Annotated in this window: 24 protein-coding genes and 18 pseudogenes; 21 read left to right on the top strand and 21 right to left on the bottom strand. The window is 71.6% G+C overall.

Annotation, left to right across the window (positions count from 1 at the left end; genetic code table 11):
* The 5 genes and pseudogenes from BJF83_RS15645 to BJF83_RS15665 form a co-directional block, all read left to right on the top strand.
* Positions 1 to 359 (top strand): annotated as a pseudogene (locus tag BJF83_RS15645) (pentachlorophenol monooxygenase); the annotation flags it as partial.
* 45 nt (positions 360 to 404) lie between these two features.
* Positions 405 to 1,609, top strand: a pseudogene (locus tag BJF83_RS15650) (homogentisate 1,2-dioxygenase).
* Positions 1,606 to 2,456: pseudogene (locus tag BJF83_RS15655) on the top strand (hypothetical protein). The pseudogenes BJF83_RS15650 and BJF83_RS15655 overlap by 4 nt, the downstream one beginning before the upstream one ends.
* A 24-nt stretch (positions 2,457 to 2,480) precedes the next feature.
* A pseudogene (gene fahA / locus BJF83_RS15660) lies at positions 2,481 to 3,694 on the top strand (fumarylacetoacetase).
* 176 nt (positions 3,695 to 3,870) lie between these two features.
* The gene (locus BJF83_RS15665; protein WP_075926874.1) at positions 3,871 to 4,191 is read left to right on the top strand and encodes an ASCH domain-containing protein; all 321 of its coding nucleotides are present in this window, start codon (positions 3,871 to 3,873) and stop codon (positions 4,189 to 4,191) included.
* Between the two features lie 139 nt (positions 4,192 to 4,330).
* Here the strand turns inward: BJF83_RS15665 and BJF83_RS15670 are convergent, their stop codons facing one another.
* The 5 genes and pseudogenes from BJF83_RS15670 to BJF83_RS15690 form a co-directional block, all read right to left on the bottom strand.
* Positions 4,331 to 4,756 (bottom strand): VOC family protein, encoded by a 426-nt coding sequence (locus BJF83_RS15670; protein WP_075926893.1) that lies wholly within the window; start codon positions 4,754 to 4,756, stop codon positions 4,331 to 4,333.
* Positions 4,757 to 4,929: 173 nt separating this feature from the next.
* Positions 4,930 to 5,379, bottom strand: a complete 450-nt coding sequence (locus BJF83_RS15675; protein WP_075926875.1) for a carboxymuconolactone decarboxylase family protein — start codon at positions 5,377 to 5,379, stop codon at positions 4,930 to 4,932.
* 49 nt (positions 5,380 to 5,428) lie between these two features.
* A complete protein-coding gene (locus BJF83_RS15680) occupies positions 5,429 to 6,403 on the bottom strand; it encodes an aminotransferase class V-fold PLP-dependent enzyme (RefSeq protein WP_262391580.1) in 975 nt (324 codons plus the stop codon).
* A 701-nt stretch (positions 6,404 to 7,104) separates the two neighbouring features.
* Positions 7,105 to 7,989: pseudogene (locus BJF83_RS29315) on the bottom strand (PLP-dependent cysteine synthase family protein); the annotation flags it as partial.
* Positions 7,932 to 9,419 carry an alanine racemase gene (locus BJF83_RS15690; RefSeq protein ID WP_075926876.1) on the bottom strand — a complete coding sequence of 496 codons (1,488 nt, stop codon included), beginning with the start codon at positions 9,417 to 9,419 and terminating at the stop codon, positions 7,932 to 7,934. The pseudogene BJF83_RS29315 and the gene BJF83_RS15690, both read right to left, overlap by 58 nt.
* 539 nt (positions 9,420 to 9,958) lie before the next feature.
* Between BJF83_RS15690 and BJF83_RS15700 the strand changes: the two genes are divergently transcribed.
* Positions 9,959 to 12,322 carry an FGLLP motif-containing membrane protein gene (locus BJF83_RS15700; protein ID WP_143831904.1) on the top strand — a complete coding sequence of 788 codons (2,364 nt, stop codon included), beginning with the start codon at positions 9,959 to 9,961 and terminating at the stop codon, positions 12,320 to 12,322.
* Positions 12,323 to 12,452: 130 nt separating this feature from the next.
* On the opposite strand, the pseudogene BJF83_RS15705 reads toward BJF83_RS15700, so the two are convergent.
* Positions 12,453 to 13,075 (bottom strand): annotated as a pseudogene (locus BJF83_RS15705) (TetR/AcrR family transcriptional regulator).
* Positions 13,076 to 13,137: 62 nt separating this feature from the next.
* On the opposite strand from BJF83_RS15705, the pseudogene BJF83_RS15710 reads away from it, so the two are divergent.
* Positions 13,138 to 14,549, top strand: a pseudogene (locus BJF83_RS15710) (aldehyde dehydrogenase family protein).
* Between the two features lie 18 nt (positions 14,550 to 14,567).
* Here the strand turns inward: BJF83_RS15710 and BJF83_RS15715 are convergent.
* Entirely contained in the window at positions 14,568 to 16,118 is a 1,551-nt protein-coding gene (locus BJF83_RS15715) for a polysaccharide deacetylase family protein (RefSeq protein WP_075926879.1), read from the bottom strand.
* A 254-nt stretch (positions 16,119 to 16,372) separates the two neighbouring features.
* Complete coding sequence (locus BJF83_RS15720) at positions 16,373 to 17,437, bottom strand: pyroglutamyl peptidase (protein ID WP_075926880.1); 1,065 nt, start codon at positions 17,435 to 17,437, stop codon at positions 16,373 to 16,375.
* Between the two features lie 226 nt (positions 17,438 to 17,663).
* Here BJF83_RS15720 and BJF83_RS15725 point away from each other — a divergent pair, with 226 nt between their 5' ends.
* From BJF83_RS15725 to BJF83_RS15735, 3 genes and pseudogenes are all read left to right on the top strand, one after another.
* On the top strand, positions 17,664 to 19,211 hold the full coding sequence (locus BJF83_RS15725; protein ID WP_075926881.1) for an aldehyde dehydrogenase family protein: 1,548 nt from the start codon (positions 17,664 to 17,666) through the stop codon (positions 19,209 to 19,211).
* 556 nt (positions 19,212 to 19,767) lie between these two features.
* A pseudogene (locus BJF83_RS15730) lies at positions 19,768 to 20,244 on the top strand (MarR family winged helix-turn-helix transcriptional regulator); the annotation flags it as partial.
* A 63-nt stretch (positions 20,245 to 20,307) separates the two neighbouring features.
* Positions 20,308 to 20,736, top strand: coding sequence for an organic hydroperoxide resistance protein (locus tag BJF83_RS15735; RefSeq protein WP_075926883.1), 429 nt, complete (start codon positions 20,308 to 20,310; stop codon positions 20,734 to 20,736).
* Between the two features lie 91 nt (positions 20,737 to 20,827).
* Here the strand turns inward: BJF83_RS15735 and BJF83_RS15740 are convergent, their stop codons facing one another.
* The 4 genes and pseudogenes from BJF83_RS15740 to BJF83_RS15755 all read right to left on the bottom strand — a co-directional run bounded on the left by BJF83_RS15740 (position 20,828) and on the right by BJF83_RS15755 (position 24,789).
* On the bottom strand, positions 20,828 to 21,835 hold the full coding sequence (locus BJF83_RS15740) for a hemolysin family protein (protein ID WP_075926884.1): 1,008 nt from the start codon (positions 21,833 to 21,835) through the stop codon (positions 20,828 to 20,830).
* Positions 21,832 to 23,205: a hemolysin family protein gene (locus BJF83_RS15745; RefSeq protein ID WP_075926885.1), complete on the bottom strand. Its 1,374-nt coding sequence runs from the start codon at positions 23,203 to 23,205 to the stop codon at positions 21,832 to 21,834. The genes BJF83_RS15740 and BJF83_RS15745 overlap by 4 nt, the downstream gene beginning before the upstream one ends.
* A 226-nt stretch (positions 23,206 to 23,431) precedes the next feature.
* Positions 23,432 to 23,992 (bottom strand): TrmH family RNA methyltransferase, encoded by a 561-nt coding sequence (locus BJF83_RS15750; RefSeq protein ID WP_075926886.1) that lies wholly within the window; start codon positions 23,990 to 23,992, stop codon positions 23,432 to 23,434.
* Positions 23,993 to 24,127: 135 nt separating this feature from the next.
* A pseudogene (locus BJF83_RS15755) lies at positions 24,128 to 24,789 on the bottom strand (class I SAM-dependent methyltransferase).
* Positions 24,790 to 24,929: 140 nt separating this feature from the next.
* Between BJF83_RS15755 and BJF83_RS15760 the strand changes: the two are divergent.
* Both BJF83_RS15760 and BJF83_RS15765 read left to right on the top strand, forming a co-directional pair.
* Entirely contained in the window at positions 24,930 to 25,436 is a 507-nt protein-coding gene (locus BJF83_RS15760) for a dsRBD fold-containing protein (RefSeq protein WP_075926887.1), read from the top strand.
* Positions 25,437 to 25,794: 358 nt separating this feature from the next.
* Positions 25,795 to 27,053: pseudogene (locus tag BJF83_RS15765) on the top strand (APC family permease).
* Here the strand turns inward: BJF83_RS15765 and BJF83_RS15770 are convergent.
* From BJF83_RS15770 to BJF83_RS15790, 5 genes and pseudogenes are all read right to left on the bottom strand, one after another.
* On the bottom strand, positions 27,041 to 27,787 hold the full coding sequence (locus BJF83_RS15770; protein ID WP_262391581.1) for an NUDIX domain-containing protein: 747 nt from the start codon (positions 27,785 to 27,787) through the stop codon (positions 27,041 to 27,043). The pseudogene BJF83_RS15765 and the gene BJF83_RS15770 overlap by 13 nt on opposite strands.
* Positions 27,788 to 27,825: 38 nt before the next feature.
* A pseudogene (locus tag BJF83_RS15775) lies at positions 27,826 to 28,558 on the bottom strand (HAD family hydrolase).
* A 142-nt stretch (positions 28,559 to 28,700) separates the two neighbouring features.
* Complete coding sequence (locus BJF83_RS15780; RefSeq protein ID WP_075926894.1) at positions 28,701 to 29,648, bottom strand: VWA domain-containing protein; 948 nt, start codon at positions 29,646 to 29,648, stop codon at positions 28,701 to 28,703.
* Positions 29,649 to 29,892: 244 nt separating this feature from the next.
* On the bottom strand, positions 29,893 to 30,861 hold the full coding sequence (locus BJF83_RS15785; RefSeq protein ID WP_075926889.1) for a DUF58 domain-containing protein: 969 nt from the start codon (positions 30,859 to 30,861) through the stop codon (positions 29,893 to 29,895).
* A gap of 13 nt (positions 30,862 to 30,874) precedes the next feature.
* Positions 30,875 to 31,931, bottom strand: a pseudogene (locus BJF83_RS15790) (AAA family ATPase); the annotation flags it as partial.
* A gap of 150 nt (positions 31,932 to 32,081) precedes the next feature.
* Between BJF83_RS15790 and BJF83_RS15795 the strand changes: the two are divergent.
* Both BJF83_RS15795 and BJF83_RS29320 read left to right on the top strand, forming a co-directional pair.
* The gene (locus tag BJF83_RS15795) at positions 32,082 to 32,585 is read left to right on the top strand and encodes a hypothetical protein (RefSeq protein ID WP_262391582.1); all 504 of its coding nucleotides are present in this window, start codon (positions 32,082 to 32,084) and stop codon (positions 32,583 to 32,585) included.
* 8 nt (positions 32,586 to 32,593) lie between these two features.
* Complete coding sequence (locus tag BJF83_RS29320) at positions 32,594 to 32,803, top strand: hypothetical protein (RefSeq protein WP_262391583.1); 210 nt, start codon at positions 32,594 to 32,596, stop codon at positions 32,801 to 32,803.
* 303 nt (positions 32,804 to 33,106) lie between these two features.
* Here the strand turns inward: BJF83_RS29320 and BJF83_RS15800 are convergent, their stop codons facing one another.
* Positions 33,107 to 33,781, bottom strand: coding sequence for an alpha/beta fold hydrolase (locus BJF83_RS15800; protein WP_075926890.1), 675 nt, complete (start codon positions 33,779 to 33,781; stop codon positions 33,107 to 33,109).
* A 137-nt stretch (positions 33,782 to 33,918) separates the two neighbouring features.
* Between BJF83_RS15800 and BJF83_RS15805 the strand changes: the two genes are divergently transcribed.
* From BJF83_RS15805 to BJF83_RS15820, 4 genes and pseudogenes are all read left to right on the top strand, one after another.
* On the top strand, positions 33,919 to 34,659 hold the full coding sequence (locus tag BJF83_RS15805; RefSeq protein WP_075926891.1) for a HipA family kinase: 741 nt from the start codon (positions 33,919 to 33,921) through the stop codon (positions 34,657 to 34,659).
* Positions 34,656 to 35,092: pseudogene (locus BJF83_RS15810) on the top strand (DUF3037 domain-containing protein). Before BJF83_RS15805 ends, BJF83_RS15810 begins: the two are co-directional and overlap by 4 nt.
* 182 nt (positions 35,093 to 35,274) lie before the next feature.
* A pseudogene (locus BJF83_RS15815) lies at positions 35,275 to 36,536 on the top strand (multidrug effflux MFS transporter).
* Positions 36,537 to 36,694: 158 nt separating this feature from the next.
* Positions 36,695 to 38,649: pseudogene (locus tag BJF83_RS15820) on the top strand (AMP-binding protein).
* Positions 38,650 to 38,848: 199 nt separating this feature from the next.
* Here the strand turns inward: BJF83_RS15820 and BJF83_RS15825 are convergent.
* Together BJF83_RS15825 and BJF83_RS15830 are read right to left on the bottom strand one after the other, a co-directional pair.
* A pseudogene (locus tag BJF83_RS15825) lies at positions 38,849 to 39,509 on the bottom strand (LuxR C-terminal-related transcriptional regulator).
* A pseudogene (locus BJF83_RS15830) lies at positions 39,461 to 40,720 on the bottom strand (histidine kinase). Before BJF83_RS15830 ends, BJF83_RS15825 begins: the two co-directional pseudogenes overlap by 49 nt.
* Positions 40,721 to 41,019: 299 nt before the next feature.
* Between BJF83_RS15830 and BJF83_RS15835 the strand changes: the two are divergent.
* Both BJF83_RS15835 and def read left to right on the top strand, forming a co-directional pair.
* Positions 41,020 to 41,451 (top strand): SMI1/KNR4 family protein, encoded by a 432-nt coding sequence (locus BJF83_RS15835; protein ID WP_075926895.1) that lies wholly within the window; start codon positions 41,020 to 41,022, stop codon positions 41,449 to 41,451.
* A 109-nt stretch (positions 41,452 to 41,560) separates the two neighbouring features.
* A complete protein-coding gene (gene def, locus BJF83_RS15840) occupies positions 41,561 to 42,229 on the top strand; it encodes a peptide deformylase (RefSeq protein ID WP_075926892.1) in 669 nt (222 codons plus the stop codon).
* A 63-nt stretch (positions 42,230 to 42,292) separates the two neighbouring features.
* Here the strand turns inward: def and BJF83_RS15845 are convergent, their stop codons facing one another.
* Complete coding sequence (locus BJF83_RS15845) at positions 42,293 to 42,583, bottom strand: VOC family protein (protein WP_158070378.1); 291 nt, start codon at positions 42,581 to 42,583, stop codon at positions 42,293 to 42,295.
* Positions 42,584 to 42,910: 327 nt separating this feature from the next.
* Between BJF83_RS15845 and rnhA the strand changes: the two are divergent.
* A pseudogene (gene rnhA / locus BJF83_RS15850) lies at positions 42,911 to 43,379 on the top strand (ribonuclease HI).
* Positions 43,380 to 43,576: the final 197 nt, after the last annotated feature.

The following is a 43,576-nucleotide window of genomic DNA, read 5'->3' on the forward strand; positions in this document are numbered from 1 at the left end:
AGCCCGTCCGCGTACGGATCCTGCTGCGCGAGCAGATCACCCTCCCTGCTCGGTCCCGCCCCCGAGGGCGAGGACCCCGACGTCCTCCTCGACCGGGTGCGCGCCGCAGCCGAGGGGCCTGCCCCGCCCCGACCGCCGCCCTGTACCTGGCCGACGTCGACACCACCGGTGCCCTCACCCGCGCCCTGGACCCGGATCCCGGACAGGTGTGGATCGTGCGGCCCGACGCCCACGTGGCCGCCGTGGTCTCCGGACCGGACCCGGACGCCGTCCACACGGCGGTGCGCACCGCCCTCGGACTCGCCCCCGACCGCCCCGCCCCGCCCACGCGCCACCCGCAGACCACCACGACCCGCTGATCCCGAACAACCACGGCTCGACGACCACGGTAAGGAGATCACCGCATGGCCCACTACCGGAAGGTGGGCGAGGTGCCCCGCACCCGCCACACCCAGCACCGCAACCCCGACGGCGGCCTCCATTACGAGGAGCTGATGGGGGAGGAGGGCTTCTCCAGCGACTCCTCGCTCCTGTACCACCGCGCGATCCCCTCGGCGATCGTCGACGCCGCCGAGTGGGAGCCGCCCGACCTGACCCGCACCCGCAACGCGCCCATGGTGCCCCGCCACCTGAGGCTGCACGCGCTCTTCGCCGACCAGGACTGCAAGGCCGCCGACGTCGTCGAGTCGCGCCGCCTGGTCCTGGGCAACGACGACGTGCGCATCTCCTACGTCTCGCCGGGGCGCCCTCGCAGCTGTACCGCAACGGCATCGGCGACGAGTGCGTCTACGTCGAGTCCGGCCAGGCCCGCGTGGAGACCGTCTTCGGCGCCCTCGACGTCGGCCGCGGCGACTACGTCATCCTGCCGCGCGCCACCACCCACCGCTGGGTGCCCACCGGCGACGATCCGCTGCGCGCCTACGTCGTGGAGGCCAACAGCCACATCGCGCCGCCCAAGCGCTACCTGTCGCGCTACGGGCAGTTCCTCGAACACGCGCCCTACTGCGAACGCGACCTGCGCGGGCCCTCCGAGCCCCTGCTCGCCGACGGCGAGAACGTGGACGTGCTCATCAAGCACCGCGGCGACGGCCCCGGCGGTATCTCCGGCACCCGCTACACCTACCCCGCCCACCCCTTCGACGTCGTGGGCTGGGACGGGTGCCTGTACCCGTACGTGTTCAACATCGACGACTTCCAGCCGATCACCGGCCGCGTCCACCAGCCGCCGCCCGTCCACCAGGTGTTCGAGGGGCACAACTTCGTCATCTGCAACTTCGTGCCCCGCAAGGTGGACTACCACCCCGAGTCCATCCCCGTGCCCTACTACCACTCCAACGTGGACTCCGACGAGGTCATGTTCTACTGCGGGGGCGACTACGAGGCCCGCAAGGGCTCCGGGATCGGCCAGGGGTCGATCTCCCTGCACCCCGGCGGCCACTCGCACGGACCGCAGCCCGGCGCCTACGAGCGCAGCGTCGGCGTGCACTACTTCGACGAGCTCGCAGTCATGGTCGACACCTTCCGCCCGCTCGACCTGGGCGAGGGCGGCCTGGCCAGCGACGACGGCGGCTACGCGTGGACCTGGGCCGGAGGGAGGAGGGACCGGTGAGCCATCCCCTCTACCGCCGCCTCTTCGACGACGCCGCGCTCTTCCCGCCCGGCGACGCGCCCATGGGCGAGGCCGTTCCCGCCCACCGCGAGTACCGCTCGGGGTGGCGCGGCGACCACGTCGGCCCGTTCCTGGTCGCCGACGGCCGCGTGGCCGAACTGCGCGCCGTCCTGGCCCGGGAGCAGGACCCGCCAGGGCCCCTGGAGGTCGCGGTCACCGTCCCCGGCGGCCCCGAGGGCATCGGCGCCGCCGTGGAGTCCGTGCTCGCCGACCCCGCGCTGCGGCTGGTCGGAATAGAGGCCGCCGCGGCGCCCGGCGCCGCCGCGGCCGTCGCCGCGGGTCTCACCCGCCACTCGCCGCCGGGAGTGTCCGGGTTCGTGGAGGTCTCCCGGCAGGGGGACGTGCGCGCCGATCTGGACGCCCTGGCCGGCACCGGCCTCAGCGCCAAGTTCCGCACCGGCGGGCTCACCCCCGAGGCCCACCCCGACGAGGCCGAACTCGCCGCGTTCACGGCCGCCGCCGTCTCCCGCGACCTTCCGTTCAAGTGCACCGCCGGACTGCACCACGCCGTCCGCCACACCACCGCCGAGGGCTTCGAACAGCACGGCTTCCTCAATCTGCTCGTCGCCACCGCCGCGGCCCTCGACGCGCCGGAACCGACGACCTGGCCGGGATCCTGTCCGACCGCGACGGCGCCGCCCTGGCCGACGCCACCGCCCGGCTGACCCCCGACCGGGCCGAGGCCGTCCGCGCGAGGTTCCTCTCCTTCGGCACGTGCGGCGTCGTGGAACCCCTGGAGGACCTGGTCGCCCTCGGCGCCCTCGCCCCCGGGGCCCGGCCGCACTGACCGCCACCACAGAAAGCAGCGATGATGCCCGACACCTGGCTCGACCTGGACCCGGAGGCGCCGTTCGGCCCGGCGACCCTGCCCTACGGGGTGTTCAGCACCGACGCCGACCCCGCGCCGCGTACGGGCGTGGCGATCGGTGACCACGTCCTGGACCTCGGCGCCGCCGCCCGCGCCCTGGGCGCGCCCTTCGCCGACACCGTCGCCCAGTCGAACCTCGACGCCCTCCTGGCCGCCGGGAGACCCGTCTGGGACGCGGTGCGCTCCGCCCTGACCACGTGGTTCACCGATCCCGCCCACGCCGACGCGATCCGCCCGCATCTCGTCGACCGGTCCCGGGCACTCCTGCACCTGCCGTTCACGGTCGCCGACTACGTGGACTTCTACGCCTCGGAGCACCACGCGAGCAACGTCGGTCGGATGTTCCGCCCCGACCAGAAGCCCCTCACCCCCAACTGGAAGCACCTGCCCATCGGGTACCACGGCCGGTCCGGCACCGTCGTGGTCTCGGGGACCGACATCGTGCGCCCCACCGGCCAGCGCAAGCCCCCCAACGAACCCGCGCCCCTCTTCGGGCCCTCCGCACGCCTGGACATCGAGGCCGAGGTGGGGTTCGTCGTCGGGACGCCCAGCCCCATGGGCGAGCGGGTCGGAGTGGACGACTTCGCCGACCACGTGTTCGGGGTGTTCCTGCTGAACGACTGGTCCTCGCGCGACCTCCAGGCCTGGGAGTACGTACCGCTGGGGCCGTTCCTGGGCAAGTCCTTCGCCACCTCGATCTCCCCGTGGATCGTGCCGCTGGCCGCGCTGGAGTCGGCCCGCGTCGAGCAGCCCGCCCAGGACCCCGAACCGCTGCCCTACCTGCGCGGCGGCCAGCGTGGGGGCTGGACCTGGACCTGGAGGTGCGGATCAACGGGCACGTGGTCTCGCGTCCGCCGTTCGCCACGATGTACTGGACGGCCGCGCAGCAGCTCGCGCACATGACCGTCAACGGGGCGTCGCTGCGGACCGGCGACGTGTACGCCTCCGGAACGGTCAGCGGTCCCGAGCGCGACCAGCGCGGGTGCCTGCTGGAGCTGACCTGGAGCGGCGAGGAGCCGCTGCGGCTGCCGGACGGGACCGAGCGGACGTTCCTGGAGGACGGGGACGAGGTGGTCATCACCGCGACCGCGCCCGGCCCGGACGGGAGCCGGGTGCACTTCGGTGAGGTCGCCGGCCGGATCCTGCCCGCGCGCTGACGCACGGGCGGCGGCCCCGCGCACCCCGGGCGGACGTGCGCGGGGCCGCTGACAGACAGGGACTGGCAGCCCGGCCCCCGCGCCCCTAGCCTGAGAAGGATGAGTACTCCCTCGGACACTCAGAACCCCCGCCCCTTCGACGCGACGCCTTCCTCCAGCGCCCCCGCGCGCACGAGATGGGCATCTACAAGCGCTACTTCGATCTGATCGCCTCGGGCGCGAAGACGACCGAGATCAGAGTCAACGACTCGTCGCGCAAGCGGTTGAAGGAAGGGGATCTTCTCCGGTTCAAGTGCCGTGATGAAGAAGTGCTCACGAGGATCACGCGGATTGCGCGGTATGCCGACTTCGACGAGATGTTCGAGCACGAGCCGGTCTCGTCAGTCAACCCGACCGCCTCGAAAACCGACCAGCTGCGCAACATCCGGGAGATCTACCCGCCTGAGCGTGAAGCCCTGGGCGTGGTCGCGATCGGGATCGAGCTGGTCGAGGTGTAGCAGGAGACGGTGAAAAGCCCCTCGCCTCTGGAGCGCTCGGAAGCGGCGGTGCTGTCATGTGAAGCGGGCCGCTGCGGTGACCGGGTCCGTCGACCTGGGCACGACGACGGGATCACCGGCAGGATCCTGCCCGGTGCCGTCACGCGAGCTGCTGAGCCAGGGCGACGATGACGCCCTCGGGGCCGCGGACGTAACAGAGCCGGTAGCTGTCCTCGTACCGCGCCACCTCGCCGAGGAGTTCGGCGCCGCGGGCGCGCAGGCGGGCCAGGACGTCGTCGATGTCGTCGACGGCGAACATGATGCGACGGATGCCCAGCGTGTTCGGCGGCGCGTTCTCCGGGGCGGCGCTGATCGCCGTCGGCGTGTGGAACTTCGTCAGCTCGACCCGGCCGTGGCCGTCCGGGGTCCGCATCATCGCGATGTCGGCTCGGACGCCGTCGAGCCCGACGACCTGGTCCACCCACCGTCCCCCGACCGGCGCCTCCCCCTCAAGGCCCATGCCGAGTTCGGTGAAGAAGGCGATGGCGGCTCCGAGGTCGTCGACGACGACGCCGACATGGTCCATCCGCTGAATCGTCATGCCCCAGAGCCTAGGGCTGAGGTCCGACGATCGGGCGCAGGAAGCGTGTGCGTCCACCGCGTGAGCCGTGCGGCGGTCGTGGAGCCCGCCGAGCGGTTCGGGCGCCGGCCGCCCCGGACCGGGGGCCGGGGCGGCCTCGTGGAGGTTCGGGGTCCGGATCACTCGGGTCGACGGCTCACCGCCACGTCCACCTGGTTCACCGCGTTGGCCGACGCGATCGAGAACAGCAGGTGCGCCAGCTCGCCCTCGCTGAACCGCGTCCTGGCCTCCTCCCACACCCGGTCGGGCACGGGTCCGCGCCCGGTCACCGTCATGGCCTCGACAAGATCCAGCGCCGCCCGCTCCTTGGGGGTGAACAGGTCGGTCTGCCGCCACACGGTGACCGCGTGCAGGCGGCGGTCGCTCTCACCCTTGCCCGCGGCGATCTGCGTGTGCTGGTCGACGCCGTGGGCGTTGCCGGTGAGCTGGGCGGCCCGGACCAGGACGAGTTCGGTCAGCAAGGGGTCCAGGAAGCCCACCGCCTTGTCGAGCAGGGCGGCCAGGGCCGTGTTCAGCTGCGGAGCCACCTGGCGCGGCTCCATACGGGGTTCGCATGTGAGGTCACTCATGGTCGAGAGGGTAGCGCGTTGGGTGACTTTCTGGGAGTGGTTTCCATGTTCACCATTCCCGGAGGACCGCCACCAGCGCGTCGACCTCCTCAAGCGTGTTGTACACGTGCAGACTCACCCGCACCGAACCGTCCCTCGGCTCAGCGCCCGCCTGGCAGTGGCCGTCCGACCGGACCATGAACCCGTGGCTGTACAGGATGAACCCCAGGTCACCCGAGTCGATCCGCTCGTGCCGGAACGCGACGATCGACGAGCGCCGCCGCACAGGGGAGTCGTCGGCCAGACTCAACTGGCACCCCAGCACCTCGAAGGCGGGCAGTGCCCCCAACGCCTCGGTCAGCCGCGCCGCCAGCCCCGCGCACCAGCGGTCGATCCGCGCCACACCGGCCCCGTCCAACCAGTCCAGCGCCGCCGCCAGACTGGCGATCCCCACCGTGTTCGGCGTGCCGTCCCACCCGCCGGGGGCGAAGCGCGGCCCCCGGGCCTGCCGCGACCACACCGCTCCGATCCCGGGCAGCGCCATGGTCTTGTGCCCGGAGAAGACGACGAAGTCGACGTCGAGATCGGCCACCGACACCGGCAGGTGGCCCACGCTCTGCGCCGCGTCCAGACAGATCACCGCGTCCGGACCGACCGCCTCGCGCACCCGCTGGACGTTCATGTCGCCCCCGTACACGTGGTGCACGTGGGTGAGCGCCACGAACCGCGTCCGGGGCCCGACCAGCGCCGCCAGGGCGTCGGTGTCGTAGTCGCCCGACCCGGCCTGCCGGGGCATCTCCAGCACCCGCACCCTGATCCCGCGCCTGGCCAGCGCCTCGCGCGCCTCCAGCCACGGCGACAGGTTGGCCTGGTGGTCGGCGAACGGCACGACGATCTCGTCCCCGTCCTCCAACAGCCCGGTCAGCCAGTCGAGGGCGACCCCGCGCAGCCCCTCGGTCGTCCCGCTGACGAAGTCGACGGAGGATCGCGAGGGCTCCGGATCGCCGAGGAACGCCTTGACCCGATCACGGGTGCGCTCCACCATCGCCGTCGTCGCGTTCGCCCAGGGGTAGGTGCCGCGTCCGGCGTTGGCGTTGCCGGTCGCAGGTACTCCTGGACCGCGTCCAGCACGGCGCGCGGCTTCTGTGAGGTGGCGGCGCTGTCAAGGTAGGCCAGGTCCGGGTGGCCGGTGATGATCGGGAACTGCGCGCGCAGGGACCGCTGCCAGTCTCCGAGCTCCTCCCACACCCGATCCACGTCAGTCACGCACCAGCGGGGCGCCGGCGTCGCGCCAGGCGATGATCCCGCCCGCCAGGCTGCGCGCGTCGGTGTGGCCCATCCGGGCGAGCAGGGCGGCGTAGCGCGCCGACCGCTCGCGACCGGACACGCCAGCAGGACGGGCTGACGGGTGCTGAACGGCAGCCCGCCGCGCAGCATCTCGTCGAACAGTTCGTCCACGATGTTCATCGAGCCCTCGATGTGCAGCGCCGCGTAGGCGAACGGGCTGCGCAGGTCGACGACGAGCGGTCGCTCCTGCGCGATCCAGCCGCGGGCCGCGTCGACCTCCAGCGCCGGCGCGGCGAGCACCTCTCCCTCGGTCAGGCTCGCCACCGAGTTGGTCTCGGGCGGCCGGCGGAACAGGTCCGGGCGCAGTCGCCGCACATAGCTGAGGTAGCTCTCGCACCGGTCGCACACGATGAAGACGGCGCTCGCACGGCAGGTCAGCGTCGCGTCGACCTCCCGCAGGTGGCGCACGGCCCCGAAATAGGCCGCGCCACCCGTCGGACCGGCCAGGATCCCGCACCGGCGCACCAGCGTCAGCATCCCCTCGACCGCGTCCCCGGCGCTGACGTCCTCGATCGTGTCGTAGACCCCCGGATCGAACAGCCCCACCTCGTGCACCTCGTCGATGGTCCGGATGCCCGGGATGAAGTCCGACTTGGCCCCGACCAGCCCGACCACGCGCGTCCCCGGGTCGTGCTCACGCAGCACCCGCGCCACCCCCGTGGAGGAGCCCGCGGTGCCCACGCACGCCACGAAGAACTCCGGTGCGCGCCCGCCCAGGTCGGCGACGATCTCCGGCCCCGTCCCCGTCGCGTGCGCGTCGGCGTTGCGGGGGTTGAAGTACTGGTCGGTGTGCAGGTGGGTGCCGCCGGGCGCGGACAGCTCCTGGTGGATGAGGGTGAGCGGGTCGTCGGTCAGCGTCGGGTCCAGGCACTCGGTGCGCCCCGGCAGCTCCTCGATCTGCGCGCCCAGCAACAGGAGAAGGTCCTTGATCTCCGGCACCCGCATCCGGTTGGTCACGCTTCGGAACGGCAACCCGTGCATGCCCGCGATGGCCGCCAGCGCCTTGGCCGTGTTGCCGCTGGACAGCTCCACGACCGTCGCGCCCGCCCCCCGGGCCTTCGCCAGCCCCGGCCGCGCCATGTTCCACGCCGCCCGGTCCTTGACCGACCCGAACGGGTTGAGCATCTCCAGCTTCGCGTACAGGTCGATGTTGCGCAGACCGTGTACGGCCGGGTCGACGCGCACGAGCGGGGTGTCGCCGATGGCGTCGACGATGCTGTCGTACCTCACACCGACCTTCCTTCCGGACGCGCGACGGGGGAGTAGTGCTCGTCCAGGGTCCACCGCCAGCGTCCCGGCTCCCCGTCGACGGCGACCTTGCGCGCCGGGGGCTGGCGCTGGGCGTGTGTGGCGGCGAAGTCCATGCAGTAGCCCGCGGTGTTGGCGAAGGCCAGCAGGTCGCCGGGCCGGGGGTGGCGGGGGAGGAAGACCCTGCGGCGGGTGATGAGGTCGCTCTCCAGACACAGGCTCCCGGTGAGGAACACCCCCGCGGGCCCCGTCGCCCCGGCGCCGGGACCGCCGGGACCCGGATCGGGGCCCCCGCGGTCCAACAGCACGGGGTCGACGAGCACGCCGTGGTCCTCCAACCCGATGTCGGTGGCCTTGGCGGCGAGCCGAAGCATGGGTTCGCCCGCCCGCGTGCGACGGGTCTCCAGCACGCGCGCCAGGGTGAGTCCGCACTGGTCGAGCAAAGCTCGGCCGGGCTCGACGTACAGGTCGTAGAGGCTCTCCAGCAGCAGGGCGCCCAGACCGCGGCCCAGGGTCGGAGCGGTCCGCGACAGCAGGGCGTCCAGGTAGGCGGGGCCCGCGTCCGGGCGATAGGCGGGGTACAGACCGAGCGAACCGCGCACGGCGCCGCCCTCGGCGCGCAGGCCGTAACCGTGACCGCCCCAGGTCAGCGGTGGTCGCTCGCCCAGGACGGCCCGGGTCAGCTCGGTGGTGTAGCGGTCCCACCCGTCGCGGTCCTGGACGTAGCCCACCCCGAACCCGCCGCCGACGTCGACGATCCGGGGCTGGAATCCCCGGGCGCGCAGGGCGTGCATCGCGTGCAGACAGCCTTCGAGCGCGACGGCCTTCTCGTCGAGGCTGACGGTGTCCAGGTGGTAGGCGGCGCCGACGGGCTCGATCGCGTCGCGGTGCCGTTCCAGGTCGTCCAGCACACCGTCCAGCGCGGAGGCGGGGACCCCGAACCGGCTCTCGCGCGACCTGATGGCCACCCCCGGCGCGGTGAACCCGGACAGCCGGACCAGGACGCGTACCGGCGTCAACCGGTGGTCGCGGACCAGGCGCGCGAGTGTGTCCAGCTCCGCGGGGCCGTCGATGTGGACGGTGGCCCCCGTCAGCGCCGCCAGCCACAGGAAGTCGCTGTCCTTGGGCCCGGAGGCGACGATCCGGTCACCGGTGAACCCGGCGCCGAGCACGTGCCGCAGTTCGCCGATCGAGGCCACGTCGACGCCCGCGCGAGTCGCCGCCAGCCGCCGGACCAGGGCGCTGGAGCGGTTGGCCTTGTGCGCGAAGAACTCGCGTCCGCCCAACCGGTGGGCGCGGCGGACGTCGGCGAAGCGCTCGGCGTTGTCCGCGATCCGGTCGGGCAACAGGACGTCCAGGGGGGAGCCGAGCGCGTCGGCCAGGGTGTGGAGGAGATCGGACGAGCCCAGAAGGGGCGCCAGCGGGGGTTCCAGCCGCGGTCGCAGGTACAGGGGGGCCTCGTCCACCCGGCTCTTCCTCCCCAGAGCGGAACACTCTCGACAGTCCTTCCGACTCCTTTCCAGTTGCCGTGTGCCTTACCCGCGCACGATCGCCGCTCCACGCTGCGTGGTGCGGCCGCTGGAGGGGTCTGCCGAGGAAGACGGCACTGCGACCCGCACAAACTATGACCAGGGTCACAGTGCCGAAGGCGGGGCGGCCCGGCGAGGAGTGGACTCGGAACGGTCGGCTCCGATCGCGCCGCTCACCCGGACGGGGGCAGCCGTCCGGGCGGAGCCCGCCGCGCCGCGATTCGGGCCGCGAGCGCCTGACCGGCGGACCCGCGCTCGCGGGGGGTACGGGCGCGAACGGTGTCCGAGTGTGGCCAAACGCCTGTGAAACCCCGGTGACCTGGTCATAATGAGGCTCCTTCCCGTCATCGGACACGGTTGGGAGATCCCCCATGGCCTCTTCCCCCAACAGCCGGACCACGACCGCGGACGATCACCACGCGCGAGCGTGCCCCGCCCACGCGGCGCGCAGGCTCCCCACACGACGCCTCCCAGCCGTGCTCGCCGCAGCCCTGCTCGCCCTCGGTCCGGTCGGAGCCCCGGCCTCCGCGACCGAAGCCGACCCGTCCGGGCCCGCCGATCCCTTCGTCGACCAGTTCACGCCGGACCCCGAACTCCAGGAGACTCCCGAGCCCGGGCACGCGGCTCGGGAGGTGACCGTGCACGAGCACCTGCTGTGGGCGCCGACCTCGTCGCTCGTCAAGACCGTCGTGGTTCGCGACGCTCCGGCCTGCGCCCTTCCCGAGGGGGAGGAAGGCCCCTCTGCGGACGGGAGCAGGGGGGTGCGTCTGGACGGCGCGGTGGCCCTCGGAGAAGGGCTCGAAGTCGTTCCGGTGCCGGAACCGACCGTGTACTACGCCGACCCCGACGACCTCGTCATCGAGTTCGAGGGCGCCCTCGACGCCCCCTGGGGGGAGACGGTCACGATCACGGTCGAGTGCCTGACGACCGAGGACTCGTGGGTTCCGGTCGGCGAGGGTTCGTACGTCATCCCCCCGCCCTCGGACGTTCTCCCCTTCGGCCTGGACTTCCCCACCGCGGTCGACTTCGGTCCGGTCGTGGAGAACGGGCGCGTGCCGCTCAGCCTCGCCGAGCTGCCCGCCGACGGGCCGGTTGGGCACCCCTACAGCGACCTGGACATCGCGCAGGTGCGGGCGGACCTGGACGGGGAGCCCGCGACGGTCACGGGGACGGACGAGGACGCGCGGGTCGTGTTCCCGCAGGACGCGGAACCGGGTCTGCGCCTGCTGACCCTGAGCTACGACGACCCGGCCTACTGGGAGGTCACCGTGCCCGTCATCAACGGGTACGCCGCACCCGCTCCCGCCGCCGAGCCCCCACCGGCCGCCGAGGTCGAGGGCGACGGTGACGGCGTCCCCCGGCTGGAGGACCTGCGCACGGACCCCGTCACCCTCCTCATCGCGCTCGCCGTCACCACTGCCGCGATCGGCGTCGTGTGGCTGCTCGTCGGTTTTCCCTCCGACGTCTTCAACAAGTCGATCGAGGGCAACCAGGGGCGCATCCGCGGCTGGTGGCACCGCCTCCGTGCCTTCGTGACCGGCCGCCGCGGCGAGCGCCGCGCCCTGCTCACCCCGACCGCGGGAACGGCCTTCGTCGTCTTCTGGATCCTGTCGGCGGCCCTGCCGGTGCTGCTCAACTGGAACCCCGACCCCGAGGCGAGGCCGCTGCTGGACTTCCTCGCCCTCCTGATCGCCGTGTTCGCCGTCACCGTCGTCTACGCGTGGGTGGTCAACGCCCGCGACTGGGCGTGGTCCCAGGTTCCGGGGCGCTTCGAGGTCCTTCCCGCCGGACTGGTCATCGTCGTCGTGTGCTCGGCGGCCTCCGCCGCGGCGAACTTCGAGCCCGGGTACTTCTACGGCCTCATCGCGGGGTTCGCCGCCGTCGCCGACCGCGCCGCGAGAGTGGACCTGCCCGAGGCCGAGCGGGACGGTTTCGTCCGGGAGCACGAGGGCCGCGCCACCCGCCTGGGCGCCTTCAGCGTCCTCGCCCTCAGCATCGTGTGCTACCTGTTCTGGAACTCCCTCAGCGCGGTCGTCGAGGACGGCGGCGCGCCCCTCGGAGTCCTGCTCATGGAGAAGGCGCTGTTCACCACCACCGTGCTGGGCGTCCAGACCGTCGTCTTCGGGCTCCTTCCGATGCGGTTCCTGGACGGCCACCGACTCTGGCGCTGGGGCCGGGCGCGGTGGGCGCTGGCCTTCGCTCCGGGCCTGTTCGTCTTCGTCTACCTGCTCCACATGCACCCGGACCAGGTGGCGGGCAAGACCGCGCCCGAGTCCCTCCTGTCCACGGCCGCGCTCTTCGTCGGGTTCGCAGTCCTGTCCCTGGCCGTCTGGGCCTTCTTCGTCTGGCGCGCCCGCCGTGCCCCAGCCGACCGGGCCCAGCCCGTCGCGGTGGGCGCGTCGACGTCCGCGGAGGCGGCCGTGGCCGATCCCGGACCGGCCACGCGGCCCGATCCCGTCGAGGCGGACCCGGTGGCGCCGACGCCTTCGCAGGAGACGGACGAGCCCCCCACGAACACGGACGGGGCCGCCCCCGCGGACGGCCAGACGGAGCCGGCGCCCGCCGATCCCGAGCCGACGCCCCCTGAGCCCGGGTCCGGCTCGCCAGACACGGACCGAGCCGACCCCGCGGGGACCGAGGAGGACGAGTCCGACGAGGAACGGCCGTCAGAGGCCCACCGGGACACGACCGGTGAACCGGACGAGCCTCGGATCACCGGCCCCTCCGCGGACGGCGACGGTGACCTCGCAACCGGCCCCGTCGAGGTCGCCGCACCGACCGCCACGGATCCGGCACCCGATGACGCCGTCCGCACGGAGGAACGTTCCCGACAGGACTGACGGGTCGCCGGGGCCTGGCACGGAACGGCCGGAGAGGCGTTCGGCGCGGCCCCCGGGCGTGGCGCGGTCGACGTCGCCGTGGGCCGACCGGCGGCCGAGGTGAGCTGACCGCACGGGGGCGGGGAGGGGGTTAACCCCGCCGCGCCAGGGCGCGCAGCAGGTACGGCAGGAGGCGGTCGGCCATGTCCGCGCCCGGGTCGCGCCGGGCACGTGCGGGATGAGGAACGTGTGCGTGAGCATCGGACCGATCACCATCTCCCCGATGACCAGGGGGTCCCGCACCGGCGCGATCTCTCCGCGCGAGGCGGCCCGTTCCAGCAGCGCCTCCACCCGGTTGCGCAACGGCAGCACGTACGCGTCGAACAGCACGTCCGCCAGCGCCTGGTTGTGCGCGGCCTCGCCCACGACCGCGCGCAGCAGCCACCCCGAGGGGCCGTCGAGCGCTTGGGCCTTGTCGTGCAGCAGCCGGCTCAGGTCCGAGCGCAGGCTTCCCGTGTCATGGTCCGGCCCCAGGTCCTCGGCCCAGGCCTGGGTGGCTCCCACCACCAGGTGTTCCTTCGACTGCCAGCGTCGGTACAGCGTGGCCGTGGACACTCCGGCGCGTTTGGCGACCGCGGCCGTGGTCAGGCCGCTGTACCCGTGCTGCCGGAGCTCGGCGAGGGTGGCGTCCATCAGCGCACGGTCCCGGGCGGCGTCCCGCGGCCGCCCCCGTGCGGAGGCGCCGGACGCTCCGGGCAGATGGTCTGTGGTCATGCCGGAATCCTATGTGAGTCGACCCGTTGGAAAAACGAAACAGTGCCGTTTAGTATCTGTCCATGGTTGACACACAAGCCCACCGTGAACCTCTGACCGACATCGCCGCGATCCCGGGGATCGTCGACCGACTGCGCGCCGCCTTCGCCGACGGTCGCACCAAGCCCGTCTCCTGGCGCCGAGAGCAACTGCGCGCCCTGCGCCGTCTGCTCGTCGAGGAGCGCGCCACCCTGGAGCGTGCGCTCCAGGCCGACCTGGGAAAGAGCCCGATCGAGACGCACACCACCGAGATCGGGTTCGTGGTCAAGGAGATCGACCACACCCTCAAGCACCTCGCGTCCTGGCTGCGTCCCCAGCGCGTCCCGGCGCCGATGGCCCTGGCACCCGCCAAGGCGCGCCGCGTGCGCGAACCCCTGGGCACCGTCCTGATCATCGCGCCCTGGAACTACCCGGTGAACCTGTCCCTGGCTCCCCTGGTCGGCGCCATCGCAGCCGGGAACACCGCCCTGCTCAAGCCCAGCGAACTCGCGCCCGCCACCTCAGCCGCCCTGGCCGAACTGCTGCCCCGCCATCTGGACACCGAGGCGATCGCGGTCGTCGAGGGCGGTGTCCCCGAGAGCACCGCGCTGCTCGAACAGCACTTCGACCACATCTTCTACACCGGTAACGCGCCGTCGGCCGCATCGTCATGGCGGCCGCCGTCAAGCACCTGACCCCGGTCACCCTGGAACTGGGCGGCAAGAGCCCCGCCATCGTCGAACCCGGCGTCGACCTGGCCACCACCGCCCGCCGTCTGGCCTGGGGCAAGTACACCAACGCCGGACAGACCTGCGTGGCCCCCGACTACGTCCTGGCCATCGGCGACGCGGCCGACGAACTCGAACGCGAACTCGCCGCCGCCATCACCGAGATGTTCGGCGACGACCCCCGCACCAGTCCCGACTACGGCCGGATCGTCAACGAACGCCACTTCGACCGGATCACCGCACTGCTCGACTCCGGCACCGCCGTCGCCGGGGGTGAGCACGACCGCGACACCCTGTACATTGCGCCGACCGTCCTCGGCGGCGTCACCGCCGACACACCCGTCATGGCCGAGGAGATCTTCGGTCCGATCCTGCCCGTCATCCGCGTCCCCGACCTGGACGCCGCCATCGCCTTCGTCAACGAGCGCGACAAGCCCCTGGCCCTGTACGCGTTCACCGACTCCGAGGAGACCAAGCGCCGCCTGACCACCCAGACCTCCTCCGGAGGGCTGGCCTTCGGGCTGCCGGTCGCCCACCTGGTCGTGCCGGACCTTCCCTTCGGCGGCGTCGGCGAGAGCGGTATGGGCGCCTACCACGGGGCGGCCTCCGTCGACACCTTCTCGCACACCAAGTCGGTGCTCGACAAGTCCCTGTTCATGGACACCATGCGGGTCGTGTACGCGCCCGTCACCGACCTCAAGGAGCGGATCCTGCGCCGCATGCTCTGAGCGGACCGGACGGTCGCCTCACTCGTGCCGGGCGTCGGTGTACACGTCGCCCGGCTCCAGCGTGCCGTCGAACAGCTCGGTGACCGACACGAAGTGGAACCCCTGCCGGTGCAGCTCCGCCAAGACGTCCGGGATCGCCCGCACCGACGATGCGTGGATGTCGTGGAACAGCACCACGCTGCCGGACGTGCTGTGCTCGATCGCGTACCCGGCCACCTCGTCGGTGTCGCGGCTGCGCCAGTCCATGGTGTCCACGTCCCAGAGGATGATCGGCAGGCCCACGTTCTTGCGCACGGTCCCGTTCAGCGACCCGTACGGCGGCCGCATCGAGGGCGGGTCCGAACCGGTCACCTCGCGCACCGCCCTGTTGGTCCGCGCCATGTCCGACTCGATCGACTCCGCGGACTTCCCGCTCAGGTCGTCGTGGTCCCACGTGTGGTTGCCCAGTTCGTGCCCCTCCGAGGCCATCCGCCGCACGGCCTCGGGGAACTCGTCGACCAGGGAGCCCAGCACGTAGAACGTCGCCTTGGCGTCGTACTCGTCGAGGGTGTCCATCAGGGCGTCGGTGTGTTCGCCGGGCCCGTCGTCGAAGGTCAGCGCCACACACTTGAGCCGCTGGCAGTCCAGGGTGTCGCGCTCGTCGGCGGAGCCATCACCCAGGGGCACGTCGGGGTCGGGTCCGGACAGCGCCGCCTCCCGGGCACGGAAACCCAGCTCGGACAGGACCTCCTCGGCGGCCTCGGGCTCGATCGGCAGTACCACCTCCGCGACACCGCCCGACCCCGGCACCTGCGTGGGGTCCATGCGCACGGCCAGACCTCCGCCGGTGCTGAACGCCACGTCCTCCAACGGGGAGCCCTCCCACGCCTCGGCGACCTCCCGCGCGCGATCGACGTCGAGCAGACCGCCGCGCGCCCCCTCGGCCGCCTCGGCACGCGCTCCCGCACCCGCGGCTCCCGCCGTGTCGGTGGACTCCGACCCGTCCTCGGACCCGGCGTCGGTGGCCTCGACCTCCTCGCGCGCACGCGCGGCGGCCTCGCCGATCACCCCGGGCAGTTCCGCCAGGGGCAGGTGGTAGTGCTCCTGGAGCACCTCGGCCAGGTGGACGTGCGCGCGTTCGACGGCCGCCTCGTCGCGGAAGAGCGCCGTCCAGGGCAGGACCCGTCCGCTGTCGGCGTCGAACCACAGTGTGGAGGACTCCCTGGTCTCCCGCATGCCCGCCGTCGACAGGGCGGTCAGCCGCGCTCCGACGACCTCGGTCGAGGCCGCGACCACGGACACGTCCTGCCGCAGTTCGGGGCGCCCGCTCCCGGACAACTCCTGGAGGAAGGCGGTCTGCCGGGCGGCCATGGCGGTGCGCACCTCCTCGCTGAGCGGGTGTCCCGCGCCCAGCAGTGGATAGCGGTAGCCGACCACGCTGTGCTCGGTCTCGACCGTGTGCTCCCCGACGGCGAGTCCCGGCACCGCTTCGACCGGGACGCCGATCGCCTCGGCGTGGGGCGGCGCGTGCCCGCCGACGTGGCAGCCGGGCACCAACAGCAGCCCCAGCGCCGCACCGGCGGAGAGCATTCGTCGCAACAGGGTGTCACACACGTGGGGACCCTATCGAAATGACCACCCGAAACGGGCGAAGCGCGACGTGAACCGCACGGAGTGTCACGAATTGGCGGAGTCCGCTCCGGGGCGGACCGGGTGGACACCCCCGTTGGTACCCCCCAGAGCCAAGGAAGGGCATCCATGAACCACGGCCACGGCGCCGGTGGCTACGCGCCGCCTCACGGAGGCGGGTACGGAGCCCTTCCTGGGGGCGCCGGGGCCCGGGTTCAGCCGACGGCGGCGGCCACGATCTCCCGGACCTGCGCCAGCACCTCGGCGTGCTCGTCCGGGGCCGTCGTCCGGGGCAGGTGGACGTGCCCCGCCGGGATGGAGCGGCCCGACCGGTCGCGCAGCAGGGTGTTGCGGTAGGCGATCTCGTTGGAGAGGTAGTCGCCTCCGCCGCCCGCGCGGGCGGCCGACCCCTCGGTGGGGCCCTGCGGACGCCGGACCTCCTCGCCCGACCCCGCCGGAACCTCGACCACCTCGGTGTTGGCCACAACCGGATACCGTCCCGGCACCGTGGCCGCGATCCGTTCGCACGGCAGGGACGAGCGTGTCCACTCCGGGACCCGCGGCCCCGGCACCGGCGCGCGCCCCGTGCTCGTGCGTCCGAGGTTGTCCGTGCCGCCGCCGCGCCACACGCCGTTCCAGACCTCAAGGTCGAACCGTTCGGGCCGCCCCCTGCTCAAGGTGATCACGGCGTCGGCGGAGGTGTGGTGGTGGCCCAGGGCCCGCTCCACCACGCCCTCGTCGAAGTCCGACCAGCGCACGGGAAAGATCGCGGAGCGCACCACGGCGGTGCGTTCGCCGACCGGGAAGGTCCATCCGTGCAGGTCCAGAGCCGCGGCCCCGGACGGATTGGAGCACGTGACGTGCTCGTCCAGGCGGAAGGGGTCGAAGCCGGTCACCACGAGCCGGAGCCACCGCTCGCCCGGAGGGAAGTCGATGTCGGCGAAGCCTCGCGACTCCCACTCCAGCAGCCGCAGCAGGTCGGCGCGCTGGTCGTCCGTGAGCGCGAACGCCGGCCGCCAGGCGCGCAGCCGGGCGGAGAGCACCAGGCGGGCCCAGTACAGGGGGCGGTCGTCGGTGTCCCCGGCCTCGGGCCGCGTCGCCTCGGTCCACAGGCGGGATGCGTGCGCGGCGACCGCCTCCCGGACCTGGTCGACGTCGGTGCTGTCCGCCAGGTCGGCCGCGAACAGGGGGTCCGCGGCGTCGAACCCGGAGCGGGCCAGGATCCGCCGCGGCTCGGGGAGTCCGGCTCGGGCCTCTTCGGGGGTGGTGTCGTGCTGCACGGTTCCCTGCCTGGGTCGGGGGAGCGAAACGCCGATGGGACGGGCCGGACGAGTGTAACGCCACCGGTCCCGCGGTCGGGGACGGACCCGGAGCCGTCCGGGGCCCGATCCGGGGGCGGGCGCGGTCGCCTTCGTCCACAACCTCGCCATCAGGGGTGGACCACCGGCCCCGGACTTGGCAGTGTGTGAACCGACAGCCCGTCCCTCTCAACGGAGAGAGAAACACATGCCTACTGCTGCCCTCCCCGACACCGACGTCCTCGCCGAGCGCGCGCGGACCGCGTTGGAGCGGTGCGGAGTCGACCGCCTGCGCGAGCCGATCGGCGCGGCCGGGGTGGCGAGGACGCCCATCACGGGCCAGGTCCTGTTCCCCGTGGAGTTCGACACGCCCGCCTCCGCCGGACGGGCCGTCGGCGCCGTCAAGGAGTGCTTCACCGCCGCCTGGCGGGACACGCCCGCTCCCGAGCGCGGGAAGCTCGTCCACCGGTTCGGCGAGCTGCTGCGCGAGCACAAGGCCGATCTGGCCGAGTTGGTGACGATCGAGGCGGGCAAGATCACCTCCGAGGCGCTCGGCGAGGTCCAGGAGATGATCGACATCTGCGACCTCGCCGTGGGGATGTCCCGGCAGCTCTACGGGCGCACGATGCCCTCCGAGCGACCGGGGCACCGTCTCATGGAGACCTGGCACCCGCTGGGCGTCGTCGGAGTGATCACTGCGTTCAACTTCCCCGTCGCGGTGTGGGCGTGGAACACGTGCGTGGCCCTGGTCTGCGGGAACACGGTGGTGTGGAAGCCCTCGGACCTGACCCCGCTGACCGCGCTGGGCTGCCACGCCCTGCTCATGCGCGCCGCCGCCGACGTCGGCGCGCCCTCGGACGTCCACTCGGTGGTGCTGGGGGGCCGTGACGTCGGTGAGGCCCTGGTCGACGACGCTCGCGTGGCGCTGCTGTCGGCCACCGGCTCGGTCGCGATGGGCCGGACGGTCGGCCCGCGGGTCGCCGCGCGGATGGGCCGGTGTCTGCTGGAGTTGGGCGGAAACAACGCGGCGGTGGTCGCCCGCACGGCCGACCTCGACATCGTGGTGCGCGGCAGCGTGTTCGCCGCCGCCGGGACGGCGGGACAGCGCTGTACCTCGCTGCGCCGCATGATCGTGCACGAGGACGTGGCGGACCAGGTCACCGACCGCATCGTGGACGCCTACAAGCAGCTGCGCGAGCGGATCGGCGACCCGTTCGAGGAGGCGACCCTCGTCGGCCCGCTGATCGGCGAGCGCGGATACTCGGGGATGGTCAAGGCGTTGGACCAGGCCAGGGCCGACGGCGGCGACGTGCTGGTCGGCGGCGGCCGCCGTCTGGAGGAGTCCGGGGCGGACGCCTACTACGTGGAGCCCGCCGTGGTGCGGATGCCCGGTCAGACCGAGATCGTGCGGGAGGAGACCTTCGCGCCGATCCTGTACGTGCTGACCTACCGCACTCTGGACGAGGCGGTGGAGCTGCACAACGGCGTGCCGCAGGGGCTGTCGTCTGCGATCTTCACCCAGGACCAGGCTGAGGCCGAGCGGTTCCTCTCCTCGGCGGGGTCGGACTGCGGCATCGTCAACGTCAACATCGGCACCTCCGGAGCGGAGATCGGCGGTGCGTTCGGCGGTGAGAAGGACACCGGCGGCGGGCGCGAGTCGGGCTCCGACTCCTGGAAGGCGTACATGCGCCGGGCGACCAACACCGTCAACTACGGCGGCGAGCTTCCGCTGGCCCAGGGGGTGCGCTTCCTCTGAAGCGTGTGCCGTGGCTGCTGCCCGTCGCGCATTCGGGGTTTGCGTCCGCGGCGTACGCCCTGGGAGGCCCGTGCGAGGCCGGGGATTCCGGGGGGCCGCCAGGCGGACCCCCGCGAGCCGTTCGGGGACGGTGCGCCTCGGGTGAGCGGCCACCGCACACCGTGGTTCGGTGGCCGGACCGGCGGGCCTCGTTCCCCGTACCCGACACGCCTGAGGCGGGGCGACACCGCCGGTCCGCGGTGGGCGCGCCCACCAGCGCCGGCGCTCCGGGAGCGGGTGTCGTGCGCGGTCGCGCCGTGTCGCTCGCCGGGGCCTGCTGGCGCGGGGTGGGGTCGTCGGGATCCACACCGGCCCTCCTACCGGTGTCCGTCGGGACGGGTGTCACAGGTCTCTCGGGTCGCCGCGCCCACGTGCGGGGGCCGTCGTCCGGGCTCTGCCCGGTCGGCGACCCACGGCGACGTGAGAAGGTTGCGCAGAACCAATATTGTGCACAACTGACCTCTGCTACGGTGAAGCCGTTCGATGGACGTGCCACCCGCGTAAGGGGTGGGGAACCATGGTCGACACCGGTGGGGGCCACCCCCTCGCGCTGGACAACCAGCTGTGCTTCTCCCTGTACGCGGCCTCCCGCGCCCTGACCAGGCTGTACCGCGAACTCCTGGACGACCTGGGGCTCACTGTCCGCAGCACCTGGTCATGCTCGTGCTCTGGGAACGCGGGACGCTGAGCGTCAAGGAGTTGAGTCAGGCACTGCGCCTTGACTCGGGCACGCTCTCCCCACTGCTGCGTCGCCTTGAGGGTGCCGGGCTCCTCACCAGGGAGCGCGGCGCCGCCGACGAACGCGTCATCGAGGCCACGGCGACCGAGGAGGGAACCCGACTGCGCGCACGGGTCCGGGACATCCCGGACCGCCTGCTGGGCGCCGTCGACATGCCCGAGGACCGGGCGCACGAGGTGATAGGGGATCCTCGACCGGATCACCCGTTCCGTGGAGACCGCCACCAGCGGACGCCCGCCCCATCCCCCGCGTGACCGAGCACCGCCACCGACATTCCCATCACCCTCCGACCCCGCGTCGGAGCACAGAAAGGCAGCCATGGCAGTCGACATCCTGTACACCGCCAACGCCACCGTCACCGGTGAGGGCCGCGCTGGAACCGGCAAGACCGACGACGACCGCCTCAACGTCGAACTGTCCGTGCCCAAGGGCCTGGGCGGCGACGACGGCTCCGGCACCAACCCTGAGCAACTTTTCGCCGTGGGCTACGGCGCCTGCTTCCACGGCGCCCTGAAGAAGGTCGCCGGCGAGGCTAAGGCCGACGTCAACGGCTCCGTCATCGACTCCCAGGTAAGCCTGGGCAAGGCCGAGGACGGCTTCGCGCTCGTCGTCGACCTGACCGTCACCATCCCCGGCGCCGACCAGGCCGACGCCGAGAAACTCGTCGAGGCCGCCCACCAGGTGTGCCCGTACTCCCGTGCGACCCGTGGCAACATCGACGTCAACCTCACCGTCAAGACCGCCTGAGGCACGTCCCGAGCGCTGACACGCCGCCCACGACGCGGGGGCGGGGGAACCACGTCCCCCGCCCCCGCGTTCACGCGTGCCCGGACCTCCGTCAGGCGGCGGCTTCCAGCAGCAGCAGCTGGTCCAGGATGTCCTGGAGGGTCACCAGACCGATGAGGCCCTCCTCCTCGACCAGCGACAGGTGGCTGCGGCTGTCGCGCATGATGCTCATCGCCGCGTACATCGGCGTGCTCGCGTGCAGCATGAGCACCGGTCGCATCAGGTCCGCCGCGGTCGTCCCGGGCGGGCAGGTCAGCGCCTCGCGCACGTGCAGCACACCCACCGGCTCACCCTGCTCCATCACCACCAGGCGCAGGTGCGTGGAGGAGCGGGAGACCCGCTTGATCTCCTCCAGGTCCGCGTCCGGCGCCACCCACGCGATCTCCGCGCGCGGGGTGACGATCTCGCTCAGCGGACGGGAGTTGACCTCCAGCGCCGTGGCCAGCTGGTCGCGGCGCTCGGTGTCCAGCGCACCGGCCTTGACCGAGTGCTCCACCAGCTCGCGGACGTCGTCGGGGTTGTGTCCCGTGGCCAGCTCGTCCACCGCCTCGACACCGACCCGGTGCAGACACCAGTTGGTCACCCCGTTGAGGAAGACCAGCATCGGACGGGTGAACCACATGAACGCCCGCATCGGCACCGACAGCATCGTCGCCGACTTCTCCGGGTGCGAGATCGCCCAGGACTTGGGCGCCATCTCACCCACCACCAGGTGCAGGAAGGTCACGATGACCAGTGCCAGCACGAAGGAGAGCGTCGAGGCCACCGCGTGCGGCAGGCCGTGGAACAGCGGCTCCAACAGGTGGTGCACGGCGGGCTTGGAGATCGCGCCGAGCGCCAGCGTGCACAGCGTGATCCCCAGCTGGGACCCCGCCAGCAGCAGCGACAAATCCCGTGCGTTGCGCAGTGCCGCGCGCGCCGCCACGCTGTGGTCGGAGTCGGCCTCCAGCCGGTACCGGCGCGCCGCCACCAACGCGAACTCGATCGCCACGAAGAAGGCGCTCAGCGCGATGATCGCCACGGTCAGGGCCAACGCGACCCACGGGTTCATGTCACTCACGCCCGCACCTCCCGGGACTCGTCGAGTTCGCGCAGCCGCAGCTCCACGGTGTGCGGCACGTGCCGCTGCACCGAGTTGACGATCAGCGTCAACGCCATGTCGGGGTCATCGTCGTGCGCGCTGGTCGGACGGGGCAGAGCGATGTCGACCCGGTCGCCGACCTGGGGCAGGCGGTGCAGCTCGTGGATGACCAGGCCGCCCACGGTCTCGTAGTCGCCCGCCGGCAGATCGTGCCCGAGCAGACGCTCGGCCTCGTCCACGTGCAGCGCGCCGGGCACCATGTAGCTGCCCTCGCCCTCCAGGTGTGCGGGGGCCTCCTCGTCGGGGGAGTGCTCGTCGGCGATCTCGCCGACGAGCTCCTCGGCCAGGTCCTCGATGGTGATCACCCCGGCCAGGCCGCCGTACTCGTCCACCACGCAGGCGAACTCCTCGCCCGCCTCCCGCAGCTGGTCGAGCACGCCCGGCAGCGCGAGCGACACGGGAACCATGACCGTCGCCCTGGCCACCTCGGTGACCTTGATGCTGTCCAGGTCGCGCTCGCCCAGGGCGAGGACGTCACGCAGGCAGATCACGCCGACGATGTCGTCCACGCCGTCCCCGAGGACCGGGAACCGCGAATGGTCGGAGGCCATCAACTCCACGACCCGGCTCACCGGATCGCCCTCCTCCACGGTCGCCACCTCGGGACGCGGGATCATCGCGTGCCCGGCCGTGCGCTCGTGGAAGTCCAGGGTGCGGTCCAACAGGGTGAACAGCTCGGCCGGAAGGTCCCCCGTCTCGCGGGACTCCGCGATGATCCGCTCCAGGTCACGCGGCGTCGCCGCGTGCTGAACGTCCTCGACCGGAGTGATCCGCACCGCTTTGAGCAGCACGATCGCGGCCTGGTCGAACAACCAGATCACCGGACCGAAGATCCGCAGGTACACGTTGGTCGACAGGGCCAGCCAACGGGCGACCGGCTCCGGCTTGGCGATCGCGAGGTTCTTGGGGAACAACTCGCCGAACACCATCTGCACCACGGTGGAGAACAGCAGTGCGATCACGATGCCCACGGCCACGCCGGTTCCGGCGGGGACGCCCGCCGCCCCCAGGAGTTCGCCGAGCCCCTGTCCGATCATCGGCTCGGCCACGTAGCCGACCAGCAGACCGGTCACGGTGATGCCCAGTTGGGCCCCGGAGAGCATGAACGAGGTGCGGTCGGTGACCTTCTTGACGCGCCTGGCCCCGAGGTCGCCCGCCGCGGCCCGCGCCCGCACACGCGAGCGGTCCACGGCCATGTAGCCGAATTCCTGCGCGACGAAGTAGCCCGTCGCCGCGGTGATCACGAGGACCACCAGCATTCCGACGGCGATGCTGAGAACGGTGCTCATCGGGCACGCACCGCCCTGTTCCGCCGCGCGGCGGTGTCTCTACGAAGGTGCGCGCCCCACGAAGAAGGAGGCTCGTCGGAGTCTGGCTCGCAGCATCCACGCGGGATGCTGCCGGTACTTCGGGACGGGTCCACTGTTCCTCTCTCTGCGCCTTCGCGCGTTGGGTGTGATTGAAGTGGTCCTGGTGAAGTGAAAGACGATCGGGGCGGGGGCAAAGGTTCCCCGGTCAGCCCCCGACCGGGGCGTCGGCCTCCCCGCCCAGGGACGCCCACTCGCGGCGCCGCGCCTCGGACAGGGCGATCGCGGTCGCCACGGCCACGTTGAGCGATCCGACCCGGCCGACCTGCGGGATGTAGGTCACCGCGTCAGCGCCGGACAGCAGCGCCGGAGAGCACCCGTGGTCCTCCGCTCCCACGGCCAGGCACACGTCCGGCTCCAGCGGAGCGGTGTGCAGCGGCACCGCGCCGCCGGCCAGCTCCACGGCGACCACTTTGTAGCCCTCACCGCGTGCCGCGGCCAGGGCCTCGCCGCTGGTGGCGAACCGGGTGTGCGGCACCTTGGCCGCCGTGCCCAGGGCGGTCTTGCCGACCTTGGGATCACCGGGGTCCGCGCTGTTGCCCGTGAGCCACAGCTGGTCCACACCGAACGTCGCGCACGTGCGCAGGATCGATCCCATGTTGAACGGCTGGGTGACGGATTCGACGAGAAGGGCGAGCCGCCCCTCGGTGCGCCTGCGCCACTGGCGGTTCAGGCGTTTGACGTCCGTGGGACGCAACTGCGTGCTCAACTGCTGTGTGTTCCTCAGCGGGTCTGTTCCGGGCTGTTCCCGGTGGTCCGGTGTTCGCAACAGGTTACCGGTCACCCGGGGCGACCGCACTCCTGGCCCCGGACACATCAGGCAAAATCGGCTCTCGGCCGCCGATCACGCGTCCTCGAACCGCCGCACGGCCAGCACGCGGAAGCCCGCGCGCGAGGCCACGCGTTCGGCGGGCAGCCCCTGGGCGTCCAGCCACCGCTGCAACGAGTCCGCGCCCAGGTGCCTCTGGACGACCAGGTGCGCCTCGCCCTCGGGCGTGAGCCGCCCCAGCCACGTGCGCAGCATCGCGTGCAGCACCCCCTTGCCCACCCGGATCGGCGGGTTGGACCACACCGCGTCGAAGGGCCCGAGCAACTCCTCGGCCACGGGCGCGTCCTCCGGGGACGGCGCTCCCCGCTCCGTGCCCAGCCCGCCCTCGGGCGAGACCACCGCGAAGCGCGCGTTGCCCAGACCGTGCGCGGCGGCGTTGCGCCGCGCCAGACCCACGGCCCGCGCGTTGACGTCCACGCCCAGCACCCGAGCGCGGGGCGCCCGCGCGGCCATCGTCAGGGCGATCGGGCCGTACCCGCACCCCAGGTCGAGCAGCCGGCCCTCCGGCGGGGGCGCGGGCGCGTCTCCAACAGCACACGGGTTCCCAGGTCGACCTTGTCGGGGGAGAACACGCCCCGGTCGGTGCGCAGCCGCAGGTGCAGGTCGGGCAGGACCAGATCCGCCGTCGAGGGACGGCTGGCGGCGTCGGGGTCGGGGTCGAAGTAGTGCTGGGCCACGCCGTGACGCTACCAAAGCCGCGACACTCCCACCGACGGCGCAAAAACCTCGCCTTCCACCGGACACGAAATGACCAAGGCCACGGACCTGACGACGGAGGACGCAGAAGATGGAGATAGCCGAGGTTTGTGGGGGAAGCATGCGAGCACAGGTAGGTGACCGACTCGTAGTCGAGAGCCCGCGCGCCGACACCCATCGCCGGACCGGGGTCGTGACCGGGGTGCGCGGATCCAAGGGCGAACCGCCGTACCAGGTGCACTGGCTCGACACCGAAGAGGGCCACGACACCCTCGTGTATCCGGGACCGGACGCGCACATCGAGCACACGCCCGGCGCCACGGGCGAACAGGCGGAGGGGGCGAGCAGCATGCAGACGACGAAGCGCTGGGACCTGGACGTCGTCGTGTCGGAGGAGGCCGAGGGTGAGACCGCCCGCACATGGGCCGAGGTGGGCCTGGTAGCCGACGACGGGACCGCGTTGAGGGGCCACGGCATGGCCCGTAAGCACCCGGCTGACATGGACGTCCCGGAGATCGGGGAAGAGCTCGCCGTCTCGCGTGCGCTGTCCGACCTCTCGCGCCAGCTCCGGCAGGTGGCGGCCGAGGACATCAACGAAAACACCGGCACCCCGTGGCGGCCCAGCTGAGCCGACCGCCAGGGCCGCCGCCAGGGCCCCCGGCACCCCGCCGGGGGCCTTCGCGCTGGCTCCTCCTTCGCCGGCGCCTCCGGGAAGACGTGTCAACGGACCCGCCGGTTCGTCTCGCGGGGGCCGGTCCGCCCAGGCGACCGGGAGCCCGGTCGGCGAGCCCCCGGTCGGAGCGGCCCTGCGCCCGAGCACGGGGTCCGTGCCACGGCCGGAAACCGGCCACGGCGGGGCACCGTCCGCTCCCGTCGCAGGTCACCGGCCAGACCGGAAGTGGCCACCCTCACCACGGGCACACCGCACGGGTTGGTCACCTGGATCGGGCAGACTCGGAAGGTCCCCACATACCCAAGGAGACCTGTTGACCACCTCCTCCGGAGCTCAGGCCCGACCCGCCCGCGTACTGGGCACCGTCGACGCGGTCGCCATCGGCGCGGGCGCGATGCTCGGCGCCGGGGTGTTCTCCGTCTTCGCTCCCGCGGTGGTGGGCGCCGGCGCCTGGCTCCCGGTCGCGATCCTCATCGCCGGAGCGGTCGCCTACTGCAACGCCGTCTCCTCGGCCCGACTGGCGGCCCGCCACCCCCACTCCGGCGGCGCCTACGTCTACGGGCGCGAACGTCTGGGAGACCTGTGGGGCTACCTGGCGGGCTGGTCCTTCGTCGTGGGCAAGACCGCCTCCTGCGCGGCGATGGCGCTGACGTTCGCCGCCTACACGCTGCCCGGCTGGGACAAGCCCGTGGCCGTGGCCGCCGTCGCGGCGGTCACGGCGTTGAACTACCGCGGAGTCCAGCGCTCCACGTTCGTGCTCAAGATCCTGGTCGCCCTGGTGTTGGCCGTCCTGCTCGCGGTGGTCGTGGCGATGGGGCTCAGCGGGCGCCTTCCCGCGGTTCTGGAGGTGGACGGGCTCGGGCCCTGGCCGGGCTCCTTCGGGGTGCTCGGCTCGGCCGGGATGATCTTCTTCGCCTTCGCGGGGTACGCCCGCGTGGCCACACTGGGCGGCGAGGTCCGGGACCCGGCCACCACCATCCCCCGGGCGATCGCCCTCTCCCTGGGCGGGGTGCTGGCCCTGTACCTGGTCATCGGAACGGGCGTGCTCATCGTGCTGGGCCGCGAACGGCTCTCCCTCAGCACAGCCCCGCTGGTCGACGCGGTCCAGGTGGCCGGGTTCCCCGGGTTGGTCCCCCTCGTGGTGGCGGGCGCCGCCGTCGCCAGTCTGGGGGCACTGCTCTCCCTGGTCCTGGGAGTGTCGCGGACCACGGCCGCGATGGCCGCAGACGGTCACCTGCCCCGTCCCCTGTCCGCCGTCCATGAGCGCTTCGGCGTGCCGCACCGCGCGGAGGTCGCGGTCGGAGCGTGGTCGCCGCTCTGGTACTGCTGACCGACCTGCGTGGAGCGATCGCCTTCTCGGCCTTCGCCGTCCTGGTCTACTACGCCATCACCAACGCGTCCGCTTTGCGGTTGGGTCCTGACGAGAACCGACCCCCGCTCCTGGTTCCGGTCGCGGGGCTGGCGGGCTGCGTCGTGCTGGCGTGCAGCCTGCCCCTGCCCGTCGGCGCGACGGGCCTGGCGGTGCTGGCCGCCGGTGCGGGACTGTGGTGGCTGCGTGATCAGCGGCGGTGAGGCGAACGCCGGGGTCGGCGCAGGAGGAACTCCAGACCGCGCTGCGCCGTTCTCGACAGCCTCAGTCCGGCCAGTTCCTCGGGGGTGAACCAGGCACAGTCGGCCGTCGAGCCGCAGGTCTCGGTCACGGTCGGCTCGGTCGGGGAGGCCACGTGCAGGTGGGAGAACACCCACACCGCGTGGATCTCCGGTTCGCCGGGGCGATTGCGGCGGTGGCTGGAGACGGCGATCAGCTCGCCGACGACGCCCTCCTGCCCGGTCTCCTCGATCACCTCGCGCCGCAGGGCCCGGCGAACGTCCTCTCCGACGTCCACCCCGCCCCCGGGCAGGTGCCAGGTGCCCGCGCCGGGAAAGCCCTCGGCGATCAGGCTCAACAGCACGCGCCCCGCGGGGTCGGTGACCATGCCGTAGGAGGCCACACGGCTCAGCCGTGGCCCCTGACCGGCGTGCTCCTCCTCGGGCGCCAGCTGGGCGGCGCGGGGGCTCGGTCCGCCGGGCGGGAGCACGGTGGGCCACTCGCGGACGGCGTCGGGCACGGCGAAGACCACGCGGTCGATCTGCATGAGGTGGCCCGCCGGAGTGGACGCGGGTTCGGACACCACGTCCACCGCGACCAGGGGGGTGTCCTCGGGCAACCCGCCGAGCGTGCGGGCGGCCGTCACGGGGTCCTCCCCGAACAGCAGGCGCCGCCCGCTGATGGTCGGGCCGGTCGGCCCGTGGTGGACCAGGTGCACGGTGACGCGGCGGGTCGCTCCGCCTCGGGGGGCGCGGGTCACAGCGCCCCCGAGGCCGCCGCGCTCGGCAGCCCCACGAGCTGGAGGAGTTCGTCGAGGCCGGCGATCGTGGTGACGCCGTCCAGCCGCTGACGGCCCTGGCGGTCGATCATGATCGGGCTCATGCGCGCGGCCACGGCGCCCACGCCGTCGGACTGGATCTGGTCGCCGACGTGCCAGCAGGCGCGCGGGTCGACGCCCAGGCGCTGTGCGGCGGCCTCGAAGATCCGCGGGTCGGGCTTGCCCGCGCGACCGAGTCGGCGCACACGACGGTGTGGAAGTACGGGGTCAGCTCCAGGGCCTGCATCTTGGCGTGCTGGAGGGCCTCCACGCCGTTGGTGATCACCGCGAGGCGGTACCCGGCCGAGGCCAGGGCGTGAGCGCGGGAACGGTGTCGGGGAAGACATGCCACCCGGAGCGGTGGGCATCGAGGTAGAGACGGTACAGCTCGTCGCAGTGCTGGTCGGCGATGTCGGCGTGCCCGGCCTGGACCGCCAGGGCGCGGACGCGCTCACGGCGCTGCTGCTCCAGGCTCAGTCCCCCGCGCAGGTAGGCGCCGAAGGAGATCTCCGTCTGCACGTCCCAGAGGGAGCGTGCCGCGGCGAAGTCCGGGTGTCCGAGCCGGTCCATGACCGCGCGCAGTCCGGTGGACGACGCGGCGTTGTCGTCGATGAGTGTGTCGTCCAGGTCGAAGCAGATCGCGGTGGGGGCCGCAGCGGGTATGTTCGGCATCGTTCCTCAACTGAATGGGCAGAACAAAACATGCCAACGCTAACCCGTGGACAAGACGGAAAAGGTGTAAACCCCGCCTAAAGGGATGTGGTCAGAATCACTGTACGCAGTGTGTCCTCACGTCTCCCCTGAGGTCAGAGCGCTATGGAAGACGCTGGAACCACAGGAGTGATGTCACAGCGGTGGCCGTGCCGAGCAGAATCGCAATCAACACGAAACGCGTCACGATCTCCTCATGGACCCACTCGGTGCCCAGGGAGGAACCGATGTCCTCGTACACTTCGTTGAGTTCGGTCTCGCTCTCGGCCTCGTAGTAGTGGCCCTCGGTGTCCTGCGCCAGCTCCATCAGCGCTTCCCGGTCGATGTCGGCCGGAACCCGGTAGCCGTCGATCTCGATCATCGCCGCACCGCTGCCGAACGCGATCGTCGACACCGGAACCTCGGCCGCGGCCGCCGCGGCCGAGGCCTCCTCGATCGCCCGACCGCTGGTGTTCTCCCCGTCCGACAGGAGCACGATCGCCGACGGCGGCGGATCCTCCCGCGCCTCCTCGTCGAAGCCCCGGATCGCCTCCAGCGAGGCGAACACCCCCTCACCGATGGCCGTGCCCGGTCCCAGCCGCAGGTTCTCGATCGACCCGACCACCGCCTGGTGGTCCTGCGTGGGGGAGGCGACCACCGTCGCCGCGGACGAGAAGGACACCAGTCCCACGTTGAACCGGTCGGGCAGGGTCTCCACGAACCCCTGCGCCGACTCCTTGGCCGCGTTGAGCCGGTCGGGTTCGATGTCGGTGGCGGCCATCGACAGCGACACGTCCACCGCCACGACGATCGTGGCCCGCTCCCGGGGCGCCTCCACGGGCATGGCCGGCAGCGCCAGTGAGGAGATCAGCACGGCCAGCGTCGACATGAACAGCGCGGCGGGCACGTGGCGGCGCGCGTCCGGCCGGTTCGGCGCCACCTGGTCCAGCAGGGCGAGGTTGGTGAACCTGGCCGCGTACCTGCGCCGCCGGGTCTGGGCGAACACGTAGGCGCCCACGAGGACCAGCAGGGTCAGCAGCCACCACAGCCGCTGCGGTTCGAGGAAGGTCATCGAACTCTTGGGGCGGACTCCGGCCATCAGGCCGGGGAGGAAGCCCCTTCCTCCTTACTGTGTGGTGTCGGCGTGGCCGTCGGATCGCGCGAGCAGCTGGACGCGCCAGTGGTGGATGCCCCGGGCCGCGGTGGTGTCGAACCTACCGGCGGCGCTCAAGTCCACCCGCCCCGCGTAGGTGCCCGCCTGCTCTCCGGTGGCCGCGTCCGCTCGGACGAGGTCGCGTAGTCGACCTCCTGCGTGGTCATCGGGGGGTCCCCGGGGTGTGGCGCGCCAGGTGGTGGGCGGTCCGGCGCTGGTGGATGACGAACCGCGCCGTGTCCAGGACCCAGTCCCGGTCCGTCCGCAGCACGAGATGGTGGACCCCGCACCGCCGCAGGGCCGCGCGGATCGCCTCCCTCTGGGCGTGTGCGGCCCGACGGTACCGTTCGCTGACCGTGCGCGTCAGCCGCATCTGGCGTACGCGTCCGGTACGCGGATCCCGCAGGGTCACGTTCCCGATCGGCGGCACCTCCAACTCCCGGGGGTCGATCACCTCGACCACCAGCACCTGGTTCCGGGAGGCCATCAGGCGCAGCGGCCGTTCCCAGGGGACCGGCTCTCCGGTGACCGGGGTGTCCAGGAAGTCGGAGATGACCACGCGCAGGCCGCGCCGCCGACGGGTGCGGACCAGGTCGGCGCACGCGTCGGCCAGTGTCGCCTGGTGGGCGGCCGGATGCTCCGCGTCCCCGGTGGGGGCCGCCGCCACCGTCGCCAGCAACGACAGCAGCGCCTCCTTGCCGGACCGGGCGGGCCAGCGGCGGACCGTGCCCCGGTGCAGGAAGTGCGCGCCGAACCGGTCGCCGACACGCTGGGTGAGCAGGTTGGCGGCGACCAGCGCGCCCACCGCCACCTCCCGTTTGGGGCGTAGGCCCGTGCCGAAGTCCATGCTCGGCGACAGGTCCAGCAGCGTCCAGCTCTCCAGTTCCCGGTCGGCGACCAGGTCGCGCACGTGCGGGGTGTCGGTCCGCGCGGTCACCGCCCAGTCCATGCGCCGCACGTCGTCCTCGCCGGGCCGGTACAGCCGTGCCTCGGCCGCCTCGGAGCCGGGGCCGAGCCGCAGCCCGAGGTGCTCGCCGTGCAGCAGTCCCTCCAGCCGGTGCACGATCCGCAGGTCCAGGCGGCGCAGCGCGGCGCGCAGCCGCGGGTCGGTGCCGATGACCGGTTCGGACACGGTCCTCACCTCGCGCGGCGAGGGAGGCGGACTCTCCGCTGGGCGGTTCGTCCCAGATCACCCGTGGCGCCAGCACCGTGGACAGGATGCGGTCGACGACCTGTTCGGGGGTGATCCCGTCGGCCAGGGCGTCGAAGGTCAGGACGAGGCGGTGGGCGATGACGTCGCGGGCCAGTACCCGCACGTCGTCGGGGAGCACGTAGTCGCGTCCGCGAAGGACGGCCAGGGCCCGGGCGGCGGCGACCAGCCCGAGGGTTGCGCGCGGCTGGCGCCGACCTCCAGGACGTTGTGCAGATCCGGCATCTGGTGCTTCTCCGGCTCGCGGGTGGCCATGACCAGGCGCACGACGTAGTCCGCGATGAGCTGGTGGACGTGCACGCGCTCGGCGTCGGCCTGGAGCTCTCCGAGGGTGACCGGGTCGAGCACCTGGTGGGCGGTGGGCGGTGTGGTGCTCATGCGCCGCAGGATCTCCATCTCCTCGTGCGCGCGCGGGTGGCCGACGTTCACCTTCATCAGGAAGCGGTCGCGCTGCGCCTCGGGGAGGGGGTAGACGCCTCGGACTCCACGGGGTTCTGTGTGGCGATGACGATGAACGGGGAGGGCAGGGGGTAGGTGGTGCCGCCGAGTGAGACCTGCCGTTCGGCCATCACCTCCAGGAGGGCGGACTGCACCTTGGCGGGTGCGCGGTTGATCTCGTCGGCGAGGACGAAGTTGGCGAAGACCGGGCCGAGTTCGACGTCGAACTGCTCGGTGGAGGGGTGGTAGATCCGGGTGCCCACGATGTCGGACGGCACCAGGTCGGGCGTGAACTGGATTCGGGCGAAGGAGCCGCCGGTGACCTTGGCCAGGGTGGAGACCGCCAGGGTCTTGGCGATGCCCGGCACACCCTCGATCAGGCAGTGGCCCTTGGCGACCAGGGCGATGAGGGACCGCTCCACCATGCGTTCCTGGCCGACGATGACCGTGGACACCTCGTGGAGCGCCGCCCGCAGCAGCCTGGTGGGCTCTCCCGGGGCACTGTCCGGGCCAGGGTAGGGCGCGGCGCCGCTTCCGGGTGAGTTCTCTGACATCTTCCGCCTTCCCGACAGGACGCCCCCGCGTGCGGCGACGAATAGGGTGTGGATCACCTGCCTGTGGCGACATTACCTGCTTCGGCCGCCGCGGTCGGGGACACGGCGTCGGCGGGCGTGCGGCGCCGCACCGCCGGAAGGGGGCGTGACATGGAGGTTCCCACCAGGGGCCTGCGCGAGGGCGATCCTCGTCAGTTGGGTGGGTTCCGGTTGGTCGGCAGAGCGCGCGAGTCCGCACTCGGCGTGGTCTACCTGGGGCGGGACGCCTCCGGGGCCGAGGCGAGTGTGGTGGTGCTCAACTCCGCGGCCGGCGGGGACCACGAGGCGCGGGAGCGGTTCGCGCGGGCCGTCCACGAGCGGGACGACGTGTTGGCGGCGCGGACGCGTGGCCGGTCGGCGTTGTGGGTGGCGCTTCCGGCCGACGCCGACGGCGCGGGGGAGGTGTTGGACCGGACCGCCCGCGGCGGCCCGGTCGTGGAGAACGGCCCCGTGGTGCAGCCGTACTGGGCGTGGGAGCGGCGCGGCTCGGTGGTGCGGTGGGCGCCCTGGCACGGCCGTCGGGACAGCGCGGTCGCGCCGGGGAGGGCAGTTGGTGGATGGCGGCGGTCCTGGGGCTGGTCCTGGTGTTGCTGTTGCTCCTGGGGGCGGGGGTGATCTGGTGGATGTCGAGGTTTCCGCGTCCGGAGATCCCCGTGCCGGGGCAGCCGGTGGAGATCGAGCAGGAGGAGTCCGAACCGGCGGCCGAGCCCACCTCGGGGGAGGAGGACGGCGAGGGGTCCTCGCCCCGGCCGGACGAGGAGGAACCCGCCATCCCCGCTCCCACTCCGGAGGGGGATGGCGAACTGGAGGGCGATCCGGAGGACAACCTGTAGCGGACGGCGGGTGGCCCCGGAGTTGGAGTGGATCCTCTCCGATCGACTTAGAAATCTACGGTGTAAAGGTGGCGGGTGTGGTTCCACCAACCCCCTGAAACCAGAATCGCGCGGCTACGCCGCCCGCCCCTCCTCACCTTGGCCGGGCGTGTCGGCACCCGACTGCCCGTGACCTAGAACGTGTTCAGCGTCGCGTAAGACGCCTCGCGGGGCTGTTGGTGACAGACAGTCGGGGGTGAGTGATCGCGGGCCGGACCTCGACTCCGTCGGGGGACACCGACACCGCGACGACCTCGGCAACGGTCAGTGCGTGCCGGCGATGTGGGCCAGGAGGAGCGGGTTGACCACGTCCGCGTTGACCTCCGGCAGCCAGTGGGGGGCGCCTTCCAGGGGGACGAAGCGGTACGACGCCTTGACGTACTCCGCGGTGAGCTCGGCCGTTTCGCGGGCGAACCCCTTGTCCGCGGTGCCCCACAGATAGAGGGTGGGCACGGTGATCTCACCGCCGGGCGCCTGGAGGTCCTCACCGAGGGCCCGGTACCAGTTGAGTCCGCCGGTGAGCGCGCCCTCGGCGAATCTGCGAACGTTGGACTGGGTCTGCTGCTCGGACAGCGCGCCTTGGTACACCGCCCGGAGCCCGGCGCCGCCCTGCGCGAGCAGGCTCTGTTCGGCCACGTGGCCGGGGAGACGGAAGTGCTGGACGTACTTGGAGCGTTCCTGCTGTTCGCTACTGCTGTTCAGGGCGCGGTAGAGAACCTGGGGGTGCGGCGTGGAGAGCACGGAGAGAGTGTGGAGCCGCTCCGGGTGGGCTGAGGCCAGTGCCCAGGCGACCATGCCGCCCCAGTCGTGACCGACCAGATGGAAGCGCCGCGGCCTCGTCCCGACCCTCGGCCTCGCGGCCATGGTCGTGTCCATCGCCCTGGCGGCCCGTCGTTCCCCGTCGCCCTCGGCCGGTTCGGTCGCGGTGGGGACGGCCACCGTGCCGGGCGCCGACGAGCGCCTGCGAGCCCACGGGCGTCGCCTCCTGAGTGTTCTGTGGGCGTACACGTGAACGTGCCGCGTCCGGTCGGGGGCCGTACCGGATCCCTATGCTGTGACGCGTGCTCAAAAAGGTGATGGCGACGCGATATGTCCTGCCGCTGCGCGAAGGGGGGTCGCTGCCCGGGTTGGTCGAGGCCGACGACCTGGGGATGTACGTGGTGAAGTTCGTCGGCGCGGGTCAGGGACGCAAGACACTGGTCGCCGAGGTGGTCTCCGGCGAGCTCGGCCGGGCGCTTGGGCTGCCCGTTCCGGAGTTGGCGCTGGTGGAGATGGATCCGGTGATCGGTCGGGGCGAGCCCGATCCGGAGGTGCAGGAGCTGTTGCGGGCCAGCGGCGGGCTCAATCTGGGGATGGACTTCCTGCCGGGCTCGCTCGGCTTCGATCCGCTCACCTTCGACGTCGGGTCGGAGTTCGCTGGACGGGTGCTGTGGTTCGATGCCCTGACCGGCAACGTCGACCGCTCGTGGCGCAATCCGAACATGCTGCTGTGGCATGGTCGCCCCTACCTGATCGACCATGGAGCGACGCTGATCTTCCATCACAACTGGGCCGGGGCCGCTCGGTACGTCACCCGCCCCTACGACGGCGGTGACCACGTGCTCGCGTCGGTGGTCTCGGATCTGGCCGCTGCTGACGCGGAGTTGGCTCCGCGTGTGGACGAGGAGCTGTTGCGGGAGGTGGTGGGCCTGGTGCCTGACGTGTGGTTGGACGACGAGCCGGGGTTCGCCTGTCCCGGCGAGGTTCGGGACGCGTACGTGCGGCATCTGCTGGACCGCGTCACTGATCGTTCCTGGTTGCCGGAGGTGGCGCGGTGAACGAGGCCAGGCGGTACAGCGAGGCGGTGAGGACCGGTCGTGTGGGTGAGGAGCGCGACCGTGCGGTTTTCGAGTACGCCCTGGTGAGGGTGGTGCCCCGGTTGGAACGGGGCGAGTGCGTCAACGTGGGAGTGGTCGTGTACTGCCAGGAGCGGGCGTTTCTGGCGGCTCGGACGGCGCTGGACGAGCGGCGGCTGCTGGCGGTGGATCCGGAGGTGGACGTGGCCGGTGTGCGGCGTGCGCTGGAGGCGTGGAGGTGATGTGCGCTGGGGGCTCGGCGGCCGGGGCGGTGGGGCGTGAGCGTCCGGGGCAGCGGTTCCGGTGGTTGACGGCTCCGCGGAGCACGATCGTGCAGGCGGGTCCGATCCACGGGGGGCTGACGGACGATCCGGGGGCGGAGGCTGAGCGGTTGTTGGACCGGTTGGTGCGCTGAGGCCCCGTGGCGGCCGTCGGAGTCGTCGTGGGCGGGCGAGTAGCCGAGATCACAGGGGTTGCCCGGGTTGTGGGGGACACTTGCGTCGGTGTGCGGTGTTGGTAAGGGGGTGGTCGACGCCCGGTGTCGCGCTGGGCGTGGGCCGTCCCGTTCTCCCCCGTGCCCCGTGTATTGGAGTGTCCGTGTCGTCTGCGCACGCCCCGTCCTGGTCCGCCGACGTCGGTGGTTTCCCTCCCTCCGGCAGACCTCGTTCGCGTGGCTGGGTCGCCGGGTTGGTGCTCGTGTTGGGGGTGTTGACGGCTGTGGGGCCGTTGGCGACCGACATGTACCTTCCGGCGTTCCCCGAGATCACGCGTGAACTGGGGGCGACGGAGGGGCAGATTCAGCTGACCCTGACGGCGGTCATGGTGGGGATCGCGGTCGGGCAGTTGGTGATCGGTCCGATGAGCGACGCGTGGGGGCGGCGTGGGCCGCTGCTCGTGGGGGTCGCGCTGTTCACGGTGACGTCGGTGCTGTGTGTGTTCGTGCCGGACGCGACGACGTTCGCGGCGGTGCGCTTCGTGCAGGGTGTGGCGGGTGCGGCGGGTGCGGTGATCGCGCGTGCGGTGGTGCGCGACCTGTTCGCGGGTGATGACGCGGTGCGGTTCTTCTCGCGGTTGGCGTTGGTGATGATGTTGGCGCCGTTGCTGGCTCCGTTGGTGGGGGCTCAGTTGTTGTTGGTGGGTCCGTGGCAGTTGAGTTTTTGGGTGCTGGCCGGGGTGTCGGCGCTGAGCTTCGTGTTGGTGCTGGTGTGGTTGCCGGAGAGTTTGCCGGTGGTGGATCGGCGTGCGCGGGGGCCGCGGGAGCTGTTGGTGACGGTGGGCCGGTTGTTGCGCGATCCGCGGTTCGTGGGGCCGGTGCTGACCGTGGGGTTGAGCTTTGGGATGTTGTTCACGTACGTGTCGTCGTTCTCGTTCGTGTCGCAGGAGGAGTTTGGGGCCTCGCCGTGGACGTACGCGTGGCTGTTCGCGGCGAACTCGTTGGCGATGATGGCGGGTACGCAGGTCAACGGGGGTGTTGGTGGGTCGTGTGGAGACGCGCGGCGGTTGGGGGCGGGGTCTGGTGGCGGCGTGTCGGCGGTGGTGGCGCTCTTGGTGGTGGCCTTGTCGGGTGTGGCGGGCTTGGGCTTGGTCGCGGGATTGTTGGGGCTGATGATGTTCAGCGTCGGATTCATCTTGCCGAACGCGACCGTGCGGGCTCTGGACGGTCAGCCGGCGGCGGTCGCGGGGACGGCTTCGGCGTTGATGGGGGCGTTGCAGTTCGCGTTGGGCGGCGGTGTGGCCGCGTTGGCGGGGATGACGCCTCGGGTGAGGCGTCGCTGCGGAGTATGGCCGTGGTGATGGCGGTGGCGGCTGGGCTGTCGTTGGCGGTGTTCGTGTGGTCGGCCCGCGTAAAGGTCCGATGACCCCTTATATGGGGCTTCTGTGCAGGGTTTTTACCGGATCGCTCCGGGTTGCCGTTGGGTGGGGAGTACGGGCACAGTAGGGCTTCTGTTCCCCTTTTGTGTGACGGGTCCCATGCCTGGAGTGGCCCGTCCTCCGACGTAGCAGGTGATGTGTGGGTATGGGCGAGGCGGGTGTCAGCCCGGGTGTGCGGGCGAGGGAGCTTTCGGGGCTGGGCGATCTGGTGTACGAGGTGGCCAACGCCGACGCCCACGCCGAGGTGTTCTCGGTGCCGACGCGGAGGCGGGTTGGGATCGGCGGACGGCGGCCGCCTTCGCCACGGATGTGACAGGGATCGCCAAGGGCCTGGTGGCGGCGGGTGTGGCCGAGGGTGACCGGGTGCTGTTGGTGTCGGGTACCCACCATGACTGGGCGAAGCTGGCGTTCGCGGTGTGGTCGGTGCGGGCCGTGCTGGTGCCGGTGTCGGCGTCGGCGTCAGCGGAGCGGGTGACGCACGTGGTGCGTCAGACGCGTCCGACGGCGGCGGTGGTCGAGGGTGGGCGGTTGTTGGCCGCCGTGACGGCTGTGCAGCGGGAACTGCCGGACCTGTGTCGGGTGTGGCCGTTGGTGGAGGGACTGGCGGAGGTCGTTCGGCTGGGGCAGTACATGGACGCGTCGGCCGTGCGGTTTCGGCGGGACGCCACGCTCCCGGAGGACGCGGCGGTGGTGCTGTACCCGATGAGCACGGCCTCGCGGCGGATGCGGGGTGTGGTGCTCTCGCACGGGGCTCTGCTGTCGGCGACGGCGGGCGTGGTGGATCGGATGTGGCCCCGGTTGTCGGAGCTGGGGCCGGGGCGGGCCAGCGCGTTGGTGGATCTTCCGTTGTCGGAGATCTCGGGGCTGGCGTCGTTGTTGGCGTGTGTGGTGAGTCGGGTGCGGGTGGGGTTGTGCGCGCCGGGTTCGTTGCCGGGGTTGGTGAAGTCGTTCCGGCCGACGGTGTTGGTGTGCTCGGCGGGGTTGCTGGAGCGCGCCTATGAGGTGGAGCGGGTGCGGGCGCAATCGACGGGGTGGGACTCGTTGGGGACGTTCAACGCCGCGGCGGAGGCGGCGGTGCAGTTCGACCGGGCGCCGAAGAAGGGCGCGTGGCGGAAGTTGTCGCGGTCGATGTACGACTGGTCGTTCGCCAAGGTGCGGGAGCTGTTCGGCAACAGGGTGCATCTGGCGGTGTGTTGGGGTGGGGGGCTTTCCCAGCGGCTGGACCACTTCTACAACGGTGTGGGCTTGCAGGTGATGCAGGTGTTCGGTGTCGCGGAGACGGCGGGTGTGTTCACGGCGAACGTTCAGGGGGACCGGTCGGCGGGGTCGGTGGGGCGTGCGATGCCCGATCGGGAGGTGTGGGTGTCGCGTGAGGGTGAGATCCACGTGCGCGGTGGCGGCCTGTTCTCGGGGTACTGGGCCGATGGCGAGGCTTCGGGGTCGGCGTTTCGCGAGGGCTGGTTGGCGACGGGTGTGGCGGGGCAGTCGGATCAGGGCGGTTTCGTGCGTGTGACCGGCCGGTTGCGGCCGCAGGCGGCGGTGTCGGAGGTGCCGGGCCGGTTCGTGGCGGCGCGTTGGGCGGGTTCGGGGACGTCCGGGGTGGGCGGTGCGTCGGAGGGGGCTGCGGCGGTGCCGGTGGCCGATGGTCCGGAGGCGGGTTCCGCTGACGGTGCGGCGGTGGCGGCGTCGGATGGTGACGCGGCGTTGGTGGCGGAGTTCGAGGCTCGGTTGCGGGCGCATCCGCTGGTCAGTCAGGTGTTGGTGATCGTTGAGGGGCGGCCGTTCGCGAGCGCGTTGGTGACGTTGGTGCGTGACCAGTTGGAGTACTGGCGGCTGGTGAACGGTCGGCCGTTGTCGATGGCGCCGGAGGAGATCGCGGGGGACCGGGATCTGCTGCGGGAGGTGCAGGGTTTGGTGTACGAGGCCAACCGGAGTGTGCCGCGGCATCTGGCGGTGCGGTCGTTCCATGTGTTGGCGGAGGAGTTCACGGTGCAGTCGGGTCTGGTGGCTCCCTCGGGTGAGTTGCGGCGTGAGGCGGTGCTGCGGGCGTTCTCGGAGGAGATCGACGGGTTGTACCGGGTGCGGCGTGACCAGCGGTAGGGCGCCGGGGTAGGTGCTGGACGAGGAGGCCGCGATCCCGTGGGGTCGCGGCTTCGTGCTGTGGCCTGGGTTCTGGGGTGTCGGTCGTGCCGCGGGAGGTGGGTGAGGGGTGGCCACCGTGGGTCTGGACCGGGACGGGGGAGTTTTCCCGGACACGTCGTCGGTGGGTGTGGCCGGTGTGGGGTGAGCGTGCGAGGTGTCAGGACGGCGGCATTCTCGTGGAGGACAGGTAGGCGAGGACGGCGAGGACGCGGCGGCTGTCGTCGGAGGAGGGTGGGAGGTCGAGTTTGGTGAAGATGTTGTTGATGTGCTTGCTGACGGCTTTTTCGGTGATGTAGAGGCGTCCGGCGATGGCGGAGTTGGAGCGCCTTCGGCCATTTCGGAGAGGACTTCGCGTTCTCGGGGGGTGAGCTGGGCGAGGGGTCCGCTCTGATCCTGTCGGGCGAGGAGCTGGGAGATGACGGCGGGGTCCATGGCGGTGCCGCCGGCGGCGACGCGTCGGACGGCTTCGATGAATTGGCCGATGTCGAGGACGCGGTCCTTGAGGAGGTAGCCGACGGCGCCGGTGTCGTCGGAGAGGAGTTCGCGGGCGAGAGCTGTTCGACGTGTTGGGACAGGACGAGGATGGGCAGGCCGGGGATCTGGGCGCGGGCGGCCAGGGCTGCCTGGAGGCCTTCGTCGGTGAAGGTGGGCGGTAGTCGCACGTCGACGACGGCGACGTCGGGTTTGAGTTCGGTGAGGGCGTTGTGGAGGTCGGGGCCGTTGTCGACGGCGGCGGCGACGGTGAAGTCGTGCGCTTGCAGGAGGCGGATCAGTCCGTCTCGGAGGAGGGCAAGGTCTTCGGCGATGACAACGCGCACGGGATCTCCAGGGTCACGATGGTGGGGCCGCCAGGGGGGCTGGTGATGTTCATCGTCCCATCGAATGCGTCGAGGCGGCGTTCGATGCCGCTGAGGCCGCTGCCGGGGGTGGCCGCGGCGCCCCCGGTGCCGTTGTCGGTGATGGTGATGAGGAGTCGTTGGCGGCCGTGGTTGATGCGGATCCAGGCGTCGGTGGCGTTGGCGTGTTTGGCGGTGTTGGTGAGGAGTTCGACGATGGCGAAGTAGGCGGCGGATTCGACGGGGGTCGGCGGGGGCGGCCGGGGGAGGTCGACGTCGACGGTGGTGGTGAGGGGGTGGGTGAGGGCGAGGGCGTGGACGGCGCCGTGGAGGCCGCGTTCGACGAGGACGGGCGGGTGGATGCCGCGGACGAGGTCGCGGAGTTCGGTGAGGGCTTGGCGGGTGGTTTCGCGGGCCTCGGTGAGCATGTCGCGGGCGGTGGTGGGGTCCTGGTCGATGATCTGTTCGGCCATGCCGAGGTTCATGCCGAGTGCGACCAGGCGTGCTTGGGCGCCGTCGTGCAGGTCTCGTTCGATGCGGCGGATTTCTGCGGCCTGGGTGTCGATGGTGTTGGCGCGGCTGGTGGCGAGGTGGGCGACGCGGGCGGTGAGGCGTGCTTTTTCGTTGGGGGCGAGGAGGAGCCGGTTGAAGGCGAGGTAGAGGCGGAGGACTTTGGGGGCGGTGTAGAGGCCGAGGGCGATCAGGAGGGTGCCGGACAGGAGGGGGAGGAGGGTTCCGGTGTTGTTGAGGCCGTAGAGGGCGTCTTGGGGTTTGGTGAGGGCGTGGGCGATGTTCTGGGCGCGTGGAGGAGGAGGGCGGCGGGGATGGCGATGAGGAGGAGGTTGGCGACTCCGGCGGTGAGCCAGAGGATGTCTTTCCAGGTGGTGGGGTCGGTGAGGTGGGCGGTGGCGCGGCGGTTGATGCTGCCTGGGGGGATGGGTCGGTAGGCGGAGGGGATGGGGCCGTGGGGGAGGAGGTGGCCGGAGGGTGCGGCGTTGGGCGTCGGCCAGGGCGCGCAGGAGGGTGGCGGTGAGGATGACGAAGGGGAGGCCGATCCAGAGGAGGGTGAGGACGGCGGTGGCGAGGATGAGGGGGGTGAGGAGGAGGGCTGCGGTGTTTTGGGAGAGGAGGAGGAAGAGGTAGGCGAGGGTGGTGAGGGGGCCGGGGCGGTGGGTGCGGTGTGTGGTGGTCATGGGTGGTGGGTGGTGGGTGTCCTTGTGGTGTGGGTGTGGGGCTGTTCAATCGTGGTGGGGCGGGCTGGTGTGGCGGCCGCCTCTGGGCGTGTGGCAGGACGCGGGTCCTGTCCGACCGGTGGGCGCGGTGTTGCGGGGAGGCTGTGGTGGGAGCCCGCGGGGCTCTTGCTGGCGCATTGGTCCGCTGTGGGGGTGAACGGGGTGTGGCCTGCGGGTATTCCCGGTGGGTGGGGCGGGTTGGGGGTGGGCTGGCCGTCGGCGATTTCCCGTGGGTTGCCACGACCTGTGATGATCGGGGTGTGTGGCGTGAACTGATCCTGCAGATGTATCCCGGAGCCGATCTGAGTGACCCGGCTGATGAGGTGGCCCTGGCGGAGGTGGAGCGGCGGTTGATGCTGCCGTTGCCGTTCGAGTTGGCGTCGTTGTTGCGGGAGACCGACGGGGTGACCAACGAGTACGGGGACGCGGTGGTGTGGAGTGCGCGGCGGTTGGTCGAGGACAATCTGGCGATGCGTGTTGAGCCGGACTATCTGGAGTTGTACGCGCCGTTCGACGAGATGATCTTCTTCGGGGATTCGGACATGGGTCCGCAGTTCGCGTATGTGCATACGGACTATGGTCCGGGGATCGTGGTGTGGGATCACGAGTCGGATCGGCGGCGGTTGGTGGTGGTGTCCTTGCGGGACTATCTGGCGCGGTGTCTGATCCAGGGGAATTCCTGGTTTCGTTGAGGTGGTGGATACTGTGCGTGGTTGACCAGACGGTTCGTGCTATTTTTCGGGTGTTGGGGTGGTGTTGTGCCACCTGTTGTCTCCCCGAGCACGTTGTGAGAGTAGGACCATGTCGGATCAGTCGACGCCCGCGCAGGTGGCCGCCGTCGTTCAGGGGCGGGAGGTGACGGACTTTCCGGTGTTGGCCCCGGAGGCGGGGCGTGGCCGGGTGTTGCGGGTGACCGTGACGGGTGAGGACGTGTTGCATCGGCCTGGTGTGGACGTGCCCGCGGAGATGTTGGGCGGGGCGGAACTGGGTCGGCTGGTCGAGGACATGTTCCGGACGATGTACGCGGCCGAGGGTGTGGGGTTGGCGGGCTGTCAGGTCGGTGTGGACTGGCGGTTGTTCGTGTATGACTGCCTGGATGACGATGGTGTGCGGCATGTGGGGCATGTGGTCAATCCGGTGCTGGAGGAGCGTGACCTGGACGACGCGGTCGTGGTGGAGAGTGAGGGGTGTTTGTCGGTGCCGGGTCCGCACGCGGATCTGGGGCGGGCTGAGCACGCGACGGTGCGGGGCGTGGACCGGGATGGTCAGCCGGTGGTGGTCAGCGGCGACGGGTACTTCGCGCGTTGTCTTCAGCATGAGACGGATCACACGTTGGGGCGGTTGTATGTGGACCGGTTGTCCAAGCGTGAGCGTAGGCGTGTGTTGAAGAAGGTGAACGAGATGTCGGCCAGTGTGTTCGAGCGGCGTCAGGTGCGGGCCGCGGAGTTGGAGCGTGAGCTGGCGGACTGAGTGTTCGCGGGTGTGGGCGGGGGCGTCTTCGGTGGTGGGCCGGGGCGCCCCCGTTCGGTGTGTTCAGCGTTCGTGTTCGGCGCGCACGACGCAGAATTCGTTGCCTTCGGGGTCGGTGAGGACGGTCCAGCCGGTGCCGTCGGGTGCGCGTCGGTCGTCGATGAGGGTGGCGCCGAGGTCGATGAGGCGTTGGGTCTCCTGGTCGCGGGTGCTCTCTGGTGCGGCGCTCAGGTCGAGGTGGAGCCGGTTCTGGTGGTCTTGGGTTCGGGGACGCGGAGGAAGAGCAGGGGCGGGGCCCTGGGGGCGGGGGGATGAGGCTTGGGGGGTCGCCGGGGTTCGTCGTGGGGGGTGCAGGGGGTGGGCCCAGGGCTTGGGACCAGGAAGGTGGGCGAGGGTGGTGGGGGTCGGCGCAGTCGATGGTGATGGCGTTGATGTCGAGCTTCATGTGGGTCCTTGGTGTGTGGGTGTGTGGCCTGGGTCATTGTGGTGGGGTGGCGCGGGGGCGGGCAAGGACATTTCGGGATGGTTGGCTGGTGTGGTGCGGGTGGGTGCCATTGGTGGGCCGTGTGGTCCGCTGTGGTGTATGTGGGGGGTCCGCTGGGCTTTTTTGGCCTTGTTTGTGGTCTGGTTCGAGCGGTCTGTGGCCTTTTTGTGATCGGTGGGGGCGGTAGATTGCGCGGCATGGACATCGGGGAGGACCAGGGGGACCTGGGGCAGCGGGTGGTCGTCTACACCGACGGGGCGTGCAGTGGCAACCCCGGCCTGGCGGGTGGGGTGTGTGGCTGCGCTACGGCGGGCACGAGAGGGAGCTGTACGGGGGCGAGGAGAGCACGACCAACAACCGGATGGAGCTCATGGCGGCCATCCGGGCGTGGAGAGCCTGAAGCGGCCGTTGCCGGTGGTGGTGCACACCGATTCCAGTTACGTGCGCAACGGGATCACGTCGTGGTTACCGAACTGGAAGCGGCGCGGGTGGCGCACGGCGGACAACAAGCCCGTCAAGAACGTGGACCTGTGGCGGCGGTTGGACGAGGTGGCTGCGCGTTACGAGGTGGAGTGGCGGTGGGTGCGCGGCCACAGCGGGGATGAGGGCAACGAGCGCGCGGACGCGTTGGCGCGGCGTGGTCGGGACGAGGCCGCGGGCGTGTAGGCGCGGTGGGGGGTGGCGGCGATCCGGGGGGGTCGCCGCCACTGGTGTTCCCGGGGGGTGCGTGCCGTGTGGGGCGGTGGTCTGGGCGCGGTCGCTGGGCGGGTTCAGCGTTGGGGGGGCGGTTTCGTCCTTGAGGGCGTCGACGAGGAGGCGGCGGCTCGAGCGGTGCTGGCGAGGACGTCGCGGGGTGGACGGGG

Source organism: Nocardiopsis sp. CNR-923, from assembly GCF_001942255.1.
GTDB lineage: Bacteria > Actinomycetota > Actinomycetes > Streptosporangiales > Streptosporangiaceae > Nocardiopsis.

Bases quoted from the DNA above. Each gene is read 5' to 3' on its own strand.
- BJF83_RS15670 (WP_075926893.1), bottom strand. From the start codon at position 4,756: ATGGACCATGTCGGCGTCGTCGTCGACGACCTCGGAGCCGCCATCGCC.
- def (WP_075926892.1), top strand. From the start codon at position 41,561: ATGTCGGATCAGTCGACGCCCGCGCAGGTGGCCGCCGTCGTTCAGGGG.
- BJF83_RS15745 (WP_075926885.1), bottom strand. From the start codon at position 23,205: ATGAGCACCGTTCTCAGCATCGCCGTCGGAATGCTGGTGGTCCTCGTG.
- BJF83_RS15665 (WP_075926874.1), top strand. From the start codon at position 3,871: ATGGGCATCTACAAGCGCTACTTCGATCTGATCGCCTCGGGCGCGAAG.
- BJF83_RS15795 (WP_262391582.1), top strand. From the start codon at position 32,082: ATGGAGGTTCCCACCAGGGGCCTGCGCGAGGGCGATCCTCGTCAGTTG.
- BJF83_RS15735 (WP_075926883.1), top strand. From the start codon at position 20,308: ATGGCAGTCGACATCCTGTACACCGCCAACGCCACCGTCACCGGTGAG.
- BJF83_RS15675 (WP_075926875.1), bottom strand. From the start codon at position 5,379: ATGAGTGACCTCACATGCGAACCCCGTATGGAGCCGCGCCAGGTGGCT.
- BJF83_RS15715 (WP_075926879.1), bottom strand. From the start codon at position 16,118: ATGCTCTCCGCCGGTGCGGCGCTGGGGCTGCTGTTGGTGCCCGGCTGC.
- BJF83_RS15760 (WP_075926887.1), top strand. From the start codon at position 24,930: ATGCGAGCACAGGTAGGTGACCGACTCGTAGTCGAGAGCCCGCGCGCC.
- BJF83_RS15780 (WP_075926894.1), bottom strand. From the start codon at position 29,648: ATGACCTTCCTCGAACCGCAGCGGCTGTGGTGGCTGCTGACCCTGCTG.
- BJF83_RS15805 (WP_075926891.1), top strand. From the start codon at position 33,919: ATGGCGACGCGATATGTCCTGCCGCTGCGCGAAGGGGGGTCGCTGCCC.
- BJF83_RS15680 (WP_262391580.1), bottom strand. From the start codon at position 6,403: ATGGTGGAGCGCACCCGTGATCGGGTCAAGGCGTTCCTCGGCGATCCG.
- BJF83_RS15725 (WP_075926881.1), top strand. From the start codon at position 17,664: ATGCCTACTGCTGCCCTCCCCGACACCGACGTCCTCGCCGAGCGCGCG.
- BJF83_RS29320 (WP_262391583.1), top strand. From the start codon at position 32,594: ATGTCGAGGTTTCCGCGTCCGGAGATCCCCGTGCCGGGGCAGCCGGTG.